This is a genomic window from Campylobacter concisus (assembly GCF_002914005.1).
GTDB lineage: Bacteria > Campylobacterota > Campylobacteria > Campylobacterales > Campylobacteraceae > Campylobacter_A > Campylobacter_A concisus_N.
In genome coordinates this window covers 1-41,272 of record NZ_POZU01000064.1, presented here as the reverse complement: position 1 = coordinate 41,272, position 41,272 = coordinate 1, and the positions used below count along the sequence as shown (strand labels likewise).

At 36.0% G+C, this 41,272-nt stretch carries 38 protein-coding genes, 1 tRNA gene and 2 pseudogenes; 21 read left to right on the top strand and 20 right to left on the bottom strand.

The window, feature by feature from the left end:
* The first annotated feature begins 16 nt into the window (after window positions 1-16).
* Together CYP54_RS07390 and CYP54_RS07385 are read left to right on the top strand one after the other, a co-directional pair.
* Window positions 17-436 carry a TOBE domain-containing protein gene (locus CYP54_RS07390; RefSeq protein ID WP_103604763.1) on the top strand — a complete coding sequence of 140 codons (420 nt, stop codon included), beginning with the start codon at window positions 17-19 and terminating at the stop codon, window positions 434-436.
* Window positions 437-633: 197 nt separating this feature from the next.
* Window positions 634-848: pseudogene (locus CYP54_RS07385) on the top strand (FAD-binding protein); the annotation flags it as partial.
* Between the two features lie 29 nt (window positions 849-877).
* On the opposite strand, the gene CYP54_RS07380 reads toward CYP54_RS07385, so the two are convergent.
* Window positions 878-1,105, bottom strand: a complete 228-nt coding sequence (locus CYP54_RS07380; RefSeq protein ID WP_103604762.1) for a replication/maintenance protein RepL — start codon at window positions 1,103-1,105, stop codon at window positions 878-880.
* A gap of 1 nt (window position 1,106) precedes the next feature.
* Window positions 1,107-1,472 carry a diacylglycerol kinase gene (locus tag CYP54_RS07375; protein ID WP_103604761.1) on the bottom strand — a complete coding sequence of 122 codons (366 nt, stop codon included), beginning with the start codon at window positions 1,470-1,472 and terminating at the stop codon, window positions 1,107-1,109.
* 53 nt (window positions 1,473-1,525) lie between these two features.
* Between CYP54_RS07375 and CYP54_RS07370 the strand changes: the two genes are divergently transcribed.
* Window positions 1,526-2,284 carry an exodeoxyribonuclease III gene (locus CYP54_RS07370; protein ID WP_103604760.1) on the top strand — a complete coding sequence of 253 codons (759 nt, stop codon included), beginning with the start codon at window positions 1,526-1,528 and terminating at the stop codon, window positions 2,282-2,284.
* Between the two features lie 3 nt (window positions 2,285-2,287).
* On the opposite strand, the gene CYP54_RS07365 is transcribed toward CYP54_RS07370, so the two are convergent.
* Together CYP54_RS07365 and CYP54_RS07360 are read right to left on the bottom strand one after the other, a co-directional pair.
* The gene (locus tag CYP54_RS07365) at window positions 2,288-4,708 is read right to left on the bottom strand and encodes a bifunctional diguanylate cyclase/phosphodiesterase (RefSeq protein WP_103604759.1); all 2,421 of its coding nucleotides are present in this window, start codon (window positions 4,706-4,708) and stop codon (window positions 2,288-2,290) included.
* Window positions 4,698-5,570, bottom strand: coding sequence for a cytochrome-c peroxidase (locus CYP54_RS07360; protein ID WP_103604758.1), 873 nt, complete (start codon window positions 5,568-5,570; stop codon window positions 4,698-4,700). Before CYP54_RS07360 ends, CYP54_RS07365 begins: the two co-directional genes overlap by 11 nt.
* Before the next feature lie 141 nt (window positions 5,571-5,711).
* Here CYP54_RS07360 and CYP54_RS07355 point away from each other — a divergent pair, with 141 nt between their 5' ends.
* Entirely contained in the window at window positions 5,712-6,152 is a 441-nt protein-coding gene (locus CYP54_RS07355; protein WP_103604757.1) for a type II secretion system protein, read from the top strand.
* Window positions 6,153-6,401: 249 nt separating this feature from the next.
* On the top strand, window positions 6,402-7,733 hold the full coding sequence (locus CYP54_RS07350) for an MATE family efflux transporter (protein ID WP_103604756.1): 1,332 nt from the start codon (window positions 6,402-6,404) through the stop codon (window positions 7,731-7,733).
* Here the strand turns inward: CYP54_RS07350 and CYP54_RS07345 are convergent.
* From CYP54_RS07345 to CYP54_RS07330, 4 genes are read right to left on the bottom strand one after another with little or no spacing between them, the layout of a single operon-like run.
* On the bottom strand, window positions 7,714-8,520 hold the full coding sequence (locus CYP54_RS07345) for a metal ABC transporter permease (protein WP_103604755.1): 807 nt from the start codon (window positions 8,518-8,520) through the stop codon (window positions 7,714-7,716). The genes CYP54_RS07350 and CYP54_RS07345 overlap by 20 nt on opposite strands.
* A 1-nt stretch (window position 8,521) precedes the next feature.
* On the bottom strand, window positions 8,522-9,307 hold the full coding sequence (locus CYP54_RS07340; RefSeq protein ID WP_103604754.1) for a metal ABC transporter ATP-binding protein: 786 nt from the start codon (window positions 9,305-9,307) through the stop codon (window positions 8,522-8,524).
* Complete coding sequence (locus CYP54_RS07335; protein ID WP_103604753.1) at window positions 9,304-10,809, bottom strand: nickel/cobalt transporter; 1,506 nt, start codon at window positions 10,807-10,809, stop codon at window positions 9,304-9,306. Before CYP54_RS07335 ends, CYP54_RS07340 begins: the two co-directional genes overlap by 4 nt.
* Before the next feature lie 3 nt (window positions 10,810-10,812).
* Window positions 10,813-11,748 (bottom strand): metal ABC transporter solute-binding protein, Zn/Mn family, encoded by a 936-nt coding sequence (locus tag CYP54_RS07330; protein ID WP_103604752.1) that lies wholly within the window; start codon window positions 11,746-11,748, stop codon window positions 10,813-10,815.
* A 147-nt stretch (window positions 11,749-11,895) separates the two neighbouring features.
* Between CYP54_RS07330 and CYP54_RS07325 the strand changes: the two genes are divergently transcribed.
* Window positions 11,896-12,255 (top strand): Fur family transcriptional regulator, encoded by a 360-nt coding sequence (locus tag CYP54_RS07325; protein ID WP_084109795.1) that lies wholly within the window; start codon window positions 11,896-11,898, stop codon window positions 12,253-12,255.
* Here CYP54_RS07325 and CYP54_RS07320 read toward each other — a convergent pair.
* Entirely contained in the window at window positions 12,246-12,638 is a 393-nt protein-coding gene (locus tag CYP54_RS07320; RefSeq protein WP_103604751.1) for an acyl-CoA thioesterase, read from the bottom strand. The genes CYP54_RS07325 and CYP54_RS07320 overlap by 10 nt on opposite strands.
* 45 nt (window positions 12,639-12,683) lie before the next feature.
* Here CYP54_RS07320 and CYP54_RS07315 point away from each other — a divergent pair, with 45 nt between their 5' ends.
* Window positions 12,684-13,409 carry a class I SAM-dependent methyltransferase gene (locus CYP54_RS07315; RefSeq protein ID WP_103604750.1) on the top strand — a complete coding sequence of 242 codons (726 nt, stop codon included), beginning with the start codon at window positions 12,684-12,686 and terminating at the stop codon, window positions 13,407-13,409.
* On the opposite strand, the gene CYP54_RS07310 is transcribed toward CYP54_RS07315, so the two are convergent.
* On the bottom strand, window positions 13,406-14,287 hold the full coding sequence (locus tag CYP54_RS07310; RefSeq protein WP_103604749.1) for a DMT family transporter: 882 nt from the start codon (window positions 14,285-14,287) through the stop codon (window positions 13,406-13,408). The two genes, CYP54_RS07315 and CYP54_RS07310, sit on opposite strands and share 4 nt — an antisense overlap.
* Window positions 14,284-15,033, bottom strand: a complete 750-nt coding sequence (locus tag CYP54_RS07305) for a DUF4197 domain-containing protein (protein ID WP_103604748.1) — start codon at window positions 15,031-15,033, stop codon at window positions 14,284-14,286. The genes CYP54_RS07310 and CYP54_RS07305 overlap by 4 nt, the downstream gene beginning before the upstream one ends.
* Window positions 15,034-15,143: 110 nt before the next feature.
* Between CYP54_RS07305 and CYP54_RS07300 the strand changes: the two genes are divergently transcribed.
* Window positions 15,144-15,704 carry a manganese efflux pump MntP gene (locus tag CYP54_RS07300; protein WP_103604747.1) on the top strand — a complete coding sequence of 187 codons (561 nt, stop codon included), beginning with the start codon at window positions 15,144-15,146 and terminating at the stop codon, window positions 15,702-15,704.
* Window positions 15,705-15,786: 82 nt separating this feature from the next.
* Here the strand turns inward: CYP54_RS07300 and CYP54_RS07295 are convergent.
* Window positions 15,787-15,861, bottom strand: a tRNA-Glu gene (locus CYP54_RS07295).
* A gap of 68 nt (window positions 15,862-15,929) precedes the next feature.
* Between CYP54_RS07295 and CYP54_RS07290 the strand changes: the two genes are divergently transcribed.
* Genes CYP54_RS07290 through CYP54_RS07270 form a run of 5 tightly spaced genes read left to right on the top strand, consistent with a single transcriptional unit; the run spans window position 15,930 to window position 21,899 of the window.
* Window positions 15,930-16,400: a hypothetical protein gene (locus tag CYP54_RS07290; RefSeq protein WP_103604746.1), complete on the top strand. Its 471-nt coding sequence runs from the start codon at window positions 15,930-15,932 to the stop codon at window positions 16,398-16,400.
* Window positions 16,397-17,248: a deoxyribonuclease IV gene (gene nfo, locus CYP54_RS07285; RefSeq protein WP_103604745.1), complete on the top strand. Its 852-nt coding sequence runs from the start codon at window positions 16,397-16,399 to the stop codon at window positions 17,246-17,248. Before CYP54_RS07290 ends, nfo begins: the two co-directional genes overlap by 4 nt.
* The gene (locus tag CYP54_RS07280) at window positions 17,245-18,477 is read left to right on the top strand and encodes an OmpP1/FadL family transporter (RefSeq protein ID WP_103604744.1); all 1,233 of its coding nucleotides are present in this window, start codon (window positions 17,245-17,247) and stop codon (window positions 18,475-18,477) included. The genes nfo and CYP54_RS07280 overlap by 4 nt, the downstream gene beginning before the upstream one ends.
* 12 nt (window positions 18,478-18,489) lie before the next feature.
* On the top strand, window positions 18,490-20,166 hold the full coding sequence (locus CYP54_RS07275) for a fatty acid--CoA ligase (RefSeq protein ID WP_103604743.1): 1,677 nt from the start codon (window positions 18,490-18,492) through the stop codon (window positions 20,164-20,166).
* Entirely contained in the window at window positions 20,166-21,899 is a 1,734-nt protein-coding gene (locus CYP54_RS07270; protein WP_103604742.1) for an ATP-binding protein, read from the top strand. Before CYP54_RS07275 ends, CYP54_RS07270 begins: the two co-directional genes overlap by 1 nt.
* An 809-nt stretch (window positions 21,900-22,708) precedes the next feature.
* Here CYP54_RS07270 and fliI read toward each other — a convergent pair.
* Window positions 22,709-24,016: a flagellar protein export ATPase FliI gene (gene fliI, locus CYP54_RS07265; RefSeq protein WP_103604741.1), complete on the bottom strand. Its 1,308-nt coding sequence runs from the start codon at window positions 24,014-24,016 to the stop codon at window positions 22,709-22,711.
* Entirely contained in the window at window positions 24,013-24,585 is a 573-nt protein-coding gene (gene folE / locus CYP54_RS07260) for a GTP cyclohydrolase I FolE (protein WP_103604740.1), read from the bottom strand. The genes fliI and folE overlap by 4 nt, the downstream gene beginning before the upstream one ends.
* A 137-nt stretch (window positions 24,586-24,722) precedes the next feature.
* Here folE and tig point away from each other — a divergent pair, with 137 nt between their 5' ends.
* The 8 genes and pseudogenes from tig to CYP54_RS07220 all read left to right on the top strand — a co-directional run bounded on the left by tig (window position 24,723) and on the right by CYP54_RS07220 (window position 34,327).
* Window positions 24,723-26,054 carry a trigger factor gene (gene tig, locus CYP54_RS07255; RefSeq protein WP_103604739.1) on the top strand — a complete coding sequence of 444 codons (1,332 nt, stop codon included), beginning with the start codon at window positions 24,723-24,725 and terminating at the stop codon, window positions 26,052-26,054.
* Window positions 26,054-26,644: an ATP-dependent Clp endopeptidase proteolytic subunit ClpP gene (clpP, locus tag CYP54_RS07250; protein WP_054196008.1), complete on the top strand. Its 591-nt coding sequence runs from the start codon at window positions 26,054-26,056 to the stop codon at window positions 26,642-26,644. Before tig ends, clpP begins: the two co-directional genes overlap by 1 nt.
* An 8-nt stretch (window positions 26,645-26,652) precedes the next feature.
* Complete coding sequence (locus CYP54_RS07245) at window positions 26,653-27,675, top strand: GGDEF domain-containing protein (protein WP_087577215.1); 1,023 nt, start codon at window positions 26,653-26,655, stop codon at window positions 27,673-27,675.
* Between the two features lie 14 nt (window positions 27,676-27,689).
* A complete protein-coding gene (gene def, locus CYP54_RS07240; protein WP_103604738.1) occupies window positions 27,690-28,208 on the top strand; it encodes a peptide deformylase in 519 nt (172 codons plus the stop codon).
* Window positions 28,205-29,077, top strand: a pseudogene (locus tag CYP54_RS07235) (magnesium chelatase domain-containing protein); the annotation flags it as partial. The gene def and the pseudogene CYP54_RS07235, both read left to right, overlap by 4 nt.
* Before the next feature lie 101 nt (window positions 29,078-29,178).
* Window positions 29,179-31,674, top strand: coding sequence for an NACHT domain-containing protein (locus CYP54_RS07230; RefSeq protein ID WP_103604737.1), 2,496 nt, complete (start codon window positions 29,179-29,181; stop codon window positions 31,672-31,674).
* A gap of 182 nt (window positions 31,675-31,856) precedes the next feature.
* Complete coding sequence (locus CYP54_RS07225; protein ID WP_103559951.1) at window positions 31,857-33,578, top strand: Tn7-like element transposition protein TnsE; 1,722 nt, start codon at window positions 31,857-31,859, stop codon at window positions 33,576-33,578.
* A gap of 53 nt (window positions 33,579-33,631) precedes the next feature.
* Window positions 33,632-34,327 (top strand): pentapeptide repeat-containing protein, encoded by a 696-nt coding sequence (locus CYP54_RS07220; protein WP_103604736.1) that lies wholly within the window; start codon window positions 33,632-33,634, stop codon window positions 34,325-34,327.
* A gap of 321 nt (window positions 34,328-34,648) precedes the next feature.
* Here CYP54_RS07220 and CYP54_RS07215 read toward each other — a convergent pair whose 3' ends face one another.
* From CYP54_RS07215 to CYP54_RS07190, 6 genes are read right to left on the bottom strand one after another with little or no spacing between them, the layout of a single operon-like run.
* Entirely contained in the window at window positions 34,649-35,443 is a 795-nt protein-coding gene (locus CYP54_RS07215; protein ID WP_103604735.1) for a class I SAM-dependent methyltransferase, read from the bottom strand.
* Entirely contained in the window at window positions 35,440-36,174 is a 735-nt protein-coding gene (locus tag CYP54_RS07210) for an ABC transporter ATP-binding protein (RefSeq protein WP_103593415.1), read from the bottom strand. The genes CYP54_RS07215 and CYP54_RS07210 overlap by 4 nt, the downstream gene beginning before the upstream one ends.
* Window positions 36,174-37,175, bottom strand: coding sequence for a FecCD family ABC transporter permease (locus CYP54_RS07205; RefSeq protein WP_103604734.1), 1,002 nt, complete (start codon window positions 37,173-37,175; stop codon window positions 36,174-36,176). Before CYP54_RS07205 ends, CYP54_RS07210 begins: the two co-directional genes overlap by 1 nt.
* Complete coding sequence (locus CYP54_RS07200) at window positions 37,168-38,217, bottom strand: ABC transporter substrate-binding protein (protein WP_103604733.1); 1,050 nt, start codon at window positions 38,215-38,217, stop codon at window positions 37,168-37,170. Before CYP54_RS07200 ends, CYP54_RS07205 begins: the two co-directional genes overlap by 8 nt.
* 32 nt (window positions 38,218-38,249) lie before the next feature.
* Window positions 38,250-39,212, bottom strand: a complete 963-nt coding sequence (locus CYP54_RS07195) for an ABC transporter substrate-binding protein (protein WP_103559946.1) — start codon at window positions 39,210-39,212, stop codon at window positions 38,250-38,252.
* Between the two features lie 32 nt (window positions 39,213-39,244).
* Window positions 39,245-41,101: a TonB-dependent receptor domain-containing protein gene (locus tag CYP54_RS07190; protein ID WP_103604732.1), complete on the bottom strand. Its 1,857-nt coding sequence runs from the start codon at window positions 41,099-41,101 to the stop codon at window positions 39,245-39,247.
* Window positions 41,102-41,272 lie beyond the last annotated feature (171 nt).

Below are 41,272 nucleotides of genomic sequence, written 5' to 3'. Positions count from 1 at the left end.
AAAAAAAGGAGACAAAATGTCAATAAGTGCAAGAAATCAACTAAATGTTGAGATCACAGAGGTAAGAACAGGTGCGGTAAATTCGCTGATCGCTGGTAAACTCGCAGGTGGTGAAGTGCTAAAAGCAACTATTACAGTTGATAGCGAGAAAGCTCTTGATCTAAAAGTTGGTAAACAAGCTATATTTTTATTCAAAGCTTCAAGTGTTATCGTTTCAAAAGACGATAGCATCAAACTAAGTGCCACAAACCAAATCAAAGGCACTGTAAGCGAGATAAAAGATGGAGCTGTAAATGCAGAGGTGATTATCGATGCAAATGGTAGCAAAATTTCAGCTATCATCACAAAAGAGTCTATTGGTAACCTAGCTCTAAAAGTAGGCGATAATGTAACCGCAATCATTAAAGCAACTCAAATTATAGTCGGCGTTAAATAATTTATGGAGCAGTTTTTGCTCCGTTCCTTCTAAATTAAATTTTATTCTTAAACTAAAATCTAAAATACTCTAAAATTTATCAACTAAGTTATAAATTTAAATAAGTCGTAGTGAATATTTTTAAAGCTATTTACTTAAAAATTTTATAGGAAGATTTATATTATTTTTTTACTTTTATAGCCTATCCGCCATTTTAAGCAGACCATGGCACGCCAAAGGTTCACCAAACAATAGGCGGCCAAATATCAACACAAAAGCCCAAGTCATAAGCTCTCAAATGGCTATACCTATACCAAATTTATATGCAGCTGGTGAGATTACAGGTGGCGTTCACGGTGCCAGCCGTCTAGGATCAGTCGCGATAACTGATTGCTTGACATTTGGTATGATCGCTGCTGAGACTATCGGCTAAAACAAGTAGTGGCAGGCATTTGCTTGCCACTATAAATTTTTAAATCTATAAACTCCGTTTTTTACCCGCTCAAAAATTTTCTTCTCTTCAAGCAGTTTAAAAGTATTTATCACGGTTGGTTTGCTCACATTTAGCTTTTCGCAAATGTCTGAAATTTTTATTACGATAAATCCATTTTCATCACTTAACTCGCAAAGTAAATTTATGATCTCAACTTTTTTCTCGCCAAGAAGCGCTTTATAAATTTGCTCTTTCACGCTAGCTCCAAATTTTATAGTATACGGCTACACACCAAAGCGCGCTACATAAAAAATTTGCGATCATCACAGCTGCACTTCCAGCGTCCTTTGCTGCTTTTGCTAGGGCGTGATAGTCTGGGCTTGCAAGGTCTGTTATGCGCTCGATAGCTGAGTTTAAGCACTCACAAACTAGCACAAAAGCCATGCTAAATATCAAAAATAGGTTAAAAAAGAGATCAAATTTCCAAAAAAATAGCGAGATTGTTGCTATCAAAAATATACAAATTTCTATCCGAAAGCTCTTTTCGTTTTTAAAAATTTCAGCCAAACCCTCTCTTGCGTAGCCAAAATTTTTAAAAAATTTATACGCTGGCTGGTTTCTCATAACTTTCCTTTTTGTGATTTTTGGCATAATTATAATTAAAAAAAGGATGAAAATTGAAACTTATTAGCTGGAACGTAAATGGACTGCGTGCAGTCGTGGCAAAAGATGGCTTTGGCTGGCTTGATGAGATAAGACCTGATTTTCTAGGACTTCAAGAGATCAAGGTCAAAGAGGATGACATGCCAAAAGAAATTTACAACCTTGGCTTTAAAGATATCAGTGTAAATTCAGGCCAGAGGGCTGGCTACTCTGGCGTGATGAGCCTTGCTAAATTTGACATGCAAACGCAAAAAGCGGCTTTTTTTGACGACACGGAGGGGCGAGTTTTGGAGCATAGATTTAATGATATCGTGCTTTTTAATATCTACTTTCCAAACGGACAAAAGGACGATGAGCGGCTGACATTTAAGATGGACTTTTACGAGAAATTTTTAGCTTATTGCAAAGAGCTTGTAAAAAGCGGCAAAGAGGTGATATTTTGTGGCGACGTAAATACTGCTCACCGCGAGATCGACCTTAAAAATCCAAAGGCAAACGCCAAAACTTCTGGCTTTTTGCCTATCGAGCGAGCGTGGATCGACGAGGTGATAAAAAGTGGTTTCATAGATACTTTTAGAGAGGCCAAAGGTGATGTAGCAGACGCTTACTCGTGGTGGAGCTACCGTTTTAACGCAAGGGCGAAAAACGTTGGCTGGAGGATTGATTATTTCTTTATCTCGCAAGGGCTAAAAAGTAGGTTAAAAGACGCCTTTATCCTGCCAGATATTACAGGTAGCGACCACTGCCCAGTTGGGATAGATATAGAAATTTAGCCACTATTCCATTCTGCGAGGCTTGCCTAGTAAGAAACCTTGTGCGTAAGGTATTCCAAAATTTTTGATTTGGTTTAAAATTTCTTCTGAACTTGCAAACTCGGCTATTATTTTGTAGCCTTGCTTTTTTGCAAAGCTTACGATGGTTTCTACTAGAACTCTAGCATTTTCATCAAATGGAAGCTTTTTGATTATCGAGCCATCTATCTTTATGGTGTCTATATCAAGCTCCAAAATTCGGTAATAGTTTGAGTATCCTGAGCCAAAGTCGTCAATCGAAATTTTACACCCATAGCCTTTGACACGTTTTATAAAAGAATTTACCGCAACATAGTCGCTAAGCTCTTCACTCTCTAGCATTTCAAAGCAAATTTTATTAGGATCTTTGCACTCGTTTAGCTTGCTCTCTATAAGCTCTCTCATACTAGCATCAGCAATATCGGTAATTGATAAATTTATCGAGAACATATAATCTGGATATCTTTTAGCTAGATCAAACGCAAGACTTATCACCTTTTTGGTTATTTGCGGATATAGTTGCGTTTTCATGGCAATATCTAAAAATTCGCCCGGATAGTGTATCTTGCCATTTTGATCGATTATACGAACCAAAACTTCATAATATTTTGCTTCGGTTTCATTTTCTTCTAAGTTAAAAATGCCTTGTGCTTCTACTATGACTCTATCGTTTTCTAACGCATCTTCGATTAGCTGAACTGCCAGCTGGTTTTTGTGATATTTCATCTCAATGGCGTCATTTTCTAGATAGTAGTAAATATTGCTACCATTTTCTATTGCGAGCTGATTTGCAAGGACTGATTGCATTAGGCGGTTAGTTTGTGGGGTATCGTTTGGCAATGAAACGCCAAATACCATCTTTATGCCTGGTAGGTTTTCAAATTTTTCATCAATAGCGACATTTATCCTATTTGAACCAAAATATTCTCTAATATATTCAATATCTCTTACGATATTATCGCCTTCATACCATATATAAAATGCGTCATCTTGAAATCTAAATAACTTTGCTTTTATCTCAGAAGTATCTATACAAAGCTTTAGTGTATCAGCTACTGCTTTTAGCATTGCATCGATAATCTTAGTTTGATAAAAGAATCTTAAAATTTTAAAATTCTTAATGCTTAAGCAAATGAGCACTCCATCTTTTTGCGCGTCTAAAATTTCAGTTAAAGCAAAGTAGTTACCAAAGCCTGTTAGCTTATCGATCGAAGATTGTATTTTTATTTGTTCATTTTTTTGAGTTAGCTCGTTTAATATCAGCGTCTCTTTAGTCCTATCAAGCTTTACGGCTATATAGCCCTCAAATTTATTTTTAAAGAAAAATGGTGAAAATTTTACCTTTTCATATAAAAAATCACCGCTTTTTGTTCTGCTTATAAGCTCATCGCTCTCCCAAGGTAGAGATTTTTGCACAGCCTCTTTTATGGATTCATAAAAGCTTTGTGGGTGCATATATGATTTTAATATTCTAGGGTTTTTGCCTATTACTTCTTTTAGCTTGTAGCCAGTTTTTTCTTCAAAGGTTTTATTTACGTATGAAATTCTATTGTATTTATCGCAATAGACAACAGAGCTATGATCGTTTTCAATTGTAGAACTTAGGAGTTTTATCTGTCTTAAGCGCCCTGAGGCTATTTTAATTTGAAAGAGGCCAAATGTACAAAATATTATAAATGTAAGCAAGCAAATTGTCTGAGCCATTTTTGTGTTATCCACCGCATCAGAGTGAAATTCTAGGATTTTATCTCTAAAATTTTCTAGCATATTATCAAGATGTAGCTCTTTTGCACTATTTGAGATTGTACGTAATGTTTTTGTAGCTTGAGCCGCATAAAGTATCTTGTCTAATACATTTTGAGCTTTTTGGTTATCTTTATACTCGTTTTTATACATTTTTATTTGCTTTGAAATTTCATCTATTACTTCAGGACTAAGCATCAAAGCACCTTTTATCGCATAAAATATAGGCTCAAGCTTATTTAGAAGTGCGAGATTTTGTATCTCATATTGACTTATTTGGATATAAGAATCTATAGACGAGTTTACATAAGCTGATCTTTGTGTAAAAAATGCTTTTTTAATAAATACATCTCTTATGTTTTGTAGGTCTTTTGTTATTTCATTTTGATGAAATAACATCATCTCATCACTAAGCATTGAAAGGTTGCTCAAATTTGTATCAAAAGAATTTATGTCAGCATTGAGTTTGTCGTAGTTTGAGACATCATAAATATTATTCAAAGAAAAAGTTATCTCATTGTCTATAAATTTTAGATTTAAAATCCCGTCATCAAATTTATGAGCCGTATCAATGGCTATATTTGCTTTATATATAAAAAATGCACTAATGAAAAATATAGCTACTAAGACGCTAAGTACAGTTCTTGTTCGTTTAGTACTCATTTAGTATCCTAGGCTTTTTACCATTTAATGTCAGAAAAAATGAGTATAAAGCATCAATTTCATCTTTGCTAAACTCATATCCTAGCTGGTAGTTACCAATAAAGCTTATAGCCTCTTTTAGATCATTTATCTCTCCATGGGATAAATATGGGGCAGTTTTTGTAACATTTCTTAGTGATGGCACTCTTCTTAATCTTTTGTTTGCATCTAAGGCAGAAATTCTTTCTCGGCCAATATCTTGTGTCAAATTTCCTCCTAAATTTCTACCATTGTGACAAGCGGCACAGCCTATATTATTAAATATCTCAAATCCTTTCTTTGCACTATCATCTATGGCATTGTTATCACCTGATATAAAACGATCAAATGGCGAATCAACACTCAAGACAGCCTTTTCAAACTCAGCTATTGCATCTGCAATATTATCAAAATTAATGCCGTCATTATAAATTTTTTTAAATAAAATTTTGTACTCAGAGATGTTATTTACAGAATCCACTATCTTGTCGTTATCTGAGTTTAGTTCTATTCTAGAGGTTATGGACTCTTTTACTTGATCATTTAAATTGCTAATCTTTGCATCGCTATAAAATAGATAGTTTGCTGCAGCATTTAATATGGTTGGAGGATTTAAAGTGCCTTTTTCCATGCTATCTTGGTTGCTTCCACTTAAATTCCAATACAAGTTGTGACAAGTTTGACAAGAGTAGTTTTCATTTGGGCTTAGTCTTTTGTCAAAAAAGAGTTTTTTGCCAAGCAGAGCCTTTTCTTCATTATATTTTACTACTGTGAGAGGTTTGTAGGATTCATATTTACAAAATGAAATCGTGATGATAAATAGAAAAAGTATAACGCCCTTCATAACGCCCCTAATTTTTAATTTTCTTTTTTATATCGGCAAATTTTTGATTTTTTATATAGTACATTATTTTATTGTTTTTTTGAAATTTATGATACAATTCGCTCGATTTAGAAAATATTTATATTTCAGGGAGGAGAAGTCATGAAAAAAGGCTTTACGATGATTGAGTTGATCTTCGTGATCGTTATATTGGGTATATTAGCTGCGGTTGCTATACCAAAATTAGCTGCAACAAGGGATGATGCAGAGATATCAAAAACTGCTTCAAATATACAAACACTTATTTCAGACTTGGGTTCTTACTATACTTCGCAAGGCGAATTTGCTTCTGGTTCAGATGCTGTTAAGAAGATGTCAAATGTTAAAAATCCAGTAAATGCAAAAAATGATAAGTGCCTAGAAGTTGGTGCTGGAAACAACACTAATGGTGAGATAAAGATGACTATTAGCGTAGGCGGTCTTTGTGAACAAGTTTGGAAATTGCCAGGCTTAGTAGATGTTAAAGCCTTAATCGAAAGTACTGCCGACAACAAGACAGCTAATACGCTTAAATTTGGCGGTATGGGCATAAAATATAAATAAAATTTTAGCAAGGTATTTTCCTTGCTTTTTATGATATTTGGCCTACTAAATTTTTAATATAACAAAGGCTAATAGAAATACAAATTTTTTACACAAATAATTTATATACATAAAAATAAGCTTTCTAAGTTTTAATGCGTTGCCAAAAGATATCAATCCTAACTTATGCTAATAGGTAATGGCCTTTTATTAAATTTAATTGATTTTATCCTTTACAAATTTTAAAGATAAAAAACGTAAAATCAAACCATGGATTTACTAAAAGACCCGTTAAATAAGCTCATCATCTCGCTTTCGCTTCCAGCTGGCACCGCAATGATGTTTAATACTCTTTATAATGTTACCGGCACATTTTTTGCAGCAAAAATTTCTACTCTTGCCGTAGCTGGTATGGCTATGAGCTTTTTGCTTTATCTAAGTATTGTAGGCATTGGGCTTGGTTTTGGCTCAGCACTAACTGCGCTAATAGGCAATAGCCTTGGAGCAGGAAAGATAAAAATGGCTAAATTTTATGCGGCAAATGGAATTATCTTTGTGCTAGTATTTGCTATTTTTATGGGATTTTGTGGCTATTTTTTAGCACCAAATTTACTCACTTTTTTAGGAGCTGATCATCACTATTTAAAAGAGGCGCTTGATTATGCGGGCGTTATCTTTCTTGCTGCGCCATTTTTCTTGATTATCAAATCTCTAAACGGAGTGCTTGTGGCACTTGGAGATACAAAAAGTTACCGCGATTGGCTATTTTATGGCCTTTTTATTAACGCATTTTTTTGCTACTTTTTTGCATTTATTTTGGATCTTGGCGTAAAAGGACTTGCTCTAGCAACAGCTAGTGTTCAGCTTTTGGGCATGATCTACCTTTTTGTAAAAGTTAAAAAAGCTAAGATGATCGAGCCAAGAAATTTAAGTTATTTTGTACCAAATTTTAGCGTTTGGGCAAAGATTACAAAGCAAGCTCTACCGGCTTGCTTAAACTATCTATCGATGTCGCTTGGCTCACTTGTGCTTTTAAAATTTATAAGCTACTATGGCGTAAATGCCGTAGCAGGATATGGTATAGCTTTAAGGATAGAGCAAATTTTGGTATTGCCGACTATTGGTATGGCTGCAGCAGTTTTAAGTATCGTTTCAAGAAACTATGGTGCTAAAAATTTTAAAAGAGCTAAGCAATGCTATAAAATTTCGCTTCTTTTTTTGCTTATTTATTGTGTATTCGCTTGCATTTTTATTAGATTTTTTGGTGAAGATATGATAAGAATTTTTGATGATACGCCGGCAGTTTTGGAGATAGCAGGGCTTTATCTTGGTATAAATTCTCTTGCTTACGTAGCTTATGGCACGATAAATGTCTCAGGCAGCACTCTTCAGGCTATAAAACGCCCAGTGGCCATCTTTTTGCTAAATGGATTTAGGCAATTTGTACTTCAAGGATCACTTTTTTATGCAGTAGTTTTTTATTTTAATCTTGAGATAAAATTTATATGGTTGGCTCTATTTTTTAGCGTCTATCTCACAGCTATTTGTTTCGTCTTTTGGACGCTTTATCAGTTAAGAAGGGCTACTGGCGTAAGCTTTTAAATTTAAAACAAAATGCAAAAAAGCAAAGTGAAGCAACTAAGATTATGCTAGCTCCGCCTGTTAGGTTAAAATAAAAGCTAATAAATAGACCGCTAAAGCAAAAAACTACCGAAAAGATAGTAGAGATTAGCATCATCAGCCCCAGTCTTTTGGCAAAAATTTGTGCTAAATATGGCGGTATAGTAAGAAGAGCGATGACTAGAATCAGCCCAACAACACGAATCGTAGCCACCACACAAAGTGCCATCATGCACACTAATAAATAGTGAAAAAATGTTGTATTTACGCCGCGCAACTTTGCAAACTCTGCATCAAAACTAATAGCTACAAATTGACGGTAAAAAAGGGCAATGAGTGCTAAAAATAAGATATCTAAAATACTCATAAATGTTATATCTTGCTCACTCACTGCTAAGATAGAGCCAAAAAGATAACTCATAAGATCGGCATTGTATCCCGGAGTTAAATCGATAAAAATGATACCAATAGCCATACCAAATGCCCAAATAGCACCGATAACTGAGTCAATGTTGGTTTTATCTCTTAACGTGATAGTGGCGATTATAAGGGCTAAAAAGAGTGAGAATATACTAGCACCAATAAGTGGTTCAAGCGAGAAGAAAAAGGCAAGTCCGATGCCGCCATATGCTCCGTGCGCGATACCGCCAGCGATAAAAGTCATTTTGTTTATAACAACGAGTGAGCCTATGAGCCCACAAATGATACTAACTAAAATGCCAGCAATAAAGGCATTTTGCATAAAATTTAACTCTAAAATTTCACTCATTTTATCTCTTTAGCTTAAAAACATTACTTTTGATTTTGCACTCACATTCACCAAGTGCGATCTCGACATCGCAAAAATGGCTATGAGATTTTGCTAAATGCTCTATAAATTCTCTTTTTGCGGTATCTTCATGAGTTTTATGAATATGTAAATTTTTACTCACATAGGCGATTTTTGTAGCATAATTTAGCACGATATTTAGATCGTGACTTACCAAAACTACGCCAACACCGCTTGCATTTATATTTTTTAAAATTTCATAAATTTCAGCCTGACCCTTTGTGTCGATACTGGCTGTTGGCTCGTCTAAAACGAGGACTTTTGCATTTGTACAAAGCGCTCTTGCGATATATACACGCTGTCTTTGGCCACCGCTTAGCTCACCAATTCTAGCACTTGCAAATTCTTTCATGCCAACTTTCTCAAGGGCACCAAGAGCCATTTGTTTCTCAGCTTGTGAGTAAAAACCAAAAATTTTTTTATCAATTAGCCCCATTAAAACTACTTCTAAAACCATCATCGGAAAGCTTTGATTTGAGAGAAAATTTTGAGGCACATAACCTATAAATTTACTGACTTCGCTTGGCTCTTTTCCAAAGAGTTTTATCTCGCCACTTTGAGGCTTAAGTAGTCCTAAGATAAGCTTTAAAAGCGTGCTTTTGCCACCACCATTTGGACCGATGATAGCTAAAAAATCATCGCTACTATAATCTAAATTGATACCTTCTAAAACCACTTGCTTATCGTAGCTAAAGTTTAAATTTCTAATTTTTATAATTTCTTTCAAAACAGACTCTTTTGCGTAAATGTCGTAGTAAAAATAAAAAGTCCAAGCCAAAGCATAACGCTAAGAGCCATAAATTCGGCATAGATTTTAAACTTTTTTAGCTTAATGTTTGTGCTCTCATTTATCTTGGCTCCAAAAACAGCCGCTAAAAATATCACTGCGCTCATGCCAAGCGCCATAAATACGCCACTTATAACGCCTGCAAAATAGCTACCTAGCTCATTTGCTAGCACAAAGACAAGTATCGTGCCAGGACAAGGAATAAGTGCCGCAGCAGCCGCAACCAGCCATTCTTCTTTGTTTTTTGGTTTTTTTGTAGTACAGATATTACAGCCACAGTCGCTAGTAAATTTTGTATTTTTACTCAAATTTTGGCTTAAACTTGAGCTAAAAATATAAAATTTATTTAACTCTTTTTTGCTTGAAAGATAAATTTTGACCTTTTTATAAAGCATAAAAATCGCTACAAAAAAGATAATAACGCCAGAAAATGCTGTCGTAACGCTTGCTGTATCTTTTGTCAGATCGCTACTGATCTCACGCAACATCATAAAACTAGCAAGCACAAAAATAAACGCACCCACAACATGTAAAAATCCGATCTTTAAAGAGAAGAAAAAGGCTTTGGCGTAGCTTCCACCAGTTGCGGCGAAATAGGAGCTTGTAAGCACCTTGCCATGTCCCGCAGATGCAGCGTGTAAAAAGCCATAACCAAATGATATGAGCGCTAAAAATAGCAGAGTTAGCGGACTTTTTTGATCAAAATTTCTTAGAATTTGCTTTAATCTATCAAGCATGCTTAGACTTGTTTTTGAAACAAGATCAAACTTAGCTTCATCGATCTTATCGATCTGGCTTAAATTTTCATCTTCAAAATTTACTGAGTTTGGCTCTTTTATAAGCTCTTTTAATGCAGGCTTTTCGTTATGAGCTTTGGCTGCAGCTTTACTTGAAAATGTAAAAAATATTAAATTTGCATTTGGATTTGGTATCGTCCAAAACTGATCTGATACCAAAAATGCGTTGTTTTGTGTAAATTTAAAATTAAAATATCCCTCTTTATCGTCCATTTCGACAGACACCACAAAGCCATCTTTGATAAGCAAATTTGTCTTAAAACTAACATCAAATTTTAATCTACCCTCATCAAAATAGAGTTTATACTTTTTTAAATTTAACTCAAGTTTTGTAGCATTTTCATCTTTGTAAAAGTACTCGATATTTGTTAAATAATGCCTTGGTACAAGATAATCAAGTAAATTTAAGCGGATCTTTTTGATCTCGCTTTCATCTATCTTTTCATCCTGATTTAGGTCAAAATTTTGCCTCATAAGCTCTGAGAAATTTTGCGAAAATGTCCATGAAAAAGCAATTGTAGTGATATTGTTTTCATTTGAGTCAAATTTAACGCTTACGTGAGCGGTCGGGCTATAAAGCGAGCAAAGAGCACACCCGAAGGCATTTATAACAAAGAAGCAAATGACAATCAGGCGTGCTAGCATCTTTTATAGACTCTTAGCAAAAATTTCCGCTGTTTTTTTCATCTCATCTAGCCAATTTTCTGGGAGCTGATCAATACTTATGACCTTTGAGCCAGTCTCTTTTGCCGCTAAATTTGCGGCCTTTGTTGGAAACTGCGGAGCCACGAAAATAACCTTTACACCGTGCTCTTTAGCCTCTTCTATGAGCTCTTTTAGCTCAGCTGGCTTTGGCTCTTTGCCCTCTATCTCGATAGCGATTTGCTCTAAATTATAACGTTTTGCAAAATATCCCCAAGATGGGTGATATACGATAAATTCGCGAGTTTTAACATCTTTTAGAGTATTTTTGATAAAGCTATCAAGCTCGTCAAGGCTGGCTTTAAATTTAGCTAAATTTTCCTCATAGAGCTTTGCATTTTGCGGGAATTTCTCTATTAGCGCCTTGGCTATATTATCAGCTTGAGTTTTTACTAAAACTGGATCAAGCCAAATGTGCGGATCAAGGCCGTCATGATGATGGTGATGATGTTCGCCAGCTTCGTGGTCATGGTCATGATGCTTGTGATGCTCATGTTTATGCTCGCCCTCATGCTTGTGCTCATGATGTTCATGGTGTTCATGATGCTCGTGTTCATCGCTCATAGCGATCTTTTCGATGCCTTCTTGTGTTTTTACAATGTGTAAATTTTTAAAAGATTTTGAAAAACGCTCTAGCCAAGTATCTTCAAACTCAATGCCAATAGCAAAGTAAAGCTCGCTCTTTTCAAGCTCCTTCATCTGTTTTGGCTTTGGCTCATAAGTGTGTGGATCAGCGCCTTTGCCAACCATTGTATTTACGCTTAGTGTATCACCAGCGATTTGCTCAACAAAAAATTTTGTAGGCAATATACTAGTCGTAACAACTGGCTTTGCAAAAAGCGACAAAGCGCAAACTGCTAAAAAAACAAAAATCTTTCTCACCATCTCTCCTTTGTTTGAAAAAATATTGCGGAAGTTTAGCAGATTGCAACTTGGTTGCAACTTAAAGAACGAAAGCCTAAATATAGTGCTTTTTAAATGAAATTTAAAACTTTTGGCGTTAATATACAAAAAATAAAAAGGGCAAGGATGAATGCAAGAAATTTCTTAGAAGAGCATAGTATCAAAGCAACTACTTTTCGCATAAAGCTCGTTGAAATTTTGCAAAATGCCAAAACTCCATTAAGTTATGATGAAATTTTAGAAAGCCTTAATGCAAATAAAACTACTTTTTATAGAAGCATAGAAATTTTTGAAAAAAAGGGCCTTGTCATAAAAACTGAAAATAATCATAAAAGCTACTACGAACTAGCAAATGAGGCAAAAGCGTACTTTATCTGCGATGTTTGTCATAAAGTCACAAACATCGATATGCCACATCTAAACGTCGCTAAAAATATAAAAAGCGCCGTGATAAAAGGCGTTTGTGATGAGTGTGATCACGAGTAAAGAGCGATTATCTCAGCCGGAATGGCTTTTGGACGATTTGTTTTTAGATCAACATAAACAAACTCGGTCTTGCCAGTTGCTATTAACTCGTCATCTTTTTTAAACTCAAAATATCTACACGAAGTCGCCTTGCCTTCAGCTTGTGTGTAAGTATGAATTTCTATCTCATCCATCAATTTTACGCTTTTTATATATTTGGCTTCATTTTTTCTAATGAGCCAGATCTCACCTCTTTTATACTGCGCCTCAACCGTGTCGCCAACCGCTGCAGAGTGGGCAAATGCGGCCTCTTGCATAAGCGTGAAATAATAGACATTATTCATATGTCCGTGCATATCAATGGCTTGTGGCGGGATGATGACGCGATATATAAAATCTCTCATTTTTAGCCTTTTTTGCTAAAATTATAACCAAAAAGAGGAGCTAAAATGCAAAATTTATGGGATAAAAAGGCGTCAAATTATCAAAGGTTTGATGGCAAAGTAAGTGCTATTCAGCAGCAAATTTTTGCTAAAGCCTTGGCTTGGGGGATAGACTTTAACGGCAAAGAAATTTTAGATATCGGCTGTGGCACGGGCGTTTGGAGCATATTTTTATCCAAAACCGCCAAAACCGTAACTGGCATAGATAGTTCTGAAAAGATGATAGAAATTTTAAACGAAGATGTCAAAAGATTTGGCGTGACAAATTTAACCAGCGAGGTTTGCTCTTGGAGAGAATTTAAGCCCGCAAAGCACTTTGATATTGCTATTTGCACAATGAGTCCAGCAATTGCTAGCGATGAAGATTTTGCTAAATTTCATAATATCGCAAAGCAAAAACTCTATCTTGGCTGGGATAAACCTAGAAGCTCTGATCTGCTAGAGCCATTTTTTGAAAAATTTGGTCGCACACTCTCGCAAAAAAACGTCGTAAATAGACTTGAAGCATGGCTAAATGAGCAAGGGATTGCTTATAAGAGTGAAATTTTAAACGAGACAAGAATTGCTAGACGAAGCGTGCAAGAAGCTGCTGAAAACATCTGCTGGCACCTTGAGATAAATGGAGCTAAAAACTACGATGAAAAGGTGGTTTTAGCGATGTTAAAAGAGAGATTTGACGGCGAGTTTATAGATGAAAAGATAGAGTCGCAGATGAAGCTTTTTGTCTTTTAAGCTAGTTTTGACCTAGAGAAAAATTTTTTACCAAATTCACTAAAAATAACTCCAAAGATTATTAAGATCGCGCCAAAAATTTGTATGAGTGTTAGCTTTTCACCAGCGAAAAAATAGCCGATAAAGCCAGCAGAGACTGGTTCTAGACAGAAAAACAAGGCCGCCTTGCTAGCGGTCGTATATCTTTGAGCGATCGTTTGGACAAAGTAGCAAAATATGGTGCCAATCACTGTTGTGATAAATATCGCTATGAAAAATTCCCTATCGTAATTTGGCACCACACTACCTTCAATAAATGCAAAGACAAATGAGAGTAAAGAGACGGTGAGAAATACCACAAATACGAGTAGATAAAGCTCACATTTTCTTACAAAGTGGCCATTTAAGCTTGTGTAAAGTGCGTAAAATATGGCACAAAGTAGGGCAAGTGCCTCGCCAGCTCCTAAAGCAAGAGTGGCTCCACTTAAAAGCCAAAGCCCAAAAATAGCAATAAGCGCACCAAAAATAGCAAAAATAGTTATTTTATTTTTAAAAATGAGTGCTGTCATAAAAGGCACAATCACACATTCAAGCCCTGTAATAAAGGCAACACTTGAGCTAAAGGTAAGCTTTAGAGCGTAAGTTTGAGCAACAAACGAACCAAAAAGAACTACGCCAAGAATAGTGCCATAAACTACACTTTTTTTATCAAAAATTTTAGAAAATTTAAATGCTATAAGTCCCATAAAGATAGCGGAAATAAAAAATCTACAAAAGAGCATGACAAAGACGCTATTTGTTTTTAGTGCGTTTGCCATAGGTAAAAACGTAGCTCCCCAAACGATGGCAACTACGATGAGTGCGATGTCAGCTCTGTTTTGTGCGCTTAAATTTTTCATTTAAAGATCGAGTCAAGTACCTTTTTGCCACTATTTAGGCTAAAGCCGCTTCTTAGCCCCTTTTCCTTCTCGCTCATCACGTTAAATAGCCCATCTAGCGTCTTTTTTGTGATATATGCGTTTAGATCCTCGCCGTCATCTGGCACATATTCGCTTGCGCCTAAATTTTTAGCTAGGCTCTTTACTGATTTTATCGTTTCGTTGTTTTTTGCTGAGCCGCTGATGAAAGAATTTAGCCCATTATAGGCGGTCGCAAAGTTATTATCACTCATCATTTTTTCAATTATCGGCGTAAAAGCTGCCTTTAGCTTTTGGCTGGAGCTTTGCTGCAAATATTTCGTAACGCTGTCACTCCCGCCATTAAAGAGCTTTTTGACATCGGCCTCGCTCATATTTTTTATGCTCTCACTAAAAATTTCAGCAGCCTTTGGCACGGCCGTGGTCGCGGCGTTGTTTATCGACTTGCTAAGGTCCTGCGCCCACTTCTCGCCACCCACTTTTTTGGCTAAATTTGACGCCATTTCAAGGCTTTTTGGAAGCGGAATTTTAGCTGTGGTGTTGTTTATAAAACCTTCTTTTGAAAGCTCGCTAACAGCGGCATTTAGCGCCTCGCTAACTAAGCTTTTATAGTCGCCGCTTGATGCGTGAGTGGCGATTTTGACGCCTTTATTTATCATATCGTCCATATTTGTGGCTTGTAAATTTAAAGCAAGCGCGCCACAAAGAATAACAAGAGATCTTTTCATCTTCTCTCCTTTTTAAAATTTAAAGCAAAATCATACAAAAAATATCTAAACACTTAAAATAAATTTAATCTTTTTGCACTAGAATTCACCCTTTTTTCTAAAGGAAGATTATGCAACTTTTACTTCTTAGCTTCGCTCTTAGCATGGATAGTGCAGCACTAAATATGGCAAATGGCGCAAGGTATAAAAATTTAGCTCTTAATAAAATTTTATTTATCGCTTTTATGCTTGGTTTTTTTCAGTTTCTTATGCCACTTCTTGGCTATCTTTTAGGTGTTAGTTTTGCAAAATTTATAAGCTCGGTTGATCATTTCATCGCTTTTTTTATACTCTGTTTTCTTGGTTTTAAAATGTTTAAAGAGGCCTGTATCAAAGAGGAGTGCGAGTATCTTAAGATAGGATTTAAGACCATTTTGTATGGGGCGTTTGCTACTAGTGTGGATGCTCTTGCCGTTGGCGTTACGCTTAGCTTTGAAGATATAAACATCTTTCAAAGCTCGCTCATCATCGGTGTAGTCTGCTTTGCATTAAGTTTGATTGCTTTTTATATAGGTAAATTTATGGGTGAAATTTTAGAGAAAAAGGCGCTCTTTTTGGGAGGAGCGATATTAATTTTTCTAGGTTTTAAAATTTTAATAACACATTTAATTGAAAGCGGCACAGTCCAGTAAAATTTAAAATAACAATTAAAAATAATATTTAAGATTAACTATATTTTAAAGCTTATATGGATAAGATTTTGATTTTTAGAAGTGGTGACCCATACGAGACTCGAACTCGTGTTACCGCCGTGAAAGGGCGATGTCCTAACCGCTAGACGAATGGGCCACATGTCGGTTATGAAATTGGGATTATATTTCTTTTATACTTAATTTTAGATTAATAAGGAAAAAATTTTGAAAAAATTTTTATTTACTTTGTTGTCCGTTTTTATTTTTACAGGCTGCGTGGCTACCAGAATACCGCAAAATTCACAAGCTTTTCAAGTTACTTTATTTTCTCCGATGATAAAGATAAATGACGTTGGATTTTTTCACAAATATAAAAATGAGTTAAATTTGCAAATTTACAGCTCCGGCGTAAATACCGCAAATATAAACATAAGAGATAAAATTTGTATAAATAGCGCTTGTTTTAACAAGACTGAGTTTAATGAGAAATTTTTTCTAGCCCCGCACTACGAGAGCCTTTTTGAAGAAATTTTGCAAAGAGAAAAGATTTATGATGGCAAAGGCTTGATAAATACGGAGTGTGGTTTTAGTCAAGATCTAAGTTCATATTTTATAAAATACGAGGTTTGCGACAACTATGTCAAATTTGTAGATAGCAAAAACAAAATAAGAGTGATAATAAAAGAGTTAAAATGAGATACATCGGAGCTCACGTAAGTGCGGCTGGGGGCGTGTTTAATGCACCTTTAAATGCTGCAAAAATAGGAGCAAATGCCTTTGCGCTTTTTACAAAAAATCAACGCCAGTGGAATGCAAAAGAGCTAAGTGCTAGTGAAATAGAGCAGTTTAAAGAAAATCTAAAAATTTCTGGCATAAGCACAAAGCATGTTTTGCCACACAGTAGTTACTTGATAAATTTAGGCCATCCAGATGAGGAGGCAAGAGCAAAGTCGCTTGAAGCCTTTGTAGATGAGATAGATCGCGCCAGTAAGCTTGGGCTAGAGCTTTTAAATTTTCATCCAGGCTCACATCTAAAACAAATAAGCGAAAAAGAGTGCTTAGATAATATTGCAAACTGCATGAATGCGGCACTTAAGCGCACAAGCGGTGTAAAGCTAGTCATCGAAAATACAGCCGCACAAGGCTCAAATTTAGGCTTTAGTTTTAAGCAGATTGCTTATTTGATAGAGCGAGTAGACGATGAGAGTAGGGTTGGTGTTTGCTTTGATACCTGTCACGCATTTGCTGCTGGATATGATCTAAGAAGTAAAGAGGCCTACGCCAAAACGATGGGGGAATTTGATGCGATCATTGGCTATAAATTTTTATCTGGCATGCATTTAAATGATGCAAAATTTGGGCTTGGCTCGAAAAAAGATAGGCACGATAGCCTTGGCAAGGGTGAGCTTGGATTTAGTGCTTTTAAAAATATAATAAATGATGATAAAATGGGCGAAATTCCTTTAATATTAGAGACGATTGACGAGAGTATTTGGGAAGATGAGATAAAAATTCTAAGAAATTTTGAAAAGGAAAAACTATGAAAAAAGTGCTATTAAGCATTATTATGGCATCTACTTTGCTAAATGCTGGTGGTTATAAAGTTCCTGAGCAAAGTGCTGATTCTTTAGGCCTTGCTGCTAGTAACGTAGCCTTTAGTTTTGGAGCTGACGCGGCATATTTTAACCCTGCAAATATGATATTTTTAGATGGACGTCATCACATAGAAAGTACCCTTGGCTGGTTTCATATAAATAAGCTCGAGTTTAAAAGTGATAGTGGCAAAAGCTACAGGTCAGAAAAATTTGACTCGCTAGCTGGTACATTTAGTTTTGTAACGCCAGAAATTTATGAAAACTGGAAATTTGGTTTAGCTCTTGCCGTTCCTGCTGCTGTTGGTGTATCATGGGAGGATCCAGCTACCGCATTTACCGCTAAAAGGTTTAAGCTGCAAGTTGTTGAGCTAAATCCAACCGTGGCTTACCGCATAAACGATAAGCTCGCCGTTGCTATTGGTGCTAGAGGTGTTTACACCAAAGGTAAGATAGCAAGTGACTTTGGACGAATAGGCTACAGAGAGATAAAAGGCGATGGTATGGGCTATGGCTATAATGTCGCGCTTACTTATAGGCCTATTGAGGATTTGAGCTTTGCCGTTACTTACCGCTCAAATGTAAATTTAGACCTCAAAGGCCATACAGATGCCGATTTTAACGGAGCGCTATCTCCTATAAGCTATCATGGCAAAACAAAAGTTGAGATCCCGCTTCCTGCTCAGCTTGTACTTGCAACTGGATATAAATTTAGCGATTTTACTCTTTTGATAGCTTTTGAGAGGACGTATTGGTCTAAATTTAAAGGCTATGACTTTGAATACATGGATAAAGGTCCAGCTCACTCGCATCCAGCTTTTGCAAGATTCATGGACGATCCAGTCATTAAAAATGCAAAAGATACAAATACGTATAGATTAGGTCTTGCTTATGATGTCAATGAAAAATTTAGACTAATGGCTGGCTTTGCTTATGATGAGGATATTACAAGTAGCAAGCATACTGGCTTAGAACTTCCAAATACTACATCTAAGGTGTATTCTTTTGGAGTAAATTATAAATTTACACCAAATCTTGAAATGGCACTTGGATATGTTTATCAACACCGTGATAAGAAGCGTGCGACAGGTATTACCAACAGTATTGCTACAAAAATGTCAGGGGAATTTGATATTGGTACGATCCAAATCCTTGGTACGACTTTTAAATATACATTTTAGTTAGGGTCAATAATGCGATACTCTTATAATAATTTTTATGAAATTTTAACCAAAGTAGCAAAGGAAAACCCAAATCAGGTAGTTCTTTTTGAAGAAAAAGAGAAGCTAAAATATCGCGAATTAAAGCAAAATGTCGATAAAGTGGCAGCTTATTTGCAACTTGCTGGAGTAAAATTTGGTGATAAAGTGGCCATGGCTGTGGCAAACTCGAAAGAATTTATCATTTCATATTTGGCTATAACGGCTATTGGCGGTATTGCAGTGCCAATGAATACCTTTTTAAAAACAAATGAGTTTGAATATATCATAAATGATTGCGGTGCAAAGGTGCTTTTTGCGTCTAGCTCGCTTGCAAAAGAGTTAATCGCATTAAATGAGCTTGAAATTTTAAGAAAGATAATCTGGATCGGAGCAATACCAAAGAAACTTCAAAGTGCTTCAAAAGATGAATATATAGACACTGACGAAGAGTATGGCGAGAGCGCGTATCTCACTTCAACGCCTCAAATTTCAAAAGAGGATATGAGTAAGGGCTATGAAAATAATGGCCTTGTTAAAAACGTAAATTTTGCAGAAACTCTAAATCATAAATACGCTCTTAGCATTACAAAGTATCCGGTAATAGATGATTTAATGCATATAATTTACACTTCAGGCACTACTGGCAAGCCAAAAGGTGCGATGATAAGCTATAAAAATATCTTTTCAAATTTAATTGGAGCTCATGATCGTTTCATAGTGAAAAAAAGCGATCGTTTCATAGTCTTTTTACCGATGTTTCATAGTTTTACACTAACTGCAATGGTGTTGCTTCCGATATTTGCGAGTGCTTCGATGGTTCTTGTAAAGTCGGTATTTCCGTTTTCAAATGTGTTAAAGCAAACTTTGCTAAAGCGTGTAACTGTATTTTTAGGAATTCCAGCCATCTATACAGCTATCGGTAAGGCAAAAATTCCTTGGTATTTTAGATGGTTTAACCGCATTAGATTATTTGTAAGTGGTGCAGCTCCGCTTGCAAAGCAGACGATAGATGACTTTAGGGTGAAATTTCCACGCGCGACACTTGTCGAGGGATATGGCCTTAGCGAATGCTCGCCAGTCGTAGCTGCAAATTTATATGATAAACAAAAGCTTTTAAGTGTAGGGCCTGTGCTTGATGGATATGAGGTGAAGATCGTAAATGATGAGATGATGGAGCTTCCAGTTGGCCAGATCGGTGAGATCATCATAAAGGGCGACTGCGTCATGCAAGGCTACTATGGTATGCCAAGCATCACTGATGAGACCATAATAAACGGCTGGTTAAAGACCGGAGATCTTGGAAAAGTCGATGAAGAGGGCTTTATCTATATCGTTGATCGTAAAAAAGACCTTATTATATCAAAGGGCATTAACATCTATCCACGTGAGATTGAAGAGGTTATTTACAAACTTGAAGCAGTTGAAGCAACAGCGGTAATCGGCGTAAAAGACGTACACGCTGATGAAGAGGTTGTGGCATTTATACAAGTAAAAGAGGGTATGGATCTAGATGAAAAAATAGTAAGAGAGCATCTAAGGAAAAATTTAGCGAATTTCAAGATACCAAAAAGTATCTATTTTGCCGAAGAGTTGCCTAGAAACGCTACTGGTAAGGTGTTAAAACGTGTATTAAAAGAGCAAATAGAGCAGATGAAGGATAAATTTTAGTGAAATACTTGCTTGATTTTTTAAACCAGGACCTCAAGAAAAGCAAAATTTACGAGCTGATAAAGTGCGGCGACGAAGAGGGAGAAATTTTAAAATATCTAAGTAAAGCTTATGTGCAAGGAACAGCTAATATGAGCGTTTTTGAGCTACTTGGAGCAGTCTTTGGCACACAAAATGATAAGCAGCTTTTGTATCTAAAATTTATAAAAAATTTGCTTGATAGTGGCTGGATTGTACAAAATTATAGTCTTTTTAAAATACCTGAAAGCACGCAAAGGGCTTCAGCTCAAGGGCTTCTTTCGTTGCTTCATTCTGAAATTTCTCTATCAGCCACATTTTTAAAGATTCTTGAAGATGGCAACGCTGATATAAATTTACCAGAGCTTACGCCGTATGAGGATCATTTGGAGTATTTAAAAGATCAGTTTTTAAAGGTGGAGCTTTACTCAAAGGCTACCATTTTTGGCGATGGTTCAAGTGACGCTAAAAAGCGGATAAATGAGCAAATTTCTGAGCTTACAAAACGCATAAACGAGCGCGTAAAACTAAGCAAGATCAGCCTAAAGATAGAGCAAATTTTTAAAGAAAATTCGCTTGATGAAAAAGAGCAGATCATATTTTTAGCCATTTTAAAAGAGGAGTACGCGGGCGACTTTGAAAATGGACGAGATCTAAACACGCTAGTTGGACTAATAAGCAAAGACGAGCTTGAGCGCATCAAAAATCGTACTCTTTTAGAGGACGGCTCAAGGCTCATCGAGGGTGCGCTGATCGACTATGACGAAGTTTTAAACGCTTATGGCAACGTTAGCAAGAGCTTTTTTATAAATGAAGAAATTTTGCAAAGCATAATGCACCCAAAAAATGACAAAAATAGCAAGAAAATCAAGATCGAAAGCCTGGTAAAAGAGCAAGAAATTTTTGAGCTAATAGAGCCGGTAACTAGCCTAGAAGATGTCGTGCTAAACGAAAAAACAAAGCAGCTTTTAAGCACGATACTAAAACAAGTCGATAAAAAAGTACTCGCTAGACTTAGTAGCTGGGGCATAAAAACTAGAAAAAATATAGACGCTAAGATCATCTTTTACGGCGAGCCTGGCACTGGTAAAACCATGAGTGCCGTTGGGCTTGCAAAGAGCCTAAAGAAGCAAATTTTAAGCTTTGACTGCTCAAAAATTTTAAGCAAATATGTCGGCGAGAGCGAGCAAAATGTAAGGAAAATTTTTGACACTTACAAAGAAATTTGCAAAAAAAGTGGCAGTGAGCCGGTGCTCTTGCTAAATGAGGCCGATCAGTTTTTAAGCACGAGAGTGGAGAGCTCAAGTGGAGCTGAAAAGATGCATAATCAAATGCAAAATATCTTCTTAGAGCAGATCGAGCGCTTTGAGGGCGTGCTGATCGCCACGACAAATTTCTTGCAAAGCCTTGATGTGGCGTTTTCTAGAAGGTTTGATTATAAGATCGAGTTTAAAAAGCCTGATTATAACGGCAGACTTGCCATTTGGCGTAAAATTTTGCCTGAAAATGCGAGCTTTGAAGATGGCTTTAGCGTAGAAAGGCTGGCTGAGTTTAACTTAAGTGGCGCTCAGATCGTCCTTGCACTAAAAAATACTGCTTTGAAAGTGGCGATAAAAGATGATGGGATCTTTACCTTTGAGGACTTTAAAACGACGATAGAGCGCGAGCTAAACTCAAGCTTTGGCGAAGATAAGAAGATGGGATTTGGCTCTTAAGTCTTTCTCTCTTGATTTCATTGTTTGTATAAATTTAAACAAATATAAATAAACAAGAGCCTCTGACGTTGGTGGGAAACCTGCTTTTATCTAATTAGAATTTATGCGTTTGCCGCCGCCAAAGTCAGGGAAAGTGTAAGTTAAACTCAAGCTTTGATGAGAAAAATAGGTCTTGGCTCTTAAGCTCTTCCAAATTTTACTATCTCATGCAACATATGTTTTGCGCCACGAGGCGAAGTTTAAAGTGTCAGAGATTACGATCTAAATGTAAAATTTTGCTTTCATAGTTAAATTTATGCCATGATTGCCACCAAAATTTACAGCAAGACAGATATCGGTATATAGATACTTAGTATAAATTTATCTTGTTCGCCTGTCTTAAATTTACTACCGCAGATTTTGTAAATTAGTAAGTTTTTGTAAAACCCAAATTTTGAAATTTGCCCACTTTGTGATCGCTATTTGGAATACATATTTGCACGTTTGGTGCTTTAAAAAAGTTTTATTAAAATCTTGTCATTTTGTGTAATACAAAAATAGCCGTCTCACGAAGTCTAAAATAAAAAGTCTCATAAATTTCAAATTCTCTTTCATGATATTTGTAGCAGCGCTTTTTGAAATCAAAAAAGAGATGAGAAAATAGAAATTTATAGGTCTTTGAGTGCAATTCTTACACCAAAAACAAAGAATTAGTACATGATCACTTTAAAAATTAGTATAAAATTTTGATTATATTTTTAGTAAGACCTAAGAATCTATAAAAATTTTAGTAGCCAAATTTTGTAAAAAGGTTTATAAATTTTAGAAATTTACTGATTGATCTTATCAAGTAGTTCTTCGACCTCTTCAAGTGCAAAGGCCTCTTCTGAGCTTTGTTTTAAGAAGCTCTCCATAAATTCTTTTTTCGAGATCGCAAGGTCAAGCTCCTTGTCGCTACCCTTTTGATAGGCTCCGATGCGAAGCAGGACCTCATTTTCTTTTAAAAGTGAGTAGAGGCGCTTAAATTTCATCGCATTTTGCTTGTGCTCCTTGCCGATCACATCGCCCATGACACGAGAGGCCGAGTTTTGGATATTGATAGGTGGGTAAATTCCAAAGTCCGTTAGCTCGCGGCTTAGCACGATGTGCCCATCCAGGATAGAGCGACTTTGGTCAGCTATCGGATCGCTCATATCATCACCCTCGACAAGCACGGTGAAAAACGCCGTTATACTGCCCTTGCCCTCTTCTTTGCCAGCGCGCTCCATTAGTTGAGGTAAAAGTGTGAGTGAGCTTGGCGGATAGCCTTTTGACGTAGGCGGCTCGCCAAGTGCAAGGCCGATCTCACGCTGTGCCATCGCAAAACGTGTCACGCTATCCATGATGAAAAGCACGTCATTGCCTTGTTGTTTGAAGTACTCAGCCACGCTCATCGCACAAAATGCGCCATACTTTCGCATGAGCGAGCTATCATCGCTGGTCGCTACGATTATGACCGTACCCTCCAGGTCGCCGCCTAGGTTTTTTTCTATAAATTCAGGCACCTCGCGACCACGCTCGCCTATTAGCGCGACTACTTTTATCGGTGCTAGTGTGTTTTTTACGATCATGCCCATGAGGGTTGATTTGCCCACGCCAGATCCTGCAAAAATTCCTAGCTTTTGCCCCTTGCCACAGGTAAGTAGCCCATCTATCGTCTTTATACCAACACTAAATGGCTCATTTATAAGCCCCCTTTTCATCGCATCTATCGGTGCTCTCATAATCGGCATGTACTCGGTCGTATCGATCGTGCCTTTACCGTCTATTGGCTTCATAAATGGATCTACTACGCGCCCAAGCAAATTTGGCCCCACAGGTATATTCATGCCTTGATCGCTCTCATAGACAAAGTCGCCTATCCTAAAGCCCTCGACAAAGCCAAATGGGCTGATATATGCACCATCTGTTTTTATTTGCGTAACCATGCCAAGACCATTTTTGCTCTTATCTTTTGCAACTATACGCACGATGTCGCCGATGCTTGGACGAAGCCCAGTGATCTCGATAGTTGTAGCTGTGATTTTAGTTATGATGCCAAAGGTGTTTGAGAGTTTCATACCCTCTTTAAGCTTTAAATTTATATGCTCTAAGCTCAAAAATGCGTTTCCCTAGGAGAGTTTATAAGCGAGAAAAATTCTCGTCTTGTGTCCGCGTTTTTGATAAAGCAACCTCTAAGAGCCGAGGTTGTCGTAGTTGAGTTTATCTTTTGCACACCCCTCATCTCAACGCACATATGTCTAGCCTCAATAACTACTCCAACACCTTTTGGAGCGATTACGTCCTCGAGTGCCTTTGCGATCTGCTCGGTCATTTGCTCTTGAATTTGCAAGCGTCTGGCGTAGATATTTACCATGCGTGGAATTTTACTAAGGCCAACGACCTTGCCATTTGGAATGTATGCTACATGCACGCGGCCGATAATAGGCAACAAATGGTGCTCACAAAGGCTGTAAAACTCGATGTTTCGCATCAAAACCATCTCATTATTTGAGCTAGTAAAAAGTGCGTCACCAAGAACCTCTTTTGGATCTTCATCATATCCGCTAGTTAGAAATTTAAACGCTTTAAAGACACGCTCAGGCGTCTTTATAAGGCCTTCTCTATTTGGATCTTCGCCTATAATCGTTAGCATGTTTTTAACCGAATTTTCAAAACTCTCTTGCATAAATTTTCTCCATAATTTTATTGCTAGATTTTACGTTAAAACGCCTTTTATATCTATAAAAATTTACAAATTTACAATGAAATAAGGAAAATTCTGCTATATTTTGGGCTAAAAATTTGTATTCATAAAGGAATTAGATGGAAATCAAAACAAAAGCTCTAGATAGCGTAAATACCTTAGCAAGCACGACTATAAGTGCAGATGCTATAAAATCTAGCGTAGAGAAACTAGCAAAAAAAGCAGCAAAAACTATGAAAGTAGACGGCTTTAGACAAGGCCATGTGCCAGTTGCTATTGTGCTAAAACGCTACGAGAAAGAGCTAACAAACGATGCTGAACAAGATGTCTTAAGAGATGTTGTTGATGAGGCTATAAAACAAGCAGGCAAGAAAAATGATGATCTTATCGGCGAGCCTATCGTTTCAAAATTTGACAGAAAAGATGGTAAGATCGATGTTGAGCTAACAGTTTCATTTAAACCAAGCGTCGATGTGAGCGGCTATGAGAGCTTGATACCTGAGTTTTCAAACCCACGTGTTTTGAAAAAAGATATCGATGAGAAAAAGAGCGAGCTTTTAAAAATGATAGCTCCACTTGAGAAAATTGATGGCAAAAGAGGTCTAAAGGTTGGCGACTTTGCTAAATTTGACTTTGAAGGCTTTGTTGATGGCGTTGCATTTGATGGTGGCAAGGCTGAAAACTATGTGCTTGAGATCGGCTCAAATCAATTCATCCCAGGCTTTGAAGATGGCATGGTAGGCATAAAAGCTGGTGGTGAAAAAGATATTGAGGTTAAATTCCCAGAAAACTACGGCGCTGCACATTTAGCTGGCAAAGATGCTGTTTTTAAAGTCAAACTTCATGAAATTCAAGAGAGAAAAATTCCTGAAAAACTAGATGAAGAGATGTTGAAAACTCTACTTCCAAATGAAGAAAAACCAACTGAAGAGCTACTTGATGAGCGTATAAAAGAGCAAATTCGTCAAGAGAAAATTTATAAACTTATAAATGATGAGCTTAAGCCAAAATTTGCTGAAGCTGCGGTTGAAAAATTTAAATTTGACGTGCCAAAAAATATTGTCGAGCAAGAGATTGATATGCAGTTTAGAAACGCATGGAGCTCATTTACTCCAGATGATATGAAAAAATTTAGAGAGGACAAAGATGCTCTTTCTAAAAAACGTGACGAGTTTAGAAAAGATGCTGAAAATAGTGTTCGTTTAACTTTCATCATCGATGAACTAGCTCGCGTAAGAGGCGTGAAAGTGAGCGATCAAGAGGTCGTTCAAGCGATCTATTTTGAGGCATATAGAAGCGGTCAAGATCCAAAAGTACACCTTGAGATGTACCGCAACCAAGGCATGCTTCCAGCTATAAAGATGTCAATGATCGAAGAGAAGCTATTTAGCGAGCTCTTTAACAAAGAAAAAGACGAAAAAAAAGCAAGTAAAAAAGAGAAGGCTGAGTAATGAGCTATTACGTTCCTGTCGTAGTTGAAAGAACTAGCAGAGGTGAGCGAAGCTATGATATATATTCTCGTCTTTTAAAAGACAGGATCGTTATGCTAAGTGGCGAGATAGAGGACGGCATGGCCGCTTCTATCGTCGCTCAGTTGCTATTTTTAGAGGCTGAGGATCCAGATAAAGATATCTATCTATATATAAACTCACCAGGTGGCGTTATAACAAGTGGTTTTAGCATCTATGATACGATGAACTACATAAAACCAGATGTTTGCACGATCTGCATCGGCCAAGCTGCTAGTATGGGTGCATTTTTGCTAAGCTGTGGCGCACCAGGTAAAAGATATGCGTTGCCAAATTCTCGCATCATGATACATCAACCACTTGGCGGCGCCAGAGGACAAGCGACTGATATCGAGATACAAGCTCGTGAAATTTTGCGTATGAAAGAGATTTTAAATGGAATTTTGGCCAAAAATACAGGTCAAAAGCTAAGTAAGATTGTAAAAGATACTGAACGTGACTTCTTTATGAGTTCGGCCGAAGCCAAAGAGTACGGACTTGTTGATAAAATTTTGGAGAAAAGTTTTAAATAAGGCCCAAAGTGATAAAGATAGATAATGCACCAGACCCTAAGAAAAAAGCGGTTGAGGTAAAACATATTCTAGAAAAAGAAAAGGTAGATATCTACAGATTTTCAGAAAATGTTTTGCATGAATTAAGCGATGATAATGTTCCATCTACGCCAAATAATTACTCTATTTATTTTGAGAAAATGCTTGATGGACAGCCTGATGAATTTAGAAAAGAGATCGGTGATATGATAGTCATAAATTCCGAGATATCAGTGCCATCAGGTAGTAATATTTCTATTGAAAAAGAGATAAAGCAAGGATTTATCCAGATAAAAAGTATGCTTCAAGCTGTGGTGCTAATCTATAAAAATTTAGGCATCATGAGAGGCCTAGTACAAAAGCGCATGGATGCACTCAAAAATAATACAAATATCCTAGCTCTTCAAAATGTTTTAAGCGCATTTAACCATGACCTAATAAAATTAAACAGCCTTATGGATAAACATCTTGATGTCATTAAAGTAAGCTATGACGAAGTAGCTAAGATGCTTAAATCTATTGAAGAGCAGTCGATTTATGATACGACATATGACGTTTATAATAAAAAATTTCTAGTAGCCACAGTGCAAAGTGAAGTAGAAGCCGTTAAAAGATATGGCTATAACGCATCGTTTTTACTAGTAAGAGCAAAAGATAGATTTACAAATCGTGTAAAAAATTTAAAAGAGCGAAACAATATGTATAAAGCTATATCACAGCTTCTTTTAAGAACTTCTAGAAGAAGCGATATAGTAGCTCATTACGGTGATGGCTGTTTTGCTATGGTTATGAAATATACTGATGAAAATGGCACAAAACAAGCCGGTAGCAGAATTTTAAATATGCTTTCATCTATACCTTGGAAGATAGATGGTGAAGAGTGCAAGCTTGATATCCAAGTGGTTTCAAGCATGATAACAAAAACAAGAAGCGCTGAAGAATTAATCTCTTACTCGTTAGATCAACTAATACTAACACAAGATGATGAGCAGCCTATATTTTTGGGTGAATAAGTAGGAGTTTGAGCTTGATCTTAGAGGTTTTATCTTATCCAAATAAAAAACTTTATGAAGTCTCAAAAGAGGTTAAAAATTTTGATGAGGAACTTCACAAACTACTTGATGATATGTATGATACGATGATTGCAAAAGAAGGCATCGGTCTTGCTGCTATTCAGATAGGTGTCGCAAAAAGAATTTTTATTATAAATCTAGCTAATGACGAGGGCGTACAAGACAAAGAAAATTTAATCGAAATCATAAATCCAAAATTTGAATTACGCGAAGGAGAATGCATCTATCAAGAGGGTTGCCTTAGTGTGCCTGGATATTATGAAGATGTAAAAAGAAATGAGGTTGTGGCCATCAAATATCAAGACCGCTTTGGCAAAGAGCAAAGCTTAAAGGCTGATGGGCTTTTAGCTATCGCTATCCAGCATGAAAATGATCATTTAGATGGACATCTTTTTATAGAAAAAATCGGCTTTAACAAACGCAAAAAATTTGACAAGGAATACAAAAAGCAAAAAAAAGAAAAAGCTTCATGAAGTCTTTAAGATGTGCTACTTACGGCGATGGGCTAAAGATAATTGATGTTGAGTCTATCTTCTCTCGTGGGCTTCCTGGTTTTAGCATCGTTGGGCTTGCAAGCACAAGTATCAAAGAGAGTACAGAACGCGTAAAAGCAGCACTTCTAGCACTTGATTTTTCCTTCCCAGCACAAAAGATAACCATAAATTTATCCCCTTCAGATCTGCCAAAAAGTGGCTCACATTTTGACCTGGCTATCGCTCTTCTTATAGCTCTTCAAAAGGCAAAAAGCTTAGAGAAAATTTTTGTCTTTGGTGAGCTTGGACTTGATGGAAGTGTAAAAAGTACGGCAAATTTATTTTCTATCTTACTTTTTTTAAGCACGCAGGTAAAAAACGCAAAAGTCTTAGTGCCAAAAGAGATAGTACAAAAAGCTTCAATGATCCCAAATTTAGAGATTTATGCGGTTAGTACTCTAGAAGAGGCGATTAGTTTTTTTAACGACTCAGAATTTGCGAAAAGCATACGTTTTAACGCTACTCATGAACTATTTTCAAATGTGATAGAAATTTCTGGTAAAAGATATGTTCCAAATTTAAACTTCGAGTTTGATTTTAGGGATGTTTTGGGTCAGGATCGCGCAAAAAGAGCCTGCGTTATTGCGGCCGTTGGTATGCACAATATTTTATTTGAAGGGAGCCCAGGAAGCGGCAAAAGTATGTGCGCAAAACGCCTAGTTTATATCATGGCGCCACAAAGCTTAGAAGAGGTGCTAAAGTCTGCCGCTTACCGCTCTTTAAATCTTCAAGATAGTGAATTTACAAGCACTAGAGCTTTTCGCTCACCACATCATACCTCGACAAAAAGTTCAATATTTGGTGGTGGCTGTGAAATTCAATAAAAGTTGCGAATAGTTCAGTAAAAGTTGCGAACATATGTTGTTTTTATATTTTATTAAAATATTTTATTTTAAAAAAGGATTATTTCATGGTTGACTACAATACAAAAGCAAAGAAATTAGATCATGATACCAAGAAGAGGCTACTGCAGAGATTTTTAGGTAAAGAAAATGAATTTCACCATGTTCTAAAGAAATTATTAGAAAAAATGCATCAAGAAAAAAATCCGTATATAGAGATTTTACAAGGATCGAATGAGAATGGCAAAGACCTTGTTATGGAGTATGATGGATCTACTGGCAATAAAAAGTATACAGCGTTTGTTGTAAAGGCTTTAGAAAAATTAGATGGTAAAGCATCTGGAAAAACAACAGAAGTAGTAACACAAGTCAAGCAGGCTTTTAATTTACCAGCAAAACTGAATGATAAAAATGAAATGGTAACCATTTCCGATGTATGCATTGTTAATCTCGGTACGATTACACAAGGTGCTCAAGAAAGAATTCTATATGAAATAAAAGAGTCCCCTTATAAAAATAATACTGAGTTTATGGATATTACGAGGTTAATAAATTTATTTGAACAATATTATCCAGAATTCTTTTTTAATGGGAGCATGGAATCATTTTTGTTGGATCGCATAGAAAAGATAGAAGAATTTCTGGGAGACAATAATGACGATGAGTATTTTATTCAGCCAAATATTAAAAAAGTTATGAGGAGTAGACAAGAGTTAATAATAAGCGATAATGATAAAAATACCCTCAATAGGATAGGCGAACAAATTTTTGGCAAAAAAGAAACTCTTGATTCTTTTTTAAAAATATTAATGTCAAAAACTAAAAAGAAATTTTTACTAACCGGCGACGCAGGCTCTGGAAAGTCCATTTTGGTATTTAAAATGGTGCTCATTTCTATAAATTATTTATTAAAAGAAAACTACAACCACGTCCTTTTGGAAGAAAAAAAGGATTTTGCATTACCTGTGTGTTTTAGGGCTATTGATTTTATTAACAGTTATTCACTGCATAATTTTTCCAATATTATAGAATCTTTTTATGGTAATATGATTACCATAAAGCCAAATTTAATTATTATAGATGGAATAGATGAAGTAGGAAACGAAATAAGAGATAAGATAAAATATAATATTGAGAGTTATTTAAGCGAGAGTAATAATAATGCAAATATACTTTTTACGTCTAGAATAAACTATGGAATAATAGAATCTTTTTTCGAATATGAGAATTATGAGCTTTTGCCATATGGTGTAAATCAGGCGATATCTCTCATTAAAAAAATAATTAAAACAAACAATATATCAATCAATATTGTAGAAAAGAGCATAAACGAACTAGAGGGACAAATACCATTCTATCCTTTGGCGTTAAAGCTTTTAATGGATGTTGTAAAAGAAAAACATGAGATCCCAGCATCCATTACGGAGTTATATAACAGATATGTCAGTCTAATTTTTGGTGAATACAAAACGACAGATGTTGATATTGACAAACTTTTTGAGCCAAAAATAAAAAAAGACTTTTTAGCTAATTTCGCATATCAATATTTTTTCAAACAAGATAAGACTATCGTGAACAAAAATGATTTTAGCGAATGCGTCAATTTCTTCTGTGATAAATATAAGTTTATAGCAGATAAGTGTAGTTTTATTGATACTATTACTAGAACGTCTCTTATTAAAGTAGACGAAAATGGCAATATGTCCTTTTCGCACAAATCATTTCTAGATTATTTTATTGCATTATATTTTAGGGACAATAAAGAAGAGCTAGACGATATTGATCAGTTTGACATCTTGTTTGATTTATACACTTCTGATGGCCTATGGGAGGATGTTGCTTATTTTTATTTTGGGTTAAAAACAAAGCTTAATCAAAAAGACTTGGAAAAGCTAAGTAGTAGAATAGAGTCCTTAGAAGACAGATTTGAAAAAAATATCAATATAATGTTTTTAGGCAAGCTTCTACAATATGGTTGGATGACCGAAAATACTATAAAAAATAAGGTTATAGAAAAGGCAATAAACAATTCTTTAAATTTAAAAGATGACCTTAACTCTGTATTTCAGAAAATTCTAAAAATAACAAATCCACCAAAAATACTTAGTAGCATAGCAATGCTCCATTTAACTGGAATGTATTATTCTAGTATGTTTATTGTTGACGAAGTAAAAAATATAATTTCTGAGGTCGCAAATACTCCGATAACTGATAGTAGTATAGATTTACAGCCAGATGAAAATAAGCTCTACTTTTGCACCATCTACATACTATCAAATATAGATTTATTAGGAAAAGAATATGTGGGCGATATTTTGCTTAAGTTTTTGCCACAAATAAATAGGATGTCAAATATTGAAAATAATCTATTGTTGACTGTAATAATAGATATATTCAAAAATAAAAAGAAATTAGACAACAAAGAAGATCTTAACTTATGTATAAAAAAAATAGTTAATAGGCAAAAGAGAAAATACCCCGAATTGATAAAAAGTATATTTTCCACAAAAAAGAAGAAAGACTTTAAAAAACTACCATCCTACAAACATAAAAAGGCAAATTAATATGTTTGTATGCCATAGGTAAAAAGTTAAAATGTTAGCAGAAAAATTAAAAATCGAAGAGAATAATTATACTGTACAATTTTTTTATTGTGTGGTATATAAAGATGATCTTTTATATATAAATTTTTAAGCTTAGAATAGAATAAAATAGATTCTAAGAAGTACTCAGAGGGCTTCGGACAATGAATGAAAGTGTGATTTTACAAGATTTGATATTGACAAAATTACCAAAAAATAAAAAGTTGATTGTCTTTTCATATGGAGATATTTATCAAAACGAAACGAATTTTAGTATCCCAATCATTTTAAAAGAGATATTCAAAGATAAACCCGAATATTTTCTATCTTTTTTCAACCTAAAAGAAATTTGTGCTTTCCCGTTGGGTACTGTTATTGAAAACCAGCAAAAAAATGGAACCAGTGCAGGAGATATTCACAATTTTCAAATAAGTATTGGCGATGGATTGCTGGTGACCAAAAATCTTAAGAATATACCTATTTTAGATAAGTTTATGAGTGAGCTACCTGAAAAAATAGGTAAATACAATATTGGTTGGCATAAAAATCAGCAAAAATATTCAACCTTTACAGATAATTTATCTGGAAGAACGGTTATTTTTCCACACTATGAAATCGCAAGATATTTCTACTTTACATCAGCATCGATGACTAGACAAATTATGTCGGAGACTCAGGGGCAAAATAGTTCATTGGATGGCCTTTATAAAAGAGCAACATTAGATAATGGGATTGGTAAAATATACTTAAAATTCAATGCAAATAATATTGATGCAGAAAATATATATAGATTTGTTATAGACAAAAGAGCTAATAATATGTGGCTACAAATAAGAAGAGATATGGTTGCTAGCAAAATATTATCTGAGCATAGGAAACAAAGTGCTAACTTTGTGGGCTCGCCAAATACGATGACTATTCAAGCAAATTTTCCAGTACCTGGAAAAATAAATTTTAAGGCAAGAGTTAAGGTATTAAGTGATGGATCATTGCTTGTTTTAAAAATCTTGCAAGAAAATTCGTTTTATCCATTTGAACAGCTTAAAGTTATTAGAGAGCTTCCTGGAGGAAAAAAAGATATAATAGGTGTGATAAAAAGCACAAAGCTGTCCAAGAAAGATTTAACGAATCAACTCAATGAAAGAACCCCCAATATTTTACATAGTTCAGTAAGTATAGTAGATAAAGATGAGGATGCTAATTTAGAGGCAAAGTTAGATCTGCTCAATAAAACTATTGAATTTGAAACGATTACAGAAGAAGACCAAAGTAGAGAAATAGTACGAGGAAGTGATAAATTGCAGGAGGACAAATTAGATCTAAGCTCAAACGACGCGGAAGTGCAGGGCGATCTAAATACTACAGAGGGGCACTTGAAAAAAGAAGACGAGGATAGTGAGCAAGAAACCGGAAGTTATATAACTATCGAAGACATAAAAGCCATGTTGATGTATTGCTCTGATATTTATTGCGATTTTTCATACAAAATTTTAAAATGCGAGGACTTGCCTCAAAAACCAAAAAACTATCGAGGAAGGCATGCGTGGAAGAGGGCTACAATGTTGGATGGAGTGACTCCTAGAAAGTATATAGTGGTTGAGATATACTACAAAAATTGTAGGTACATTATTCTTGAGATACAAAAAGACAAATTGTTAGAAACGCTTAGTACGCTTTTAATTAGGGATTATTATAATAGTATAGATGAGGATATCGTGCAAGAAATAGTCACAAACATTGCAAAAACGAGTAATAGTTGGTTGCAGGATTTAAAATTTAAAATGACCAAATACTATTTATACCATCCATATGATACACGTGAGAAAAAGATACAAGATTGGGGCAAGAGGTTAAAATGCGTACTGGAGAGATATCAAGAAAAATGACTCATTATAATATAATCTATAAATACGAATAAAAATTAATAGATAGAGGTTGCATGCCCGTAAACGACAAAAATAAAAAAGCTTTTAGTTATAGTTGCGTGGATAGGAGTGGCAGGAAATTTATATATAAAAATTTTAATAAATCATGCAGCTATAAAACCAATTTTTCCGGCACTATATTTGACGGCACTTCTTTTATTGGAACAAAATTTAAATTTTGCAGTTTTTATGAAGCCCAAATAAGATCTTGTTTATTAAATGGAACGCTTTTTAGAAAATGTAATTTAACGAATGCACTTTTTGAAGATTCAATTATTTCATCTTCGGTTTTCAAGGAGTGTAAAATTAAAAATTGCAAATTTTATAATTATAAAATAGTATGCACAAGCGGCTTATCAAAAATTATTAGTAAAAGAAATTTAAAAAATACCGAAATATTAACAGCTTTTCCTAGTAGTAATAATTATAGCAAAGAGCTATTAAAGGCTTTTGATAAACTTCGCAATAACCGCTTTATAAAAAATTCTAGCGTATTATTTCAAAAAAGAGATGCAATAAATACACTATCGGTCGATATATTGGTATCAGAATTTGGTGAAAATTTTCTAGTAAATAATTTATCAAGCCTTAATCATATATCTTGTGATTTTCATACATTGAGCTATATTAAAAAAATATTGTATAAAAAACAAAAAAATGATACAATAAATGAACTCGGTTCTATTGCCACACAGGGCTCTATAAGCTAATCAAACACTCGTCTACGGACTGATGCGAGTTAAAGGTGTTTGTAATACAAAAATTAGCGGAGGTGCTACCTATGGTATCAGATGTTTTGACGGTTGTCTCTTTTTTTACATTAATGTGCTATAAAACCTTGCATTACATTGGCTCTGTGTTTAGCAATAGGATGTATTTTTTAATAATGCGTAAAAACCTAGCATTAATATATCAGGCATCTTAAAGAATTGCCATCGTATCCCGTATGCTCAAATATCACTAACTATAAATATATGATATTTTTAAGACCAATCCAAATTTATTGACCATAACAGTTAATTATAAAATTATCATTTATCTACTCTTATGAAAGCCCAGTTCATATATTCTTGTTTTCGCTCAAAGCGGTTGCCGTTAAAGTACTTATTGAGATTATAAACTTCTGGCTCCGTAAGCTCTCTCGAAAGTCCCCATTGTATTTTTTTAACAAGATCGTCGATAGTTTCAGGTATTCCATCACCGCATGAAGTTTGTATATACTCTAGCTTTGGAAGATATCCCATTTGGAATAAAATATTTATTAAATATATAAAGTCTGGTCTTTTTTCAATATTGCTTCCAAGAGCATTTAAAACGTCTTCGTTAATGAAACTACCGACTTTAAAAGTAATATAAAGGGCTTTTTTCGTCTTTGAAAGTAATTTCTCTAGGGCTTGTTTTAAGTCATCTACGTCAAGGCAACGAGATGCAAACGTAATATCGCACTCAGGTACGTCGCTAAAGTCGTCTTCGAATGCTTTTTGCGCGAATTCAATATTTTTACAATTAAAATCCCGAGAGTTTTGTTCTGCGAATTCTAGCATTTTCGACGAAAAATCATAACCGTAAATTTTATCTACCTTATTTGCTGCAGCTATGCTTAATGCTCCGGTACCGCATGCGAAATCAAGAAGCGTTCTTGCGCCATCAAAATCGACTCTTGAGATAAAGTCTTTAACATAGTCGCTCTTAAGTACGCTCTCGCTAAAGCTTGCTGCCTTAACGTCCCATTTGGCTACTGATTTCCTAATAAAAGAGCTATTTGTTCTTTGCTCCTTATAAAGCTTATTAAAATCCAGCCTATCGTAATTAGAAGGTAATATCATAATTTGTCCTCATATTTTTGATAATCTATTCCGTAAATCTTATCTATATTTGATGGATTTATCAATTCATCGCACTTTCCAAAATCTAGTATCTTGCCGTCTTTTAAAAACAATACTAGATTTGAAACAAATTTAGCGTGACGAGGGTAATGAGTGGTTTGTACGAAAGTATACCCCTCGTCTTTTAGCGTCTTTATCATTTCAAGTAGTTTAATTTGATTGCCGAAGTCAAGCCCGGTCGTAGGTTCGTCCATAAAAATAACTTTGGCGCCTTGTACTAAGGTTCTAGCGATATATGCTAGCTGCCTTTGTCCACCGCTTATTCTAGTATAAAGTTCATCTTTTAGCTCTAAAATACCCATTCTTTCCAATGCATACTCGGCAAGCTTTTTGTCGGCAAGGCTAAAGTTAGAAAATAAAGACGTTCTGCACAATGCGCCCATTAGTACTATATCAAATACGCTATATTCATATGACGGGGCATGCGTTTGAGGAACGTAGGCTATAAGCCTTGCAAGTTCTTTTTTTTCGTAATTCCTTACGCTTTTACCGCATATATTTACCGTACCCTCAAATTTTAAAAATCCAAGCATAATACGCAGGAGAGTGCTTTTGCCGCTACCGTTTGCGCCCAAGATACTAAGCGTATCGCCTTTTTTGATACTAAAACTTATACCGTTTAGTATATTCTTATCTTTGTATCCGAATTTTAGATTTCTGATTTCTATCATTAAAAACTCTTTTTAGCTCTACGAAGCACTAGAATAAATATAGGTATTCCAAACAGTGAAGTTACTATACCTATCGGGACTTCAAAAGTAAACATAAGTCTCGAAAAGTTATCGCAAAAAAGTAAAAATATAGCACCTATCATAGCTGAACTAGACAATACGGCGCGATTATCCGCTCCGAATATAAAACGAGCCATATGTGGAACTATAAGACCTATCCAACCGATAATACCGGCTATCGTTACGCTTAGGGCACTGATAAAAGTAGCAACCAAAATAACGAAAATTTTAACCCTAGCAACATTTATGCCCAGACTTTTAGCCTCTTCTTCTCCCAAACTCAGTGCATTTAAATATTTGCCGCTAAAGGCCAACAATAGTATTCCCGCAAACATCGGTAGAATCGAAATTTGAATAAAATTCTTCGAAGCAAACCCTAGGCTACCCATTAAAAAATAAGTAATAGCCGGCAATGAGTCATTTGGATCGGCTGCGTATTTCAATGCTGATAGTAATGATGTGAAAAGAGAACCGCTAATAACACCTCCTAGAACCAATACTATAATACTGCCAGAGCGTGAATAAAAGGCCGATATGCTTAAGGCCGTCAGTACCGCTATAAAACCAAACGCAAAGGTACTAAGCTGAATGAGATATTCGTTTAATCCGAAAAACATTCCTATGGCGGCGCCGAATCCGGCACCGCTTAAAACCCCAAGTATTGATGGACTTACTAGAGGATTTACAAACATGGCTTGGTATGCTGAGCCAGAAATAGCCAAACTAGCGCCTATTATAATGCAGGCCATTATTCTAGGAAGGCGAATTTCCGTTATCAAAGTATGCATAACTTGATAATTTTTCAAGTCTTCGCCTTTTATAACGGCTTTAAAATATGTTAGATAATCTTCCGCATTAAAGCCGTATTTTCCTATTAGTACCGAAAGTAACATAAACCCTAGCAATAAGATACTTAAAAACGTAAAGGCTTTTTTACTCACCTATAAGCTCTTTTACTTGGTTATCGCTTATGTCAACCTCTAGGAATAATTTATAAAAGTCCTTAACTTCCTTATTCATATTGAATTTAAATACATCAGGGTGAGTTAAATTTATAAGCCATTTAAGCCCTATGAATCTCATAAATGAAGGCGGACGATCAAACCAAGAAAATGGTTCGCGAGGTAAGTAATAAGCTCTTTTATTTTTTACGGCTTTTAGTATTTGCCATTTAGGATCGTCATAGATTTTATCATAAAAGCTCTTCTCGAAAATTAATATAATATCAGGATCATATTCGGCTATTTGTTCAAAGCTAATTTTAATGTGCCCATAAGCCGTAGCATCCGGATTTCCACTGCATTTATGTACATTTTCGGCACCGCTTAGCTCTATAAGCCTAGTATGCCATGAGCCCTCGCATTCAGTAGCTAGTCCGTCGGGATCTTCGGCATAGTATATTTTAGGCTTAACAACTGAGTTTTTTACTATATATTCATTAAGCTCTTTTGAAATATCCATGGTTTTTTTAGAATACTCTATTAGCTTTTTTACTCTATCTTGCTTATCTAAAATTTTGCCCAAAACCTCAAGAGAGTCAATGTAATCTTCTAGTTCATAGCCTTTTAAGTACAGCATAGGTTTATTTATGCCACCCAGGGTTTCTTTGAATTTCTTTTGAGTATTTTTAGAGTCAGAATTTACTAATATCAAATCAGGATCTAGCTTTAAAAGCATTTCCATATTTGGAATTTTGCCTTGCCCGAAAAATCCTCCTACTACCGGCTGGTTAATCATACTCTCTTTTAGATACGGCTTTTCTCTTTTACCGAAACTAGAATTTATACCGCTGACTTTCTCGGGAGCAACGGCATATAGCAAAAATAGTAACGGTGGATTACTGGCGTAAACTTTATTTGGGACTCCATTTAAAGTCTGAATATCTACGCTATTTTTTGATATAAATTCATCAATCTGTTCGTTTGTCATAGCAAACGAAATATTTAGAGAAACAAATAATAAACACAAAATATGTTTTAACATGACATTATCCTTTTTTATAAATTTATCTTTAATTATAGAAACAAACTCTTGTCGGGCATCTTACCGCCCAAAAGCTTTGGATTAAACTCAAAAATAGTTTCAAAAAATGACATTATCTCATCTTGCATATCGCGAGCTTTTGTTACCGTCAAATTTGCCCTATCAAATGCATTAACCAGTGCCGGCTCTGGAACCGGTAGATATTCGGCTCCTATTTTGGCAGCACTTTGCTTATTATCTTTGATCCAAGATAGAGCGTTAGTTAAGTCGCTATGAAGCGTATCAAATAGAGGCAAATTTGCTTTATAAAAATCTACGTCGACTATAATGCCCGCCATCGGAATGTACGGCTTGGTATTAAAGCTTTCTCCCCAGACCTTAGGAATATCTACTCCGTAATGTACCGCTATCCCCATTTTCTTCCCGCGCAGTATGGTTGCTGCCGGAAGAGGTTGAGGGGCGATTAAAATATCATAATCTTTTTGTAAAAATAATCCTGCAGCTTCCGGCGGCGTCTGCGTATACGTAATGTCTATTTTGGAAATATCTATTCCTCGTTTTTTACAAAGCGCTCGCAGAACCAAATCAGGCATATCACCCTTAAAAGGAATTATTAATTTTTTGCCGATAAAATCTTCAAAAGTTTTTATATTCTCATCTTTTACCATGGCTTGTATCGTACCAAGGCTAAGCAAATTTAGCATAGCTAAATTTAAGCCGTGATTTCGCATGTTTGCTCCCACGTTTGATGGCGCCATAGTGATTTTTATTTCCCCATTAGCTACGCCTGCTCGGAGTTGATCCGTACTATTCCAAATGCGTAACCTCACGTCATGAGTCTTTGCTAGCTCGCCTTGTAGGCTTGCTACGGCCATTATCACGCTAGGGATTGCCGGCGCGCCCCACATCGTGAAATTTTCCTTCGCAAAAAGGCTCGGCGCAAGAGCTGTAGCACCAATCGCCGCGCCAAATCCTAAAAAACCTCGTCTATTCATATTGTATCTCCTTGCTATACAGATAGTTGTCTTTAAAAACTAGAGTGGAAGCTGACAAACACCGCCCTCCCCGGCGCGTGCACCACAGGATCAGGATCTAGCGCTCCTACGTGCTCACCGCTGATAAACTCGGCGTAATCTTTATCAAAGATATTCGTCACGCCAAGCCTCACGCCCCAGCTGTTTTTAAACTCAAATCCGCCGTAAACGTCCATCGTCGTAAAGCTCTTAGCCGCTTCACGCTTGTCGATGCCAAAGCCGGTGGCTTTATCGAAATCTCCTCTATTTTGCTTTGCTACGTAGCGCACCGCCGTGCCGATATTGTAGCTGCCAAAGCTCGCGTAGTCCTTGTAATCAAAGGCCAAATTTGCCTCAAACGGGCGGATCTGATAGAGCGGTCTGCCGTCGGTTTTGTTTTGTCCGTAGTTGTAAAATAATGAAGTTTTTAGCCCGAAATTTCGCGCGAAATTATACTCCCCGCGCAAATTTACGCTGTAAATCCTAGCATCAACGTTGCGCGTGATGACGGCGTTTTTATTCATCGGCGCGGCAGCGGCCGAGTGGCGACGATCGTAGATAACTAGATCCTGCGCGTCGTCTGCGATAAAGTACCCGCCCAGACTAAAGCTATCCTCGCCCTGACGCGAGCTCATGTATTCTTTATAAAATTCGCTCTTATAGGTAAAGCCCAAATTTACGCGGTTGTGGCGCTCTGGCTTAATAAACGGATTGCTGATCCAGCCTCTAGTAGTCGGCCCATAGAGACTGCTAAAGCGTTCCATATTGCTCGGCATACGATAAAGACTTTCTATAGCCACATAGTAATTATCTTGCTTATTGGGCGTGAAGTCGTATTTTAGGCTAGCGCTTAAGCCATTCTGTTTTATGTTGCCGTCAAAGTCTTTGCCGTAAATTTGTTTAATAAGCTTAGCGACGGTATTTATCGCGCTTGCTCCGTTATAAACCGTATTTAAATCATTTAAATTCGACTTCATCCAGTCGTAGTTTAGAGCTAGGCTGAGCTTGTGCGCGTCAGTAAATTTATAGCTTAGCGTATCAAAAACTCTCGTTTTTTTATTCGTTACGTCTGCAAACCTAAAGCCGTTTAAAACCCAATCATTGCCTATTTTACGATATCTTTTGCCCTCATGATTATCGTGCTGATATCCTGTACCGACCACATTGTGCCAGTTTGAAAAATCAACATCGTATTTTAGCTCCGTATCTATAATCTTTCTATCTACTTCTACCTTTACCATATTAGAAGGGTCTGCGCGGCGCAAATGATAATTGTCGTTTCTTCTGCTCACGTCGCGTAATGCTATTTCAAAATTTAACGTATTAGATAAATCCTCTTTACCTAGCCTGGCGTTAAACTTACCGATATATCGTTGCGTCTTTATCGAGTCGGCAGTATGGTGAGGCTGCTTGTCATCGTCAATATTATCGTGCACTAGCGTAAATCTAAACTCACTTAGCTCACTAGGCACGAAACCCACGACCGCGCTTTGCCCCTGCCTGGCATAGCCGTAGTTCCATTCCCTGCCGCCACCGTCTTTGTAGCGATTGGCTTTAGAAAAGTTTGCGTTTAAAATCGTATAGAAATTTGCACCGCGGTATTTAAAAAGTCCCGAACTATAAAACGTCCTGCCGTAAAATCCGCCCGCGACGTGAAATTTGTCCATCGAATTATCGAGCAAATCCGTCACAAAAAAATAATCATCCCTTGGCACGCGGTTGAATTGATTTTCGGGAAACGCGCTTTGAGCGATGTTTGGCGTATAAGGTGGCGGAGGCGTAAAATCCTTTATCGGCTTTATAACGTCGGGATTTGCACCGTTTGCAAACAGTACCATCGTAGCCGCAGCCAGACTGATAGCTAATCTCATTAGAAATCCTTTTAGATATAATTATGATTTTTTATATCAAAATATCAAAAAGAATTGTAGTGCAATAATTTTTAAATAAACTTGATGTGGAATAATAATTAAATATCTATGTAAAGAAGTTAATATTAAGCAGGGGGCGGATTACTGTGGCCTTTTAAATAGGTTTAATGG

Coding starts and splice junctions, on each gene's coding strand:
- CYP54_RS07320 (WP_103604751.1), bottom strand. CDS start 12,638: ATGAGAGATTTTATATATCGCGTCATCATCCCGCCACAAGCCATTGAT.
- CYP54_RS07315 (WP_103604750.1), top strand. CDS start 12,684: ATGCAAAATTTATGGGATAAAAAGGCGTCAAATTATCAAAGGTTTGAT.
- CYP54_RS07195 (WP_103559946.1), bottom strand. CDS start 39,212: ATGAATAGACGAGGTTTTTTAGGATTTGGCGCGGCGATTGGTGCTACA.
- CYP54_RS07350 (WP_103604756.1), top strand. CDS start 6,402: ATGGATTTACTAAAAGACCCGTTAAATAAGCTCATCATCTCGCTTTCG.
- nfo (WP_103604745.1), top strand. CDS start 16,397: ATGAGATACATCGGAGCTCACGTAAGTGCGGCTGGGGGCGTGTTTAAT.
- CYP54_RS07365 (WP_103604759.1), bottom strand. CDS start 4,708: ATGAGTACTAAACGAACAAGAACTGTACTTAGCGTCTTAGTAGCTATA.
- CYP54_RS07355 (WP_103604757.1), top strand. CDS start 5,712: ATGAAAAAAGGCTTTACGATGATTGAGTTGATCTTCGTGATCGTTATA.
- CYP54_RS07310 (WP_103604749.1), bottom strand. CDS start 14,287: ATGAAAAATTTAAGCGCACAAAACAGAGCTGACATCGCACTCATCGTA.
- CYP54_RS07360 (WP_103604758.1), bottom strand. CDS start 5,570: ATGAAGGGCGTTATACTTTTTCTATTTATCATCACGATTTCATTTTGT.
- CYP54_RS07345 (WP_103604755.1), bottom strand. CDS start 8,520: ATGAGTGAAATTTTAGAGTTAAATTTTATGCAAAATGCCTTTATTGCT.
- CYP54_RS07305 (WP_103604748.1), bottom strand. CDS start 15,033: ATGAAAAGATCTCTTGTTATTCTTTGTGGCGCGCTTGCTTTAAATTTA.
- CYP54_RS07210 (WP_103593415.1), bottom strand. CDS start 36,174: ATGATAGAAATCAGAAATCTAAAATTCGGATACAAAGATAAGAATATA.
- clpP (WP_054196008.1), top strand. CDS start 26,054: ATGAGCTATTACGTTCCTGTCGTAGTTGAAAGAACTAGCAGAGGTGAG.
- CYP54_RS07390 (WP_103604763.1), top strand. CDS start 17: ATGTCAATAAGTGCAAGAAATCAACTAAATGTTGAGATCACAGAGGTA.
- CYP54_RS07230 (WP_103604737.1), top strand. CDS start 29,179: ATGGTTGACTACAATACAAAAGCAAAGAAATTAGATCATGATACCAAG.
- CYP54_RS07225 (WP_103559951.1), top strand. CDS start 31,857: ATGAATGAAAGTGTGATTTTACAAGATTTGATATTGACAAAATTACCA.
- CYP54_RS07215 (WP_103604735.1), bottom strand. CDS start 35,443: ATGATATTACCTTCTAATTACGATAGGCTGGATTTTAATAAGCTTTAT.
- CYP54_RS07275 (WP_103604743.1), top strand. CDS start 18,490: ATGCGATACTCTTATAATAATTTTTATGAAATTTTAACCAAAGTAGCA.
- CYP54_RS07200 (WP_103604733.1), bottom strand. CDS start 38,217: ATGTTAAAACATATTTTGTGTTTATTATTTGTTTCTCTAAATATTTCG.
- CYP54_RS07325 (WP_084109795.1), top strand. CDS start 11,896: ATGAATGCAAGAAATTTCTTAGAAGAGCATAGTATCAAAGCAACTACT.
- tig (WP_103604739.1), top strand. CDS start 24,723: ATGGAAATCAAAACAAAAGCTCTAGATAGCGTAAATACCTTAGCAAGC.
- CYP54_RS07335 (WP_103604753.1), bottom strand. CDS start 10,809: ATGCTAGCACGCCTGATTGTCATTTGCTTCTTTGTTATAAATGCCTTC.
- CYP54_RS07280 (WP_103604744.1), top strand. CDS start 17,245: ATGAAAAAAGTGCTATTAAGCATTATTATGGCATCTACTTTGCTAAAT.
- CYP54_RS07300 (WP_103604747.1), top strand. CDS start 15,144: ATGCAACTTTTACTTCTTAGCTTCGCTCTTAGCATGGATAGTGCAGCA.
- CYP54_RS07220 (WP_103604736.1), top strand. CDS start 33,632: ATGCCCGTAAACGACAAAAATAAAAAAGCTTTTAGTTATAGTTGCGTG.
- CYP54_RS07375 (WP_103604761.1), bottom strand. CDS start 1,472: ATGAGAAACCAGCCAGCGTATAAATTTTTTAAAAATTTTGGCTACGCA.
- CYP54_RS07190 (WP_103604732.1), bottom strand. CDS start 41,101: ATGAGATTAGCTATCAGTCTGGCTGCGGCTACGATGGTACTGTTTGCA.
- folE (WP_103604740.1), bottom strand. CDS start 24,585: ATGCAAGAGAGTTTTGAAAATTCGGTTAAAAACATGCTAACGATTATA.